Annotated in this window: 49 protein-coding genes and 2 pseudogenes (1 of these 51 cut by a window edge); 23 read left to right on the top strand and 28 right to left on the bottom strand. The window is 70.0% G+C overall.

Annotated features, from left to right (window positions below; genetic code table 11):
• The 5 genes from AB0D85_RS37745 to AB0D85_RS37725 all read left to right on the top strand — a co-directional run.
• On the top strand, positions 1 to 388 hold the 3' portion of the coding sequence (locus tag AB0D85_RS37745; protein WP_362330633.1) for an alpha/beta hydrolase. Its footprint begins 311 nt before the window's first position; 388 of the gene's 699 nt are visible here — the last part of the coding sequence; its start codon lies off the left edge, out of view; it ends in the stop codon at positions 386 to 388.
• Between the two features lie 20 nt (positions 389 to 408).
• Positions 409 to 1,752 carry a carotenoid oxygenase family protein gene (locus AB0D85_RS37740; RefSeq protein ID WP_362330991.1) on the top strand — a complete coding sequence of 448 codons (1,344 nt, stop codon included), beginning with the start codon at positions 409 to 411 and terminating at the stop codon, positions 1,750 to 1,752.
• Between the two features lie 52 nt (positions 1,753 to 1,804).
• A complete protein-coding gene (locus AB0D85_RS37735; RefSeq protein WP_362330630.1) occupies positions 1,805 to 2,791 on the top strand; it encodes a sigma-70 family RNA polymerase sigma factor in 987 nt (328 codons plus the stop codon).
• 660 nt (positions 2,792 to 3,451) lie between these two features.
• Positions 3,452 to 5,071 carry an amidohydrolase gene (locus AB0D85_RS37730; RefSeq protein ID WP_362330627.1) on the top strand — a complete coding sequence of 540 codons (1,620 nt, stop codon included), beginning with the start codon at positions 3,452 to 3,454 and terminating at the stop codon, positions 5,069 to 5,071.
• 139 nt (positions 5,072 to 5,210) lie between these two features.
• Entirely contained in the window at positions 5,211 to 6,059 is an 849-nt protein-coding gene (locus AB0D85_RS37725; protein ID WP_362330624.1) for a PhzF family phenazine biosynthesis protein, read from the top strand.
• 88 nt (positions 6,060 to 6,147) lie between these two features.
• On the opposite strand, the gene AB0D85_RS37720 is transcribed toward AB0D85_RS37725, so the two are convergent.
• On the bottom strand, positions 6,148 to 6,591 hold the full coding sequence (locus tag AB0D85_RS37720) for an Lrp/AsnC family transcriptional regulator (RefSeq protein ID WP_362330621.1): 444 nt from the start codon (positions 6,589 to 6,591) through the stop codon (positions 6,148 to 6,150).
• A gap of 154 nt (positions 6,592 to 6,745) precedes the next feature.
• Between AB0D85_RS37720 and AB0D85_RS37715 the strand changes: the two genes are divergently transcribed.
• The 4 genes from AB0D85_RS37715 (at position 6,746) to AB0D85_RS37700 (ending at position 11,911) form a co-directional block, all read left to right on the top strand.
• Entirely contained in the window at positions 6,746 to 7,930 is a 1,185-nt protein-coding gene (locus AB0D85_RS37715; protein WP_362330618.1) for an aminotransferase class I/II-fold pyridoxal phosphate-dependent enzyme, read from the top strand.
• A gap of 245 nt (positions 7,931 to 8,175) precedes the next feature.
• Positions 8,176 to 9,534 carry an amino acid permease gene (locus tag AB0D85_RS37710; RefSeq protein WP_362330988.1) on the top strand — a complete coding sequence of 453 codons (1,359 nt, stop codon included), beginning with the start codon at positions 8,176 to 8,178 and terminating at the stop codon, positions 9,532 to 9,534.
• Between the two features lie 34 nt (positions 9,535 to 9,568).
• Positions 9,569 to 10,888, top strand: a complete 1,320-nt coding sequence (locus tag AB0D85_RS37705) for an amidohydrolase family protein (protein WP_362330615.1) — start codon at positions 9,569 to 9,571, stop codon at positions 10,886 to 10,888.
• Between the two features lie 81 nt (positions 10,889 to 10,969).
• Positions 10,970 to 11,911 carry an AraC family transcriptional regulator gene (locus AB0D85_RS37700; RefSeq protein ID WP_362330612.1) on the top strand — a complete coding sequence of 314 codons (942 nt, stop codon included), beginning with the start codon at positions 10,970 to 10,972 and terminating at the stop codon, positions 11,909 to 11,911.
• On the opposite strand, the gene AB0D85_RS37695 is transcribed toward AB0D85_RS37700, so the two are convergent.
• From AB0D85_RS37695 to AB0D85_RS37670, 6 genes are all read right to left on the bottom strand, one after another.
• Complete coding sequence (locus AB0D85_RS37695; protein WP_362330609.1) at positions 11,802 to 12,671, bottom strand: aquaporin; 870 nt, start codon at positions 12,669 to 12,671, stop codon at positions 11,802 to 11,804. The two genes, AB0D85_RS37700 and AB0D85_RS37695, sit on opposite strands and share 110 nt — an antisense overlap.
• 21 nt (positions 12,672 to 12,692) lie before the next feature.
• Positions 12,693 to 13,505 (bottom strand): MBL fold metallo-hydrolase, encoded by an 813-nt coding sequence (locus AB0D85_RS37690; protein WP_362330606.1) that lies wholly within the window; start codon positions 13,503 to 13,505, stop codon positions 12,693 to 12,695.
• A 41-nt stretch (positions 13,506 to 13,546) separates the two neighbouring features.
• Positions 13,547 to 14,197: a DsbA family protein gene (locus tag AB0D85_RS37685; RefSeq protein WP_362330603.1), complete on the bottom strand. Its 651-nt coding sequence runs from the start codon at positions 14,195 to 14,197 to the stop codon at positions 13,547 to 13,549.
• Positions 14,198 to 14,535: 338 nt separating this feature from the next.
• Positions 14,536 to 15,291, bottom strand: a complete 756-nt coding sequence (locus AB0D85_RS37680; RefSeq protein WP_362330600.1) for an MBL fold metallo-hydrolase — start codon at positions 15,289 to 15,291, stop codon at positions 14,536 to 14,538.
• A 110-nt stretch (positions 15,292 to 15,401) separates the two neighbouring features.
• Positions 15,402 to 16,448, bottom strand: coding sequence for a nuclear transport factor 2 family protein (locus AB0D85_RS37675; RefSeq protein WP_362330598.1), 1,047 nt, complete (start codon positions 16,446 to 16,448; stop codon positions 15,402 to 15,404).
• Positions 16,449 to 16,601: 153 nt separating this feature from the next.
• Positions 16,602 to 17,402, bottom strand: a complete 801-nt coding sequence (locus tag AB0D85_RS37670; RefSeq protein WP_362330595.1) for an alpha/beta hydrolase — start codon at positions 17,400 to 17,402, stop codon at positions 16,602 to 16,604.
• Between the two features lie 289 nt (positions 17,403 to 17,691).
• Between AB0D85_RS37670 and AB0D85_RS37665 the strand changes: the two genes are divergently transcribed.
• Positions 17,692 to 18,639 carry a helix-turn-helix domain-containing protein gene (locus tag AB0D85_RS37665; RefSeq protein ID WP_362330592.1) on the top strand — a complete coding sequence of 316 codons (948 nt, stop codon included), beginning with the start codon at positions 17,692 to 17,694 and terminating at the stop codon, positions 18,637 to 18,639.
• A gap of 1,895 nt (positions 18,640 to 20,534) precedes the next feature.
• Here AB0D85_RS37665 and AB0D85_RS37660 read toward each other — a convergent pair.
• Both AB0D85_RS37660 and AB0D85_RS37655 read right to left on the bottom strand, forming a co-directional pair.
• Positions 20,535 to 22,130 carry a cation acetate symporter gene (locus AB0D85_RS37660; protein WP_362330589.1) on the bottom strand — a complete coding sequence of 532 codons (1,596 nt, stop codon included), beginning with the start codon at positions 22,128 to 22,130 and terminating at the stop codon, positions 20,535 to 20,537.
• The gene (locus AB0D85_RS37655) at positions 22,127 to 22,519 is read right to left on the bottom strand and encodes a DUF485 domain-containing protein (protein ID WP_362330586.1); all 393 of its coding nucleotides are present in this window, start codon (positions 22,517 to 22,519) and stop codon (positions 22,127 to 22,129) included. The genes AB0D85_RS37660 and AB0D85_RS37655 overlap by 4 nt, the downstream gene beginning before the upstream one ends.
• A gap of 503 nt (positions 22,520 to 23,022) precedes the next feature.
• Here AB0D85_RS37655 and AB0D85_RS37650 point away from each other — a divergent pair.
• From AB0D85_RS37650 to AB0D85_RS37640, 3 genes are read left to right on the top strand one after another with little or no spacing between them, the layout of a single operon-like run.
• A complete protein-coding gene (locus AB0D85_RS37650) occupies positions 23,023 to 25,395 on the top strand; it encodes a nitrate- and nitrite sensing domain-containing protein (RefSeq protein ID WP_362330583.1) in 2,373 nt (790 codons plus the stop codon).
• Positions 25,392 to 25,826 (top strand): roadblock/LC7 domain-containing protein, encoded by a 435-nt coding sequence (locus AB0D85_RS37645; RefSeq protein ID WP_362330580.1) that lies wholly within the window; start codon positions 25,392 to 25,394, stop codon positions 25,824 to 25,826. Before AB0D85_RS37650 ends, AB0D85_RS37645 begins: the two co-directional genes overlap by 4 nt.
• A gap of 15 nt (positions 25,827 to 25,841) precedes the next feature.
• Positions 25,842 to 26,393 carry a DUF742 domain-containing protein gene (locus AB0D85_RS37640; protein ID WP_362330577.1) on the top strand — a complete coding sequence of 184 codons (552 nt, stop codon included), beginning with the start codon at positions 25,842 to 25,844 and terminating at the stop codon, positions 26,391 to 26,393.
• 723 nt (positions 26,394 to 27,116) lie between these two features.
• On the opposite strand, the gene AB0D85_RS37635 is transcribed toward AB0D85_RS37640, so the two are convergent.
• From AB0D85_RS37635 to AB0D85_RS37625, 3 genes are all read right to left on the bottom strand, one after another.
• Entirely contained in the window at positions 27,117 to 27,839 is a 723-nt protein-coding gene (locus tag AB0D85_RS37635; RefSeq protein WP_362330573.1) for an SMI1/KNR4 family protein, read from the bottom strand.
• Between the two features lie 232 nt (positions 27,840 to 28,071).
• Positions 28,072 to 28,833 (bottom strand): SDR family NAD(P)-dependent oxidoreductase, encoded by a 762-nt coding sequence (locus AB0D85_RS37630; protein WP_362330571.1) that lies wholly within the window; start codon positions 28,831 to 28,833, stop codon positions 28,072 to 28,074.
• Between the two features lie 57 nt (positions 28,834 to 28,890).
• Entirely contained in the window at positions 28,891 to 30,030 is a 1,140-nt protein-coding gene (locus AB0D85_RS37625) for an acyl-CoA dehydrogenase family protein (protein ID WP_362330568.1), read from the bottom strand.
• A 90-nt stretch (positions 30,031 to 30,120) separates the two neighbouring features.
• On the opposite strand from AB0D85_RS37625, the gene AB0D85_RS37620 reads away from it, so the two are divergent.
• Entirely contained in the window at positions 30,121 to 30,723 is a 603-nt protein-coding gene (locus AB0D85_RS37620) for a TetR/AcrR family transcriptional regulator (RefSeq protein ID WP_362330565.1), read from the top strand.
• Here AB0D85_RS37620 and AB0D85_RS37615 read toward each other — a convergent pair.
• The 3 genes from AB0D85_RS37615 to AB0D85_RS37605 form a co-directional block, all read right to left on the bottom strand.
• Positions 30,720 to 32,417, bottom strand: coding sequence for an AMP-binding protein (locus AB0D85_RS37615; protein ID WP_362330562.1), 1,698 nt, complete (start codon positions 32,415 to 32,417; stop codon positions 30,720 to 30,722). The genes AB0D85_RS37620 and AB0D85_RS37615 overlap by 4 nt on opposite strands.
• Positions 32,418 to 32,644: 227 nt before the next feature.
• Complete coding sequence (locus AB0D85_RS37610; protein WP_362330559.1) at positions 32,645 to 33,223, bottom strand: GNAT family protein; 579 nt, start codon at positions 33,221 to 33,223, stop codon at positions 32,645 to 32,647.
• Positions 33,224 to 33,446: 223 nt separating this feature from the next.
• Entirely contained in the window at positions 33,447 to 34,007 is a 561-nt protein-coding gene (locus tag AB0D85_RS37605; RefSeq protein ID WP_362330985.1) for a hypothetical protein, read from the bottom strand.
• A gap of 227 nt (positions 34,008 to 34,234) precedes the next feature.
• Here AB0D85_RS37605 and AB0D85_RS37600 point away from each other — a divergent pair, with 227 nt between their 5' ends.
• Both AB0D85_RS37600 and AB0D85_RS37595 read left to right on the top strand, forming a co-directional pair.
• On the top strand, positions 34,235 to 34,336 hold the full coding sequence (locus AB0D85_RS37600) for a DUF6192 family protein (protein ID WP_362330556.1): 102 nt from the start codon (positions 34,235 to 34,237) through the stop codon (positions 34,334 to 34,336).
• A gap of 119 nt (positions 34,337 to 34,455) precedes the next feature.
• Complete coding sequence (locus tag AB0D85_RS37595; RefSeq protein ID WP_362330553.1) at positions 34,456 to 35,361, top strand: aminoglycoside phosphotransferase family protein; 906 nt, start codon at positions 34,456 to 34,458, stop codon at positions 35,359 to 35,361.
• Between the two features lie 37 nt (positions 35,362 to 35,398).
• Here the strand turns inward: AB0D85_RS37595 and AB0D85_RS37590 are convergent, their stop codons facing one another.
• Complete coding sequence (locus tag AB0D85_RS37590) at positions 35,399 to 37,093, bottom strand: SulP family inorganic anion transporter (protein WP_362330982.1); 1,695 nt, start codon at positions 37,091 to 37,093, stop codon at positions 35,399 to 35,401.
• A gap of 344 nt (positions 37,094 to 37,437) precedes the next feature.
• Positions 37,438 to 38,061, bottom strand: coding sequence for a carbonic anhydrase (locus AB0D85_RS37585; protein ID WP_362330550.1), 624 nt, complete (start codon positions 38,059 to 38,061; stop codon positions 37,438 to 37,440).
• A gap of 261 nt (positions 38,062 to 38,322) precedes the next feature.
• Between AB0D85_RS37585 and AB0D85_RS37580 the strand changes: the two genes are divergently transcribed.
• Together AB0D85_RS37580 and AB0D85_RS37575 are read left to right on the top strand one after the other, a co-directional pair.
• Positions 38,323 to 39,369 (top strand): response regulator transcription factor, encoded by a 1,047-nt coding sequence (locus tag AB0D85_RS37580; protein ID WP_362330547.1) that lies wholly within the window; start codon positions 38,323 to 38,325, stop codon positions 39,367 to 39,369.
• On the top strand, positions 39,369 to 40,859 hold the full coding sequence (locus tag AB0D85_RS37575; RefSeq protein ID WP_362330544.1) for an ATP-binding protein: 1,491 nt from the start codon (positions 39,369 to 39,371) through the stop codon (positions 40,857 to 40,859). Before AB0D85_RS37580 ends, AB0D85_RS37575 begins: the two co-directional genes overlap by 1 nt.
• Positions 40,860 to 41,103: 244 nt before the next feature.
• Here AB0D85_RS37575 and AB0D85_RS37570 read toward each other — a convergent pair whose 3' ends face one another.
• On the bottom strand, positions 41,104 to 42,150 hold the full coding sequence (locus AB0D85_RS37570; RefSeq protein WP_362330541.1) for a PP2C family protein-serine/threonine phosphatase: 1,047 nt from the start codon (positions 42,148 to 42,150) through the stop codon (positions 41,104 to 41,106).
• Between the two features lie 502 nt (positions 42,151 to 42,652).
• Positions 42,653 to 43,054: pseudogene (gene tnpA, locus AB0D85_RS37565) on the bottom strand (IS200/IS605 family transposase); the annotation flags it as partial.
• A 56-nt stretch (positions 43,055 to 43,110) separates the two neighbouring features.
• On the opposite strand from tnpA, the gene AB0D85_RS37560 reads away from it, so the two are divergent.
• Positions 43,111 to 44,349: a transposase gene (locus AB0D85_RS37560; protein ID WP_362330538.1), complete on the top strand. Its 1,239-nt coding sequence runs from the start codon at positions 43,111 to 43,113 to the stop codon at positions 44,347 to 44,349.
• Here the strand turns inward: AB0D85_RS37560 and AB0D85_RS37555 are convergent.
• Together AB0D85_RS37555 and AB0D85_RS37550 are read right to left on the bottom strand one after the other, a co-directional pair.
• Positions 44,251 to 45,459, bottom strand: coding sequence for an FAD-dependent oxidoreductase (locus tag AB0D85_RS37555; RefSeq protein ID WP_362330535.1), 1,209 nt, complete (start codon positions 45,457 to 45,459; stop codon positions 44,251 to 44,253). The two genes, AB0D85_RS37560 and AB0D85_RS37555, sit on opposite strands and share 99 nt — an antisense overlap.
• A gap of 6 nt (positions 45,460 to 45,465) precedes the next feature.
• On the bottom strand, positions 45,466 to 45,825 hold the full coding sequence (locus tag AB0D85_RS37550; RefSeq protein ID WP_362330532.1) for a hypothetical protein: 360 nt from the start codon (positions 45,823 to 45,825) through the stop codon (positions 45,466 to 45,468).
• A 219-nt stretch (positions 45,826 to 46,044) separates the two neighbouring features.
• Here AB0D85_RS37550 and AB0D85_RS37545 point away from each other — a divergent pair.
• Positions 46,045 to 46,152, top strand: a pseudogene (locus AB0D85_RS37545) (nitronate monooxygenase); the annotation flags it as partial.
• A gap of 115 nt (positions 46,153 to 46,267) precedes the next feature.
• Here AB0D85_RS37545 and cysN read toward each other — a convergent pair.
• The 6 genes from cysN to AB0D85_RS37515 are packed head-to-tail and all read right to left on the bottom strand — an operon-like array spanning position 46,268 to position 53,130.
• Positions 46,268 to 48,226 (bottom strand): sulfate adenylyltransferase subunit CysN, encoded by a 1,959-nt coding sequence (gene cysN / locus AB0D85_RS37540; protein ID WP_362330529.1) that lies wholly within the window; start codon positions 48,224 to 48,226, stop codon positions 46,268 to 46,270.
• Positions 48,226 to 49,128, bottom strand: coding sequence for a sulfate adenylyltransferase subunit CysD (gene cysD, locus AB0D85_RS37535; protein ID WP_362330526.1), 903 nt, complete (start codon positions 49,126 to 49,128; stop codon positions 48,226 to 48,228). Before cysD ends, cysN begins: the two co-directional genes overlap by 1 nt.
• Entirely contained in the window at positions 49,125 to 50,237 is a 1,113-nt protein-coding gene (locus AB0D85_RS37530; protein WP_362330523.1) for a hypothetical protein, read from the bottom strand. The genes cysD and AB0D85_RS37530 overlap by 4 nt, the downstream gene beginning before the upstream one ends.
• Before the next feature lie 18 nt (positions 50,238 to 50,255).
• The gene (locus AB0D85_RS37525) at positions 50,256 to 51,413 is read right to left on the bottom strand and encodes a sulfotransferase (protein WP_362330520.1); all 1,158 of its coding nucleotides are present in this window, start codon (positions 51,411 to 51,413) and stop codon (positions 50,256 to 50,258) included.
• A gap of 57 nt (positions 51,414 to 51,470) precedes the next feature.
• Entirely contained in the window at positions 51,471 to 52,244 is a 774-nt protein-coding gene (locus AB0D85_RS37520; RefSeq protein ID WP_362330517.1) for an SDR family oxidoreductase, read from the bottom strand.
• Positions 52,245 to 52,257: 13 nt separating this feature from the next.
• Positions 52,258 to 53,130, bottom strand: a complete 873-nt coding sequence (locus tag AB0D85_RS37515) for an SDR family NAD(P)-dependent oxidoreductase (protein WP_362330514.1) — start codon at positions 53,128 to 53,130, stop codon at positions 52,258 to 52,260.
• A gap of 132 nt (positions 53,131 to 53,262) precedes the next feature.
• On the opposite strand from AB0D85_RS37515, the gene AB0D85_RS37510 reads away from it, so the two are divergent.
• From AB0D85_RS37510 to AB0D85_RS37500, 3 genes are all read left to right on the top strand, one after another.
• Positions 53,263 to 54,204 carry a LysR family transcriptional regulator gene (locus tag AB0D85_RS37510; RefSeq protein ID WP_362330511.1) on the top strand — a complete coding sequence of 314 codons (942 nt, stop codon included), beginning with the start codon at positions 53,263 to 53,265 and terminating at the stop codon, positions 54,202 to 54,204.
• A 344-nt stretch (positions 54,205 to 54,548) separates the two neighbouring features.
• Positions 54,549 to 55,466, top strand: coding sequence for an LLM class F420-dependent oxidoreductase (locus AB0D85_RS37505; protein WP_362330508.1), 918 nt, complete (start codon positions 54,549 to 54,551; stop codon positions 55,464 to 55,466).
• A gap of 72 nt (positions 55,467 to 55,538) precedes the next feature.
• Positions 55,539 to 56,153, top strand: a complete 615-nt coding sequence (locus tag AB0D85_RS37500) for a TetR family transcriptional regulator (protein ID WP_362330505.1) — start codon at positions 55,539 to 55,541, stop codon at positions 56,151 to 56,153.
• A 78-nt stretch (positions 56,154 to 56,231) separates the two neighbouring features.
• Here AB0D85_RS37500 and AB0D85_RS37495 read toward each other — a convergent pair.
• The coding region (locus tag AB0D85_RS37495) for a hypothetical protein (RefSeq protein WP_362330502.1) at positions 56,232 to 56,518 on the bottom strand (287 nt) is incomplete at its 5' end.

Genomic DNA, 56,518 nt, shown 5'->3' with positions numbered 1-56,518 from the left:
GATCGCCGACCCGCCGCCCGGTGCGCCCGTCCCGCCGATCCTGCCGCCCCGCGACGGTTTCCTCTTCCTGGACCGGGAGAAGTTCGCCGCGTCCTTCGCCGCCGACCTGCCCGCCGACGAGGCACGGTTCCTGGCCGACTCCCAGGTGCCCTGGGGAGTGGACGCGCTGGGCGGGACCGTCACCCACCCCGCGTGGCGGGACAGGCCGAGCTTCTACCTGGTCGCCACCGAGGACCGTATGATCCCGCCGCCGGCCCAGCGCGCCATGGCCGAACGGGCCGGGGCGGCGGTGACCGAGACGAGCGGCAGCCACGCCGTGTACGTGTCCAAGCCCGCCGAGGTCGCAGCCCTGGTCAGGAAGGCCGCGTCGCCCGGAACGCGGGCGTGACCGCAGGCATGACCGAGGGCATGGCCGAAGGGGCATCCCTTCCTTGCCACCTCCGGGGCCGGTTCGCGCCGGTCCCGGCGGAGCGCGAGGCGGCCGACCTGACCGTGCGGGGTACGCTGCCGCCCGAGTTGGACGGCCGCTATCTGCGCAACGGTCCCAACCCGCTGCCCGGCGAGGGCTCCGGGCACTGGTTCACCGGCTCCGGCATGCTGCACGGCATCCGGCTGCGCGGCGGACGCGCCGAGTGGTACCGCAACCGGTGGGTGCGCACAAGGGAGTTGGAGGGGCACCCGTTCATCCGCGAGGACCGCACCGTCGACCTGGCGGCTACGCCCGCCAACACGCATGTGATCCGGCACGCCGGCACGGTGCTGGCCCTGTGCGAGGCGGGCCTGCCCTACTGGGTCACCGACGAGTTGGAGACGGTCGGGCCGTACGACTTCGGCGGGCGGCTGCGGACGGCGATGACCGCGCATCCCAAACAGGACTCGGTCACGGGCGAACTGCACCTGTTCGGAACGGGGTTCGCCCCGCCGCACCTCACCTACCACCGGGTCACCGCACTGGGCGAACTGCTCGACAGCCGGCCGGTCGAGGTGCCGGGGCCGACGATGATGCACGACTTCGCCGTCACCGAGCACCACATCGTGTGGCTGGACCTCCCCGTCGTCCTCGACCTCGCCCTGGCCGGACGTGGCGGCATGCCCTACCGGTGGGACGACGGGTACGGCGCCCGGCTCGGGATCATGTCCCGCACGCCGGGCAGCACCGACGTGCGGTGGTACGACATCGATCCCTGCTACGTCTTCCACGTCGGCAACGCCTACGAAGACGCCCACGGCCGGATCGTGCTGGACGCGGTACGGCACGACCCCGCGGGCTTCGGCAACGCATGGTCCGGCATCGGCGGACCCGGTGGCCCGGCTGCGGTGCAGGATCTGGGAGCCCCCTCCGTCCTGCACCGCTGGACCCTGGACCCGGCCACCGGTCGCGTCACCGAGTCCCAACTCGACAACCACGAAGCCGAGTTCCCCACCCACAACGAGGCCCTCACCGGGCACCCCCACCGCTACCTGTACACGGTCTCCGGCGACGGCATCGCCAAGCACGACCTCAAGGCCGACACCCGGCACCTGCACAAGACGCCCGGCAGCCGCCATGCCGGCGAGGCGGTCTTCGTACCGGCGGCCGACGGCACCGGCGAGGACGACGGCTGGCTGCTGTCCCTGGTCTCGGACGACCAAGGCCAGGCGGGCGAACTGCTCGTCCTCGACGCCCGGGAACTCGCCGTCCAGGCGGTGGTGGAGCTGCCGTACCCCGTCCCGGCAGGTTTCCACGGCAGCTGGCTGCCGGAGTCGTCCTGACCGGAGCATGATGCGTTACCGAACCACGTCGCCACGGAGGCGTTCACCCACCATGACAGCCATCGCCCCGCCCACGGACGAGGAACTCACCCGCAGGGCCCAGGCCGGTGAGACCGAGGCCCTCGGCCTGCTGCTCGCCCGCCACCAGGCGCCGATGCGGGCGGTGGCGCTGAGCCTGCTCGGCTACGGCCCCGACGCGGAGGACGCGGTGCAGGACGCCGCGCTGACCGCGCTGCGCCGCATCGGCGACGTACGCGACCCCGCGGCCGTGGGCGCGTGGCTGCGGGCGATCGTGCGCAACAGCGCCCGTATGCGACTGCGCGACGCCCGGGACACACCGGGCCTGGAAAGCCTCGACCGCCTGCACACGGGCGACGACGGGCTGTCGTATTCCCCGTATCCCTCGTATCCCTCGTATCCCCCGTATCCCACCCACCTCATACATCCCGAGCGGGTCGTGGACCAGCACGCGATGCGCGACTGGATCTGGGACGCGCTGGAGCAACTGCCCGAGCCGCTGCGGCTGGTGCTCATGCTGCGCCACTTCAGCGGCATCACCTCCTACCGGGAGATCGCCCGTGCCTGCGAGATCCCGGTCGGCACGGTGCGCAGCCGCCTCAACCAGGCCCGGGCCAAGCTCGCCCAGGTGCTGCTCACGACCGCCACGCACGTGCACGACGACGCCGCCCGGCTCACCGAGGACAGCCGGCAGGAGGCCGAGGTCACGCTGGAGGGCGCCCGGCGCGGCCGTCAGCCCAGGGAGATCCTGGAGCTGTGGCCGGCCGAGACCGAACTGGTCGGTGTCCTGAGCACACCGGGCGAACGCTGCCATCCCATCCCGGCCATGCGAAGGAACCGCGAGAAGGGCGTGACCCAGCATCTGCGCCACGTGGTGGCCAGCCGCACCGTCACCATCTGGGAAATGGACGTCACCAACCCCGCCGGCAGCACCGACCCCTGCCCGCCGACCCTCGCCTGGCTCATGCTCCGCCGGAACAGGCGGGTCCAGACCCTCCGCGTGGTCTTCCCCGGGCCATAGCGCCCTCACTGGGCTCAACCCACTGCTCCCGCCCGTCACCGCCGTCGGCACGAGGCGACCGACGCCAGTCGTGGAGCCGGTTGCACGCGAACAGACCGCGCCCGCGCACATGTTCTGCATGGTCCGGCTCCGGCCGCGGGAGTTGACTGGGAGGCACCAGACAGGCACAGGGCCGGCCCCTCTCACCGGCCGTTGACGTCGCTGCCACCCACCAGATACTCGACGGCCTCGACCGCCCGGCCGGGTTGGCCAACCACTTCCATGGCGGGGCCCTCATCACCGAGGCTGGTGACCATCCCAACGTCGCCGCACTCGCGGGCAACCTGACAGGTCTCGTCGGCGGCAGGGCGGGCTGAGTCGTGCGCGCCCGTCGTGCGCAGGCGCGGTCTGCGTACAGGGGATAACGCGGCCCACGCCGGTGTATTCGAACAGCCCCGGGGCAGCTGGCCAGCCCGTATCAGGAGCCGGGCGGCGACGCGCGGCCGGTTGTGATCCGGCGGCCTCTCTGCATCGCATCTGGCGCATGATCTGCATTCTGATGTGAATGAGTGACAGGTTTCCTGCTCTCAGGGTCTGAATATGGCGGCCAATCGCGATCCGCCTTCTACAACTGTCTTGTCAGCGACACCTTCGCAACGCTTCGAGCTCAGGGAGAAGACGATGACCGACCACACAGCCGACCTGCTGATCCGCGCCGACGCGGTGCACACCCTGGTGCCCGGCCAGGCCCCGCAGCGGGCGCTGGCCGTGCGCGGTGACCGGATCATGGCCGTGTCCGCCGACCCGCACGGCCTGGACCACCTGGTGGGCGCGGGCACCGAGGTCCACGACCTGCCCGGCGCCACCGTGCTGCCCGCCTTCGACGACACCCACACCCACCTCGTCTTCGCCGGGCTCGGCGCCCAGGACGTCCCCGTCCACCAGGCCCGTACCATCCCCGAGTTCCTGGACCTGATCCGGCAGCGGGCCGCCGTCACCCCTGAGGGCGAGTGGATCCGCACCACCACCAACTGGCAGGAACTCAACCTCGCCGAGCGCCGCATGCCCACCGCCGCCGAACTCGACACGGCCACCGACAGGCACCCGGTCCTGGTCAAGCGCGGCGGCCACAACGACGTCGTCAACCACTACGCGCTGCGTCTGGCCGGCATCACCGAGGACACCCCGGTACCGCCCGGCGGCACCATCGGCCGCGACGCCGACGGCAAGCTGGACGGCCGGCTCATCGACAACGCCCTGCACCTGGTGGAACACCTCGTCCCGGCCCCCGATCGGGACCGGCGCATCGAGGGGCTCCGCCTGGCCTCCCGCGACTACGCCGCCACCGGCATCGGCACTGTCCGGGACTGCGCGGTCACCCCCGAGGACTACGCCGTGTACCTGGCCGCGAGGAAAGAGGGCGCTCTCCACACCCGGGTACGGGCGCTGATCTCGGCACTCGGCATGACCAGCGCGGCTCAGGTCGAGGACCTGCTCGACGTCATGGAGCAGTGGCGCGACGACTCCGACCCGTGGCTGTCGGTCTGGGGAGTCAAGTTCGGTCTCGACGGCGGCCTGGAGGCCGGGGCCACCGAGGAGCCGTACGCCTGTGACCACTCCTTCTCCGGCATGCTGATCTGGGAACCGGACGCGTTGGTCGAGGCCGTCGAGGCGGTGGTACGGCGCGGCTGGCGGGTCGGCACCCACGCCTACGGCGACCGCGCGGTCCGCACTCTCCTCGACGTCTACGAACGCGTCCTTGAGCGCAACCCCGGCCTGTCCGCTGGCACGCTCGTGATGGAGCACGGCGGCCTCGCCGGCCCCGAGCAACGCGCCCGCGCCGTCGCCCTCGGCATCCCCGTCACCATCCAGCAGCCGCTGCTCCACGACACCGCCGAGGTGGAGGAGACCTTCTGGGGCCCGGAACGCGTCGCCCGCCTCTTCCCGGCCCGCGGCTGGATCGACCTGGGCGCCCAGGTCAGCGCGGGCTCCGACTTCCCCGTCGGCCAGTTCGGCGCGATGCGCTCCGTGTGGGGCATGACGACGCGGCAGACCGTCATCGGCGTCAAGGGCCCGGAGCACGCGATCAGTTACGACGAGGCGGTCACCCTGCACACCCTCAACGCCGTACGTCTGAACGGGGAGGAGGGTCTGCGTGGCACCCTGACCCCCGGCCGCCTCGCCGACCTCACCGTCTGGGACCGGGATCCCGCCCACTGCCCGAGCGACACCCTGCGCGACCTCACCCCCACCCACACCTTCGTCGGCGGCCTCCTGGTCACACCTGGCGGCCCGCAGTGACTCACGCGCCCCCGGCCGGTCGGTCCACTCTTTGCTGAGTGGCCCTGTCCCTGCCGCGCGGGCCGCGTTGAGATGGACCCGCTCGCGCCGACGGGCGGACGTACAGAGATCCGCTTCCGCCGCTACCGAAAGGCCCTCGATGACCATGCCGCGTACCCGCTCGTTCGTGCAGGTCGATGTGTTCTCCACGGCCCCTTATCGCGGCAACCCGGTCGCGGTCGTCCTGGACGGGACGGATCTGACCGACGAGGACATGCAGCGCCTGGCGCGTTGGACGAACCTGTCGGAGACCACGTTCGTCCTGCCCCCGTCGATGCCGGAGGCGGACTACCTGCTGCGGATCTTCACACCCCAGGGGGAGCTGCCGTTCGCCGGGCACCCCACCCTCGGCTCCGCGCGCGCCTGGCTGGACGGCGGCGGCATCCCCCGGCACGCCGACCGCATCGTGCAGGAGTGCGCCGCCGGCCTGGTCACCGTGCGCCGCGGCGACGACAGACTGGCCTTCGCCGCGCCACCGCGGGTCCGCGACGGCGCCCTCGACGACGCCTATCTGGACCGGATCGTGGCCGCGTTCGGCATCACGCGGGAGCGGGTCCTGGCCCACCAGTGGGTGGACAACGGCCCCGGCTGGGCCGTGATCCGGCTGGCCACCGCCAAGGAGGTCCTCGACCTCGAACCCGACCTGTCCCTCATCCCGACCGCGATGGTCGGGGCGATCGGGGCCCACCCCGAGGGATCCGAGCACCACTTCGAGATGCGCACCTTCGCCCCCGGCGCCGGTGTGCCCGAGGATCCCGCGTGCGGCAGCATGAACGCCGGCGTCGGCCAGTGGCTCACCTCCACCGGCGCCGCCCCCTCCTCCTACCGGGTTTCCCAGGGCGCGCGTGTGGGGCGGGCCGCCAGCATCGAGATCGCCGCTGATCCGGACGGTACCGTCTGGGTCAGCGGCGCCGCCGTCGTCTGTATCCGCGGCAGCATCACCATCTGACCGAGCCACCACCGGTGGGCCGGCACATGGAGCGCGGGCAGCTGCACCGCGGTCCATGTGCCGGCCCACCGGGGCCGGGACCAGGCTGTCAGGTGGTGTCGGGGGAGAGCGTCTTCATGGTGACGTAGCTGGTCACCGTGGCAACGCCGGGCAGGGCGGCCAACTGGTTGGCGTGGAAGTCCTCGTAGGCGGGCAGATCGGCGACCTCGACCTGGAGCAGGTAGTCGAAGTTGCCGGTGATGTGGTGGCAGGCGACCACCTCGGTCAGCTGGGTGATCCCGCGCTCGAACGCGACCACGTCCGCGCGGGTGTGCCGCACCAACCGCACCCCGGCGAACACGCGCAGGCCGCGGCCGACCGCGGCGGGATCGATCAGCGCCCGGTAACCGCGGATGACGCCGGCTTCCTCCAGCTGGCGCACGCGCCGCAGGCAGGGGGACGGCGACAGCCCGACCCGGGCGGCGAGCTCGTTGTTGTTGATCCGACCGTTCTGTTCAAGCACGGCCAGGATCGACCGGTCCACCTCGTCCATGGGTGGCAGTTTATTGCGCCTGGCTGTCGAGTACCACAATCCTGCGCCCGTAGTGAGCGCAATTTGCTGCCAAAGTTGCCGTGATCGGTCCAGTTCCTGGCGTCGGCCGCCGACGCTTGATGGCGTCACCCCAACGGTCCACGGAAGGGCAGCCATGCCGGGCAAGAGCACCATCACCGTCCACGCCGATCGCGAGATCGATCCCAGCCGTGCCGTGGCACCGCCCATCTACCAGACGGCGACGTTCTGGGCCGAGAACGCCGAGACGTTCGCGCAGGGCGCCGTCGAACCGCGTGGCAAGGACTTCTACACCCGCTTCGGCAACCCGAACCACGCGCAGGTCGCGGCCGTGGTCGCGGAGTTGGAGGGAACCGAGGCGGCCATGGTCACCGCGTCTGGGATGGCCGCGCTCACCACCGCCGTGCTGGCACTGGTCTCCGCGGGCGACCATGTCATCGGGCAGAAGTCCACTTACGGGGGCACGGGCTCGGTGCTGATGAACCTGCTGCCGCGGCTCGGTGTGTCGACCACGCAGGTCGACCAGACCGACCCGGAGGCGTTCGCCAAGGCACTGACCCCCCGGACCCGCCTGATCCTGGTGGAGACGCCGAGCAATCCGCTGCTGCAGATCACCGACCTGCGCGCGGTGGCGGACCTGGCCCGTGCCCACGACGTGCTGACCATGGCGGACAACACCTTCGCCACCCCGCTGAACCAGCGCCCCGCGGACCTCGGCATCGACCTGGTCTGGCACAGCGCGACCAAGTACCTCAACGGCCACTCCGACGTCTCCGCCGGAGTGATCGCCGGACCCGCCGAACTCCTGGACCGGATCTGGGACGTCGGCCTGCTCACCGGCGCCACCCTCGGCCCCATCGACGCCTGGCTGCTGCTGCGCGGCATCCGCACCCTGCCCCTGCGCGTGCCCCGGCACAACGCCAACGGCCAGGCGCTCGCCGAGGCACTGAACGAGCATCCCGCCGTGGCCAGGGTGCACTATCCCGGCCTGCCGTCCCACCCGCAGCACAAGCTGGCCGCCGACCAGATGACCGGCTTCGGCGGGGTGCTCGGCATCGAGTTCACCGGCGGCTTCGAGACCGCCGACGCCTTTCTCGGCAAGCTGCGCTACTTCCTCCGCTCGGCCAGCCTCGGCGGCGTCGAGTCCCTGGCCGTGCACCCGGCGTCCATGTGGCGCGGGATGCTCAGCGAGGACCAGATCGTCGAGTCGGTGCCGCCGGGCCTGGTCCGGCTGGCCGCGGGCACCGAGGACACCGCCGACCTGGTCACCGACGCACTCGCCGCCGCCGACGCCGTACACACCTCGACGGCGAGCGCCTGAAGCACCACCAGAGCACCGGCCGCGTGCTGCGGCGACGCCCTCTGCCCGTGCCCGCACGCGTGACCGGCGCGGGTCCGGACACCACCGGCCCTTGAGAGTCCAGCAGCTCAACGAAGAGGTGCATGTCCATGTCCCACCTGCAGAACCATCGTCTCGTCGGCCCCACACCCGCCGACGACACCGACGATGACGCGCCCCTTGGCGGCACTCCGCTCGTGCGCGGGCTCAAGCAGCGTCACCTGTCGATGATCGCCCTCGGCGGTGTCATCGGCGCGGGTCTGTTCGTCGGCTCCGGCGCCGGTATCGCGGCCGCCGGACCGTCGATCGTCCTCGCCTACGCCCTGTCCGGTGTGCTCGTCATGCTGGTGATGCGCATGCTCGGCGAGATGTCGGCGGCCAACCCGGCTTCCGGGTCGTTCTCGGTGCACGCCGAGCGGGCCATCGGGCCCTGGGCGGGCTTCACGGCGGGGTGGATGTTCTGGACGCTGCTGTGTGTGGGCGTCGGCGCCGAGGCGATCGGCGCCGCGGGCATCATGACCGGCTGGTTCCCGGGCACCGCGTCCTGGATGTGGGTCCTGCTGTTCATAGCAGTGTTCTGCGGTACGAACCTCGCGGCGGTCCGCGACTTCGGTGAGTTCGAGTTCTGGTTCGCGGCACTGAAAGTCGGTGCGATCTCGCTCTTCCTGGTGCTGGGCGGTCTCGCGATCTTCGGCGTGCTGCCCGGCACGCACGCCCCGGGTACGGCGAACCTCGCCGGGGACGGCGGCTTCCTGCCGCACGGCACGAACGGCCTGGTCGTCGGCCTGCTCGCCTCAGTGTTCGCCTACGGCGGGCTGGAGACGGTCACCATCGCCGCCGCCGAGTCCGAGAACCCGGTCCGGGGCGTCGCTATGGCGGTGCGCACCGCGATGTGGCGGATCGGCGTGTTCTACGTCGGATCGATGCTGGTCATCGTCACGCTGATCCCGTGGAGCGACCCCGCCGTCACCACCAGCGGCCCCTACGTGGCGGTCCTCGACCACCTCGACATCCCCGTCGCCGGTCAGCTCATGAACGTCATCGTGCTCGTCGCCCTGCTGTCCGCGATGAACGCCAACATCTACGGCTCCTCCCGCATGGCGTACTCCCTGATCGCCCGCGGGCAGGGTCCGAAAGCTCTCGGCAAGGTCTCCGGGGGAGTCCCGCGGCGCGCGGTGATCGCCTCGTCCGCCTTCGGCTTTGTGGCGGTGCTGCTCAGCTACTGGTGGCCGGGGACGGTCTTCGCCTGGCTGCTCAACATGGTCGGCGCGGCCGTGCTGGTGGTGTGGGGCTTCATCGCCGCCGCTCAGCTGCGGACGCGCCGCCGACTGGACCGGGAGGCGCCTGAGCACCTGGTCGTGAAGATGTGGGCTTTCCCGGTCCTGACCTGGGTGGCGCTGGCCGGAGTGGCGATGATCCTGGCCCTCATGGCCCTCATGGCCCACCAGGGCGACACCCGCGTCCAGTTGTACTTCACCGGCGGCCTGGCCCTGGCGCTCTCCCTCATCGGCTACCTGCGTCAGAAGGCCCTGACCGCCCGCGCCTATCCGCGTGGAACCGCGACGACCGCCACAAAACGGTCGTGAACGATCCGAATAAGTCTGTAAAGGAGTTCACCCGATGAAGGCGATGAAGGCAATGAAGACGATGAAGACCTTGCTCACCGGCGGCACCGTGGTCAGCATGGACCCGGCTGTCGGCGATCTCGCCCGCGGTGACGTGCTCATCGAGGACGGCGTGATCGCCGAGGTCGCCGAACGGATCGACGCACCGGACGCCGAGGTGATCGACGCGACCGACCGGATCGTCATGCCCGGCTTCGTCGACAACCACCGCCACACCTGGCAGACCGCGTTCCGGGGCGTCGGCGCGGACTGGACGTTCCCGCAGTGGGCGGTGGCCATGCACGGCACGGTCAAACCCCATTACCAGCCCGAGGACGTCTACGCGGGCACCCTCCTCGGCCGCCTGGAGGCCCTGCACTCCGGCGTGACCACGATGCTCGACTGGTACCACGTCGCACAGACCCCCGAGCACGAGGACGCGGCCGTCGCCGCGCTGCGTGACGCGCCGGGACGGTCGATCTTCTGCCTCGGCGCCGGCTGGGGCACCCCCGACCCCGTCGACGCCGCCGTCCGCCGTGTCCGCGCCGACCTGCCCGACAGCGGCATGGTCACCATGGCGTGGGGGCTGCGCGGCCCCGAGGCCACCGGCATGGACACCGTCGCCCGGGAACTGAAGCTGGCGGCCGAACTCGGTCTGCGCACCAGCCTGCACGTGGACATCGTGACCGGAGCGATCGCCGATCTGCGCGAGCACGGTCTGCTCCGGGACACCACCACCTTCGTGCACGGCAACGGGCTCAGCGACGACGAGCTGCGCATGCTCGCCGACGCCGGCAGCTCGCTGTCGATCAGCCCGGACGTCGAGCTGAAGATGGGCTTCGGCCGGCCGATGACCGGCCGGGCCCTGGCCGCCGGCCTGCGCCCGACGCTGTCCATCGACGACGTGCCCTCCGCGGGCGGCGACATGTTCTCCACCATGCGGACCGCCTTCGCTGTACAGCGCGGCCTGGACGGCGGCCTGCGCTCCCGCGACCTGCTCGCCTTCGCCACCGTCGACGCCGCCGCCTCGTGCGGGCTCGACGCCCGAACGGGCAGCATCACGCCCGGCAAGGACGCCGACATCATCCTGCTGCGCGCCGACGACCTGACCGTCTTCCCGGTCACCGGCCCGGCCGCCACCATCGTCAGCGCCGGCCACCCCGGCCTGGTGGACACCGTCCTCGTCGCCGGCCGCGTGGTCAAACGCGACGGCGCACTGGTGGACATGGACCTGCCGACGCTGCGGGCCCGGCTGGTCGCCTCACGCGACCGGATCGCGGCAGCCGCCGGCATTCCGCTCGACGGCACATGGTGTCCTCAGCCGGACCCGCAGTAGGCACGCTGCGAGTCCGAGAACGCCGGCGGCTGCCTCAGACTGGGGGACGGACAGACTTCGTTCCCCACATGGTGGCTACAGGTGACGGTGAGAAGACGACACGACGGCCCCCGCGAGATCGCGGACATCGGCTTCGCGCCCGCGGTCGGCACACAGGCAGGCGTCGAGATCATGTCGTTGGCCCAGCTGCGGGAACGTGCCGCCGTCCGCATGGGCACGGCAGGACTGGCGGTGCCGCAGCGGCCGACGTTCCACCACCTGATCACCCTCTCCGGCGGTTCCTTGTGGCACACGGTGGATTTCACCGGATACGCCCTCACGCCGGGTTCCTGGCTGTGGGTCCGGCCCGGTCAGGTGCAGCAGTGGGGTGAACTGCACGAGGCCGAGGGCACTTTGATCCTCTTCGAGCGCGATTTCCTGGATCCGGGCACGGTGGCCGCTGCGGGCGTGGACGATCCACACACCCCCGTGCTTCATGTTCCCGGTCCCGAGGAGCGCCCCGCGCTGGAGATGGCGGTGAACCATCTGGCGCTGGAGTCCCAGGCGTTGTACGGCATTTCGCTGGAAGCCCATGTGGCGGTAGAGCGCCACCTGCTGTCGGCCCTGGTCCTGCGCCTGGCACAGCGCACTGCGCCGGTCGGCAGCCCGGCTGCGGAGCCCGGGGAGACGTTCGTCAGTTTTCGTGAGGCGGTCGAACGTGACTTCACCCGCACCCGCCGCCTGGAGGACTACGCCCGAACTCTGGGCTACTCGCCACGCACCCTCTCCCGGGCCGCCCTGGCCGGTGCTGGGGTGGGGGCGAAGGAGTTCATCGACCGGCGGGTGATCCTGGAAGCCAGACGCCTGCTCGCGCACGGTGACCAGTCGGCCTCCCGTATCGCGGCACAGCTCGGCTTCACCAGCGCCACCAACTTCAGCAAGTTCTTCCATCAGCGCACCGGTCAGTCTCCGATCGCCTTCCGCGCGACCGTGCGCGGCCGCTCCGGACAGAGCGGCCGGGGAGATGTGCCCGGCACCGGGTGACCAGGGCGGTGAAGGCTGCCCCTGCGAGCGGCGCCGCCAGATAGACCCACAGAAGTGACCAGTAGCCGGGCCGGTCGGCCCAAAGAGCGGGGCCGAACTGTCGGGCGGGATTGGCGGATCCGCCGGTGAGGGGGCCGAGGCCGATGATGACCGCGGCGGTGGCGGCGGGCATGGCGAGCGGTGTCCAGCGCCTCCACCCGGGACGGGACGTCAGCAGGAGGGCCACGGCGAGGATCGCGGCGGTCGCCCCGGCCTCGGCGGCGAACACGGCGGCGGCCGGCCAGGCGGGTGCGGGCTGGACGGCGGCGTAGGCCATAGGGCCGCCGACCACCGGACCCCACACCAGGCGGGCCAGGCCGGTGCCGACCACGGAGCCGGCGAGCTGGGCCACGACGTAGGGCAGGACACGGCGGCCGGGGAAGGCCCCGGTCAGCCACAACGCCAGGGTGGTGGCCGGGTTGAGGTGACCACCGGCGCGACGGCCCCACGGGGAGGACAACGCCCCAGCGAGCGCCGCTGCGACCATCGCCGCCACGGCCGCCAGCTGGAGATGCTGGGCGGGCAGGGCCCGGCTGACGGGGGATGCCATCACCCAGCGGACGGCCGTGACCAGGACGAACAGCACGCCACCGGTGAGGGCGAACTCCATGGCGGCCGCCGCCCGGGCAGTGATGCCACCCGGGGCCGCGGGCTGCCCGATGGCGCCGGCTCCATCAGAGCCGGCGCCGTACGCCGTGTCGGTGACCCGCTGCGCGGGCACACGGGCAGAGGTGAGCACCGGTCAGCCCCAGGTCATCTCGCCGGTGGCGACCTTGGTCCCCAGGTCCAGACCCACCAGCAGGCCCAGGTCCGGGTAACGCCTGAGCATGGCGGCCTTCAGGGCCTCGGAGTCGTTGCCGCTCTCGGCCAGTTCCTCCTCGAACGCGGCGAGGTAGGTGCGGGTGTAGGCGATCGCGGACGCGTCGGTGGCGGAGTCGGCCGCGCGGTGGCCTGCGACCACGTAGCGCGGGGCGAGCCGCTCCATGCCGGCGAGGGTCTCGGCCCAGGCGGATCGCTCGCGCGGAGTAGGAGTGTCGGCGGTCCACACATGCAGGCCGGCGAAGAGCAGGACGCCGCCCACGACCGCGCGGTCCTCGGGCTGCCACAAGTACTCCGTGCGCCAGACCAGGTCCGGGTGACCGCCGCGGATTTCGAAGTCGTGGCCCTCGATGCCGATGCGGTCCCCGTCCAGCACATCGGGGATGAGCACCTCGGTGGGCAGGTTCCTGCCCAGATGCGCCCAGGTCTTCAGCTTGCCTTCCCAGCTGTCCTTGATCCGCTTCACCGTGGTGGCGGTGGCGACGATCCGCACGTCCGGGAACGCCCGGCGGATCACTTCCAGGCCGAAGTAGTAGTCGGGGTCGGAGGTGGTGACCACGACGGTGGTCAGCTCCTTGCCGCTGTCGATGATGTCCGCCAGGACCCGGTGCTGCTCGGCCACGGTGAACTGCCCGTCGACCAGCAGGGCTTCGCGCTCGCCGGTGATCAGCACGGACGCCTTGTGCAGGCCGGTGTCACCGGCCGTGTGGACGGTGTACGTCAGGGTGGACGACATGGGAGTTACTCGCCTTTCAGGGGGTGATGAGGGGGGTGGGTTCAGGCGGCCGTGGCAGTGGCCAGGTGCTGGTCCAGGGCGCGGGTGAGCGCGTCGGCCGAGGAGACCGGGCCGCCCAGACGGTCGGTGCCATGTGCGCTGTGCAGCAGCAGCGTCGGGTAGCCGTCGACGCCCAGACGGCGTACCTCGGCGAAGTCGGCCTCCGCCTGGGCACGGGAGGCGGGCGAGGCGAACGCCGCCGCCACCGCGTCAGCGTCCAGGCCCAGCTCTGCGGCGAGGTCCCGGTAGACCGCGGCGTCGGACAGGCTGCGGCCCTCGACATACCAGGCACGCTGCATCGCGGCCGCGGCGTCCAGGACGTTCACTCCCGGCTGGCTGCGCAGCGCCACCAGCCCCGCGGCGGCATCGGCGGAGTCCATCACCACGGTTCCGTCGGCCAGCGCGGCACGGTAGTCGTCGCCGAAGATGACGCCGGTCAGCTGGGCGATGCGCTCGTTGGCGCCCGGGATGTGCGGGTAGGCCGACACCGGCAGCGCACCGGAGCCGGTGAACAGGCCGCCGGAGAGCACCCGCAGCTCGATCCGGTCGGCGTTGGCCGCGGCGAACTCGTGCAAGGCCGGGCCGAAGCCGTAGCACCAGCCGCAGTAGGCGTCGAAAGCGTAGGTCAGTCGAATGCGCTCCATGGAGCTCATCACGTCTCGTCCTTTCCGGATTCCGTCACCCGGATCCCTGGCTCGGCCGGGCTGACACGCTCAAAGCTATGGTCAGACGAGGAGTTGCCTTGGATCCGCAGACGACTCCCTATGGTGAAAAACTGACAGCCGGACGAGTCGTAGCACTGGGCGGGGCGCCTTGCGCAGTCGGTCGGCCAGGACTCGCCGGCGGGCCCGACTCCAAGGAACGATCGTGCGTACCCCCATCACGATCGGCGGCGAGGGCAGATGGAGTACTGCCGCCACCGCTGACGGCGTGGACAAGGGCGCCGTAAGGTCCCGGCCAGACCTGGCGGTCCGGCCCGAGGCCCCGGCGATCACGCCGCAGGCTTTCCCCTGGTGCGCAGGCGCCCCTTGGCCACGAGGCGGTCCAGGCGTCGCTGCTCCGCGGTCGCCCAGCGGCTCACGCGTTCGGGGTCGAGGGGCGCGCCGTGGCCGACGTGGAGCGTGGTGGGTCCGAGGGCCAGCATCTCGCGCAGGCTCGCCAGGTTGCCGAGCCGGTCGTCGTGGAAGGGCGGGTTGGCGGGCCGCCCCGTGCCGAAGCCCAGGAACGGGGTGGCCACGAGGTCTCCGGCCACCAGGTCGCCGTTGTCGGTGAGGACGGAGACGGAGCCCGCGGTGTGGCCGGGCGTGGGCATGATGCGGGCCTCGACACCGAAGTCCGACAGACGTGTCTCGCCCTGGATGAGTACGTCGGGCTCGAAGCCCTCGGTGGTTGCGCGGACCCGCGAGGTGCGGGCGAAGAGCCGCCCGAACAGCCCGATGGGCAGGTACGGTTCGTTGACCCGGCCCGCTCGGTAGACGCCGAGGTCGGCGATGTGGCCGGCGATGGGTGCGCCAGTGAGCCGGCTGAGTTCTGAGGCGGAGCCGAAGTGGTCGATGTGCCCATGGGTGACGACGATCAGGCGGACGTCCTCGGGGTGGACGCCGTGGGCGGCGACCTGGTCGTGAATCAGCCGGGCGCTGCCGGGTGTTCCGGCGTCGACGATGATCGGTTGTCTGCCCAGCAGCAGGTAGGCGTTGACGGCGTGCCGACCGAGCACCGGCAGGGCGACGACCTTGGTTTCCGGCATTGACGTACTCCGTGACAGGTAAAGGGGGGCGTCGCAGGGTCACCGGGGGTGTCCTCCGCGCCTGGGGAGGGCAGGTGGCCTGCGCGGAGTGCGCAGGCCACCCGGGGCGGTCAGCTGAAGAACGGGTCGTCCACGACGTGGACCCAGCCGCCGCCGGGCTGGCGTCGCAGGATCTCGGTGGTGGTGGAGATCACCGGCTCCGGTCCGACCCCGGTGAGGGTGGCGTTGTTCGACACCAGGGCGACGTCGCCGACCTGCCGGATGTCGCGTAGTTCGAGCTTGAGGCGGGCGCCGCTGTCGACCATGTGCCGCATTGCCCCGCGGATGGCGTCCGTGCCCACCAGGTGATTCCCGGGGGTGGGGACGAAGTGGGCGTGCGGCTCGTAGAGGGACACCAAGCCCTCGACGTCGCCGGCCTCCAGGTACTCCATGAACAGGGACCCCACCTGCTGAGGCGTCTCGGCGTGGCGCCGGGCGGTGACGCCGACGGGCTTGTCGCCCCAGCCGGCCGCGGCGATCAGGTCGTACCAGCTGGGGTGGGCGCCGTAGGGGAGATGGCGGCGCAGCAGTTCGCCGGGGAAGGTGATCGGGGACGCCTTGTGGGGCTTGGCCAGGGCCTGGGTGACGATGGCGTCGCTGAGCCCGTAGGCCAGGTCCTGACGCGGGAGCAGGGCGTGCACCTCATCGGCGAGGCCGGGCGGGAGGTTCTCACGCTGGGCTCCGAGGATGTCGGTGGCGATACCCTCCTGGGACAGCGCCACCACGGTGCCCTTGCGCTCGGCGATGCCCTGCGAGGTGTGCAGGGCGATGGCGTCCCAGGCGATGGCGATGCGCCGTTCCTCGACACCGCGCTCGCGCAGGAACGCCGCCGCGGTATCGGCGCCGTCGACCTCGAAACGCTGGTCGCCGTTCCCCTCCTCACTGAGCCCGACGTCGTGCAGGACACAGGCGACGAACAGCAACTCGTCGTCGTAGTCGGTCCCGGCGCGCAGACCCTTGTTGCGGTCATGGGCGCGGGCGAAGACGTAGGAACGGACGCTGTGATCGAAGACGAAGGCGGGCGTGACCCGTGCCGCATAGGCGTAGGCGTCCCGGCTGAGGCTCGTGTCGGGGAGGTCGAGCTGTTCGAAGACGGACAGTTGTGCGTCGGTGGTCAAGGTGTGTCTCTTTCGTCGGGGCACCGGTCCGGGGCCCATCGCTACGGTGACCGGCAACGCGCTTTCGCGTGCCGGGGTATGGAGGGTGGGGCCGCACGGCTCGTGGTGCGACGGGTGATCGCCCCACGGGGGTGTGCGGCCGGGGCGCCGCGGTTACAGCTGGGCGATGAACGCGCCGATGCGGGCGGCCACTTGGTCGGGCACCTCAAGGGGCGAGAGGTGGCCGGTGTCCTTCAGGACGGTCAGCGTGGCGGTCGGGATCAGAGGCAGCAGGTGGTCGGCGAGCACGGCCGGCGGGTCGACCTTGTCGTGGCTGCCCGCGAGGACCAGCACCGGCACGTCGACGGCTGAGAGGCCGGCCGACACGTCCTGGACCAGGCCCTGGCGCGGCCACGTGAGACGGGCCTGCTCGCCGGCGCGCAGACTGTCCTCGACGACCTGCCGGCGCAGCTCGGGAGTCAGCTCGCCATGGGTCAGCACCAGTTCGACGCTCCGGAGTACCGCCTCCTGGTCGTCGTAGGCGTGGGACAACGCCTCCTGCGCCTGCTCGCTCACCCCGACCGGTGCGGGCGGCGCGGGCGCCACAAGGACGACACCCTTGAGGCCCTCGGGCTTGCGTGCGGCCAGAATCTGGGCCACTTTGCCGCCCATGGAGTGTCCGACGAGCACGTAGTCGGAGTGCCCGAGGGCGTCGATGACGTGCTGCGCGTCGTCCGCGAGCTGCTCCAGGCCGTAGGGTCCCGGCACGCCAGCGGAGTCGCCCCATCCGCGGTGGTCGTAGGCCACGAAGCCCTGCCCGGCGTCCAGACGTTGCAGCACCGGGATCCAGGTGCGCCGTGAGCCTCCCCAGTAGTGCAGGAAGACCAGCGTCGGACCGTCACCCTCGCGGACGTGGGCGTATACCTGGCCACCCTGTACGTCGAAGAAGCGGCCCGCCACATTCTGAGCAGTCATCATCAGTTCTCCTCGGGCACGGCCGGGGCTCTCGAACCGCTCCACCGGTGTGTGGAGCCGGTGCCCCGTGCTCGTATCCGATCGTGCTCCGGTGTCACCCTTCCGAGCCACGGCTCATATGCCAGTGTCCGCATCTTTTGGGCCAGGATGTTGCGGATGGGCCATCGCTTTCCGGCCGCATGCGCTGCCCTCTGAACTGGAATTTCATCCTGTTGGCGACCCTCGTGACAGAGAGCGGCGGCCCATCGGCACTCTCTGCGATAGAGGCGCTGGGCGTAATATTGCGGCCATGAACACGCACCGGGTCATGGTTCTGGCGGTAGACGGCGTGCTGCCCATGGATCTGGGAATCCCCACGCAGATCTTCAACGCCCGTCCGAACACCCCCTACGAGCTCATCGTGTGCGGGGACACCGAGGAGCCCGTGACCACCAGCGCCGGATTCACCCTGGGCCTGACCGCGGGACTCGAAGCACTCGCCGACGCGGACACGATCATCGTCCCGGGGTTCGAGGACTTCCGGCGCCCTCCGCTGCCACGGGTGAGGGCCGCGCTCAGGCTCGCCGGCCGCGCAGGAATCCGTATCGCCTCCATCTGCACCGGCGCCTTCGCCGTCGCCTCCGCCGGACTGCTCGACGACCGCACCGTCACCACCCACTGGGCCAGCGCGGACGACCTCGAAGAGCTCTACCCGCGGCTGCGCGTCGACCGGAACGTCCTCTACATCGACAACGACACGATCCTGACCTCCGCGGGCGTCACGGCCGGTATCGACCTGTGCCTGCACCTGGTCCGCAAAGACCTCGGTGCGGCCGTCGCGAACGACATCGCCCGGGAGATCGTCGCCGCCCCGCACCGTGACGGCGGACAGGCGCAATACATCCAGACCAGCCTCCCCGACCCCCAGGCCACCACGCTCGCCGACACCCGTGAGTGGGCCCTGCGCCGTCTCGAAGAAGACCTCAGCATCCCCAAGCTCGCCGACCACGCGGGCGTCTCCCCCCGCACCCTGACCCGCCTGTGGCGCCAGGAAACAGGCGTCAGCCCCCACCAATGGCTGGTGACCGCCCGCATCAACCGAGCGCGCGAGCTCCTGGAGACCACCGACCTTCAGGTGGAACAGATCGCCACCCGCTGCGGCCTCGGCAGCGGCGCCAACATGCGCGCCCGATTCCGTGACGCCATCGGCATCACGCCTACGGCCTATCGCCGCACCTTCCGGCACCAAACACCCTGAGGGCCGTGGTTGGGGCGGGGTGGTCACAGAGCCCGTCGGCGCGATGTGCATGTCCACTTCGGGCTGGGGACTGAACGCTGGGGACGCGGTCGTCTGCCCCAGGAGCGGAACCTGCCACACGGTGCTGATGAACAGGCGCCGCCGGAACTTCTCCCCGTCAAACGAGAAGTCCTCGGCGTCCGCTCCAGCGAGCTCCCTGGGAGCGGGGGTGTTGGGGGATCCGCCCTGGCCTCGTCTGGTGGTCGCCCGGACGGGCCGTTCGTCGCGAGGGTCGGCACCGCACCGGAACACCGGTGGACTGGGCCGCAGCGGCCGGCCTGGCCCCCACGGCCGACTGCTGGTCGGGCTTCCGCTGGAGCTGGCCACTCAGGCCCCCGTGAGGGCTCACCCGGCTCGCACAGTTGACCTGCCCCTGGACAGCGCAGCAGGAGCACGGAGCACCTCGCCCGCAGCCTTGTGCAGCGCGCGGTGTGCTGTCTGACCAGCGCCGGACTGATCAGCCACACACTCCATAACCCTGCCGGGCAACCCGCCCACGTGAGCATCACTCTTCTCTCCCGGCCTCCCGAGGACTGCCGGAACACGACAGCGACTGGTTCAACAGGGAAGCCAGCCGCCGGGTGGCCCTTGTGGCCTGCGCGGGCGCCGCCAGCCGTGGCCGGGCCGGTACCGGGATCAGTATCTGCGTCGTTGTCCAGGTGCACCGTCACCCACTGCGACTCCGGCAGCAGCCGTATGGCGGTGGATCGTCGCAGTTGGTCTCCGTCCTGGTCAGACCCGGCCAGGCAAGGGGCCGCAAGATCCACCTGCTTGCTGCGGCCGAGCACACCTCGGGCCTGGTCCTGGACCAACTCGACGTCAGCGTCACCTGCGACGCCCTGTACATCCAGCGAGAGCACGTCGAGCGACGTGGTGGAAGCCGCGCCGAGCGCCGCGCTGACACCGCAGGTACTCCACCTCGGCCGGCGGCGCCACCTCTCCCGGCGGGTATGTTCCCGTCGGCGAGAGTGCGTGTCTCAATCGCATCAACCACCCAGCGGCTCAGGCCAGTTGATCGTGCAGCGGCAACTGGCGACACCAGGAGCAACGCGGTGTTCGTCGCGGTCGGGTCGGACGGGAAGGTCATAGGTTGCGGGGGTAGTCGTCGGGGTGCCAACCCACCATGACACAGGGAAGGGCTTCTCGGCGTCGTGGCGGCCGACGAACCTGCCGAGGCTCAGACCTCCGAGGTGGCCCGGATGGCATTCCTGAAGAGCTCTCTATGCGTAGGTCCGGGAAGTAATAGGTCGGCTCTCCGTCGCTAGGGACTTCGTGGATCTATTTTCCAGGATAAATCCAGTCTCCGACAGTGGAGTTGGTTGCAGCGGTGGGGATTGGAGCGCGCGCTGACAGCGAGGCGGCGCCGAAGCGGGTGGCTCGGTCGGCTGCGGGACCGAAACTCCGACACGAACGTCTACTCTGCGCTGTGGGAGCTGTGTCCGCACGAGATGCAGCTCGGTCCGGTCGCAGTGCGGAGTTTGAGCAGCAAGGCGGGACGGGTGCCCACAAGTCCGACTTCCTGGTTACTCGCGGCAACGAGCTGTTCGTCGTCGAGGCGATCTGGAGGGCGCAGAAGTGGGGCAGTGGGGCTCTCTCGCGCCCGACGCAGTCGAGCGATGCCATCGATCGCTCACCAAGTCCGAACTTCTCTCGCTGAAGCCACGGGGCCAGACCGAAGGTATCGAAGCGGAACCGCACGCCGGCATCGTGTGCTCGGCGTGCCGCCGGAGCGCGCAACGCGTGGCAGCGGTGCGGGGGTAGGGGACCTGTTCATGGAAGCGCCCTCCGCGCCAAGGGGCTCGGAGGGTCTCTGAAGGGTGAAGGCCGGTAAGCCCTGCAGGTCCTGCTGCGATCGGCTACAGCCGGGCGCCGATTCCGGTCAGCGCTCGGACCTCCATCTCTGCCTGCTTGTCAGGATCCGCCGGGTGTCTGCTGAACACGGTGCCGAGGTATCCGCACAGGAACGAGAGCGGAATCGACACGACGCCGGGATTCATGAGCGGGAAGAAGTGGAAGTCGACGCTCTTGATGATCGACGTGGGGGTACCCGAGACCGCCGGCGAGAAGACGATGAGCGTGAGGCAGGACACCAGACCGCCGTAAATGCTCCACAGCGTTCCCGAGGTGTTGAAGCGTTTCCAGTACAGCGTGTAGAGCATCGTGGGCAAGTTGGCGGAGGCGGCGAGTGCCAGGGCCAGCGACACGAGGAACGCGACGTTCTGGCCGTCGGCCACGATGCCGCCGATGATGGCCAGGAAACCGATCACGACCGCTGTCAGTCGGGCCACCCGGATCTCTGACCGGGGATCGGCCTTGCCCTGCCGTATCACGTTGGCGTAGACGTCATGGGCGAAGGAAGCCGAAGCCGCCAGGGTCAGACCGGCCACGACCGCCAGGATCGTCGCGAAGGCCACCGCCGAGACCACGCCCAGGAGTACGACTCCACCGATGCGGAAGGCGAGCAGGGGCGCCGCCGAGTTCTCCCCGCCGGGGGCGTGGACGATCGCGTCGGAACCGACCAGAGCGGTGGCTCCGTAACCGACTACCAGGATTCCCAGGTAGAACGTGAACATCGACCAGGAGCACCACACCACCGACCTGCGCGCCTCCTTGGCGTCGGGCACGGTGTAGAAGCGCATCAGCACGTGCGGCAGGCTGGAGATACCGAGGACCAGGGCGAGGGCCAACGACACGAAATCGAGCTGGCTCGTCGCGTTCTGGCCGTAAAGGCTGCCCGGATTGAGCAGTCGCTCACCCAACGGGCTGTTCTGCGTGGCCTGGTGCAGAAGCGCCGAGAAGCTGAATCCGAACTTGCCGATGATGAATACGCTCATGAAGGTCACGCAGACCAGGAGCAGACCGGCTTTGATGATCTGCACCCAGGTCGTGCCCTTCATGCCGCCCACCAGCACATAGAGGAGCATGACGACGCCCACGCCGCTGATGAGGAGAGCCTGCCCGCCCCTGGTGTGCACGTCCAGCAGCAACGCGATCAGCCCGCCCGCGCCGGCCATCTGGGCGAGCATGTAGAAGAACGTGATCACCAGGGTGGCGTTGGCCGCCGCAGCCCGCACCGGGCGCTGCCTCATGCGGAAGGCCATCACGTCACCCACGGTGAACCGCCCGGTGTTGCGCAGCCGCTCACCGATGAGCAGGAGAGCGACCAGCCAGGCGACGAGCCATCCGACGGAGTAGAGGAATCCGTCGTAACCATGGACGGCGATCGCCCCGGAGATTCCCAGGAAGGAAGCCGCGGAGAGGAAGTCCCCGGACATCGCGATGCCGTTCTGCACACCGGTGAAGGCGCCGCCGGCGGCGTAGTAGTCGGATGCCGTCTGGTTTCTGTTGGTGACCCTGTAGACGATGAACAGTGTGATGGCGACGAATATCAGGAACACGCTCAGATTGAGCATGGGGCTGCCGGTCGCGCCGGCGGCAATCTGCCGTGTCATTCCTTTTCGACTCCCGCCAGTTCGTGGATCCGGTCCACTTCCGGATCAAGCTTCTTCCCGGCGAAGCGCCGGTAAGCCAGGACGATCATGATCGTGGACACGAACTGCATCAGGCCGAGGACGGTACCCATGTTGATCTCGCCCGCGATCTTGCGGCCCATGAACCCGTGGGCGTAGGCGGAAAGCAGAGCGAACGTCATGTACCAGAGGAAGAAGAGCGCGCTCATCGGGAAGACGAACAACCGCAGCCGTCTGCGCAGCCGGGTGAACTCCTCGCTCTGCTGAATCTCGGAGTAGTCGGGCTCGCCGTCGCGACGGGGGTCGTTGAACTCCCGTCGGGCAGGCCGCTCGGACAATTCGGAGGTGGGCGACCCCGCCGGTCTGGTCACGTTCCTCTTCCTGGGGATTCGGGCAGGAGGGCACACATGTGCCCCTGCGGCGAGCGAGACCATTCAATGCCCCGAGTGGTCGCGAACCGAAGGCGACTTGATCCTTTCTTTGCTCACCGTTCACCGAACTGAGTCATGAGTGCACGATGTGATCGACCGGCCCACCGAATATGGAGAACATGTGCGTAACAGGTTGGTTCGCCCTGGCCCGGGACGGGGAGCCGCATTGTTGCCGTTAGCCTCGCTGTTCTAAACTCACCTGGGTTCCACAGCGCTTGGTGGGTGGGCACCCGACGCCCGGGATCGGTTCGCAGCCGGGAACTGGGAGATGGAACAGTTTTTGAAATGCGGGCGTCCCCGTTGTGCTCAGGTGAAAACCCGGGAGAAAACAGCATCGTGACTGGTACGTGCGAGCAAACAGTTCCCCATACGGAGCTCATATCGTGACCGCGGCCAGGCATGCGGTCACACGGCCGGCACAGCCGTCGCGGTGGGCTTCGCTCGTGCAGTGGCGCAACTGGCGGCTGCTGGTGAAGCTGGCGGCGGTGCTGGTCGTACCCGCCCTGCTCGCCGTCGGCCTGGGCGTCGTGCAGATCCATGACGACGTCACCCGCGCCAACTCCTACGCGGACCTGCAACGCCTGGTCACCATGCGCGGTGAGCTGCGGACTCTGCTGGACGCCCTGCAGATGGAACGCACGATGTCCGTCGAACGACTCAGTGCCGAGGCTGCCCACGCCGCGGACGACACCGCCGATCTGCGGCAGCAGCAGCGGAGCGTCGACAGCGCCCGGACCACCGTCGCCCACACCAGGAAGCTGGACGTCGTCCTCGCGGGCGTTGCGGCGAATCGTTACCGCGACGCCGTCGGCCTCCTGGACCGCCTGCCCGCCCTGCGCACCCAGGCCACGTCCGGCAGCATCGGTTCCTGGACCGCGCTCAACGACTACGGCACGATCATCACGGGGCTGCTCCATCTGGACCAGGCGCTGGTCAGCAGGTTCGACACCCCCCAACTCACCAGGTCCGCGACCGCGTTGTACGAACTGGAGGCGGTCGAGGAGCAGGTCCACCTCGAACACGCGATTCTGCTCCAGGCAGCCGGCCGGAGCCATCCGATGACCCCGACGCTCATGAAGGCGCTGCAAGAGGCCGACATACGACTGCGGGACAGGCTCGGTGACTTCCAGGCACTGGCCACCGCCACGGAGCTGAGCGAATATCAGCGGACGGTCACCGGCCCCGCCGTCAGCCGGCGTGCGAAGGTGGTGAGCACCGTGCTGGCCGCGCCCTTCGCATCCGGCGCCCAGAAGAACACCACCACGTCGCTGCCGACCTCGGTCGACAAGTGGAACGGCGATTCGGAGACCACCGGGACGCTGATCGACAAGGTGTCGGACGGATTCCTCCACAAGCTGCGCACATCGTCGGCCCAGCTCCAGGACCGGACGAGCAACCAGGCGGGCCTGGCGTCCGTCATCCTCTTCGCCGTGCTCCTGCTCGCCCTCGCCATCGGTCTAGGCATCGGCCGGCATCTGCTGCGGTCGCTGACCGTCCTGCGCTCGACGGCACTCGAGGTGGCGGAACACCGGCTGCCCGCCGCGGTCGAGAGCATGCGCGAGGGCCGGAAGGCGAACACCGTGGTCGACGCCGTACCGGTCCACACCACAGAGGAGTTCGGTCAGCTCGCCAGGGCGTTCGACACGATGCACGCCCAGGCCGTGCGACTGGCGGCGGAGCAGGCCGCACTGCGCGGTGACCTCAGGAACACCCTGGTCAACCTCTCCCGGCGCAGCCAGAGCCTGGTGGACCGGCTGCTGCTGCTGATGGAACAGCTGGAGCGGCACGAAGAGGACCCGGAGCAGCTGGCCAGCCTCTTCACGCTCGATCACCTGGCGACGCGGATGCGGCGCAACAACGAGAACATGATGGTCCTGTGCGGGAGCACCCTGGTGCGCTCCTCCCACAGCGCGGTGCTCGACACCGTGCTCAGGGGTGCCGTCTCCGAGATCGAGCACTATCAGCGCGTGCACGTCCAGCCCGGTCCTCCCGTCGAGGTGATCGGGTATGTGGCCGGTGACCTGGTGCGGCTCATCGCCGAACTGCTCGACAACGCCACCGCGTTCTCCCCGCCGCACACCCGGGTGGTCATCGGCGGCACCCGGCAGTCCGACGGCTCGCTGCTGATCGAGATCCAGGACGGGGGGATCGGGATGAGCGAGCGCGACCTGGCCACGGCCAACCGGCGGGTGGCGACGGCCGCCGCCACGGATACGCCCGCGTCCAGGCAGCTGGGGCTGCTCGTCGTCGGCCGCCTGGCCGGCCGGCACGGCATCGCCGTCGACCTGAGCGCGCAACCGGGTGTCCCGGGACTGCGGGCTAGTGTGCTGGTACCGGCCAAGTTGGTCACGGCGCAGGCGCCGGCCCGCACGGACCAGCCGGGCACCATGGCCGAACGCCCTGGCGCCCCGCTTCCGACGCGGACGCGCGACGGCCGCACGGACGGCGGCCAGGCCGAGGGCGGCCGGACGAACGGCGCTGACGCGGCGTCGCGCCCGCCGCAGCGGCCGTTCGCCCTCACCGCATCGGCAACGGTGGCCCGTAGTGCCGGGAACAGCATGGAGGCACCGGCGCCACGGGCCGCGGAGGAGCCTGACCGGTCGGCAGGCGTCACCCAGGCCGGGTTGCCCAAGAGGGTTCCGCGTACGCGATCCGCCCCGGCCCGAAGCGAGCGGTCCGCCCCGGGGGACGAAGCAGCTGCGAGCCAGCAGGCCAGCCGCACCCACAGCTTCCTCAGCAGCTACCAGTCGGGCATCCGTCGGGCACAGCCCGACCAGACGCACAATCCATCGGCGACGGGCAGGAAGAATCCATGACATCAACCCACTCCACGGAGGTGAGCCAGTTCGGATGGCTGGTCACCAACTTCACGGAGCGAGTGCCCGATGTGGCGCACGCTGTGGTGATCTCGGCCGACGGGCTGCTGCTCACCGCGTCGGACCAGCTGGCGGACGATCGTGCCGAGCAGCTCTCCACCGTTGCGGCGGGTGCCATCAGCCTGATCCAGGCCGCTGCCGACTGTATGGACACCGGGAACGCGCTGCGTACGGTGATCCAGATGGAGCACGGCAACATGCTGATGATGTCGATCCGTGACGGCTCGTGTCTGGTGGCCCTGGCGGCTCCGGACTGCGAGATCGGTCAGATCGCCTATGAGATGACCGTGCTCGTCGACCAGGTCGGCGAGATGCTGACTCCGGAACTCCGTACCGAGTTGCAGCTGTTCCAGCAGACTGCGTCCCGATAGCCCGACGGAGAGAACATGAGCACCGGTGAAGGCCCGTCCGGCTCTGGAAGAGATCAGCAGGCGGAGGACGAACAGACCTTCGCCGACGTGCTCAACGCGTTCAGTTTCGGCACCGGACGACGGAGGCGGAAGTCCGCCGGCACGCGTGGCGCGCCTCAGGACACGACCTACGACGACAGCGACGAAGCCGCCCTGCCGTCCGCCCCCGAGCCGAACGAGGAGCCGGAGGCACCGGCGTCCTTCGTCCGCGGCTACGCGTGGACGGCCGGCCGGACCAGGTCGCACCATCACTTCGCGGTCGAGACCCTGGTCACTGCCGCCGGTCCAGGCGGTGTCCCCGGCGTTGGCACGCAGTGGGACCGTGCGGTGCTCGATCTGTGCCGGGAACCGCGGTCGGTGGCCGAGGTGGCGGCGCTCATCGGGGTGCCGCTCGGGGTGACCAAGGTCCTCCTCGGTGACATGACCGATCGCGGGATGATCGTCGTCCACGAGGCGGCGACCGATGCCGGCGACGCCCCAACCACGGCACTGATGGAGAGGGTGCTGATCGGACTGCGTCAGCTCTGACAGGATCCGTGTCCGGCCGGGGGTGCCCGGAAGGTCCCCATCGTCTTCGATCGGGCACGGTGCCCGTCGCTGCTGACCCTCAGCGATGTCTACTCACCGGCTACCACGCCGCGTACATGGGCCGGGTCGAGGCGGGTAAGACGGTCACCGTCACACGTCTCGACCGACATCCACGCGTCCACAACGCCTACGGCAGCCGACCAGGTCGCACACGCGGCGTCGCCTGAGGAGGAAACCGCCAGCAGGTCCTCCACCCAGGTCCTGTGCGACGTCGTACGGAACGGTCGCCGGGATGGCACCAAGGAGCTGATCGCCCTGGCCGAGGGGCTACGGGAATCCAGCGAGTCGTGGGCGGACCTGCTGCGCGACTGCCGTCGGCGCGCAGGCCACTCGGATCATCCCGGGTTGGCCGGCATCCTGGATCGGCCGGCTCTCCGAGCAGATCCGGGAGGCGGATGCTCGTCTTGCCCGGCTCGTGCAATGGCACGCCCCGCAGCTGCTCGACGTGGTGGGGATCGGTCCGGACACGGCGGTCGCCCTGCTGATCACGGTGGGGGACAACCCGGAACGGCTGAACAGCGAGGCGTCCTTTGCCGCGCTGTGCACCCGTGTGCGCGTCGGCTCGCGCACCCAGGACTACTGCGAGCGGCGGATCAAGGGGGGCAGGGCATGCACCTGGTCAGACAGCTACAGCCAGACCCCGTTCATAGGGGCTGTGCGATTTCAGCGGACCCAGGGGCCTGGGAGATCGTCATGGATGGCCTCAAGATCGGAAGTCGTGCGCCCGCGCGCGTGAATCCAGGACTGATCCTGAAGGCCATCCCGGCGAATCAACCGGCTGGGAGCCGCATACCAGCGCAGCGGTGAGTCGTCCTCGCTCGCCCACATCGGATGGTCGGGCAGACCGACCCGGGCATACCGGGCGTGGAGATCCCGCATCAGCGCGTCAGGCAACTCACAGGCGTCATAGAGGTTGTCCGCCGCGAAGAGCGACTCGCTCAGCACCAACTCGACCCAGGCCAGGGACATCCGATCGAGAAAGGGAACCCAGCCCTGACGTGATTCCACCACCACCGCTGGATCCTCCTGCTCGACCTGGCTCAGAGGGATTCCCCAGAAGGCGCAGTCGTGGTTCTCGCGACGGAAGACCAGGACACCGCCCAAGGCGTGATCGACGTAAAGGCCAGAAGGCCTGACCAGCGGGTCCTGCTGCCGGGTCAGGTCGTCCCGGCGGCCGAAGAGCGCATACCCCTCACGCAAAGCGGCCGGCAGCTCGAAGCCCATGTCGGCCTCCGCTGCCGCCAGTTCGTCAGCGGTGCAGCCGTCTTCCGGCTCCAGCGGACGGCCCATCCACGCGTCGGCGAACCAGCGCACGAACTCCCAGGCATGGGAGCGAGCACGCACTCCGCCTCGCAGCATCACCGCCACATCAGGACCGTCCAGCATGCCGAGGACGCTACCTCCTTCCTCAACCGTCCGACGCGCAGCCCCTTTTCTCCGTCAGGGACTTCCCCAGGTCTTCATGGAACTCCGGGTCGACCACCATGCCCGCCGCGTGGTGATGCGAGCGGGCAACGGTCGAATCGACACTGACCAGACGGAGATCGGCGTCGTTGCGGGCCGCCGCCTAGGCGATCAGCGGGTCCCCGAGGTCTGGAACCCGCACCGTTGAAGCTCTCTACCGGACACCCATCCGGAGAGCGCCGTCCATGCGGATGGTCTCGCCGTTCAGGTAGTCGTGTTCCGTGATCATGAGGACCAGGCGGGCGAACTCGGCAGGCTGGGCGAGGCGTTGGGGGAAGGGGACGCTCGCGGCGAGGCCGGCGCGGACGTCCTCGGTGAAGCCGGCCATCATCGGAGTGTCGACGATGCCCGGGGCGATCGTGACCACGCGGATGCCGTACCGGGCCAGGTCGCGCGCGGCGGTCAGGGTCATGCCGGCGACGCCGGCTTTGGAGGCGGAGTAGGCGATCTGGCCGGTCTGGCCCTCGAACGCGGCGATGGAGGCTGTGTTGACGACGACTCCGCGCTGCCCGTTCTCGTCCGGCTCGTGTCGGGCGATGGCCTCGGCGGCCAGGCGCAGGACGTTGAAGGTGCCCAGGAGGTTGACCTTCAGGACGGTGTGGAACAGGTCCAGGTCGTGCGGACCGGAACGGCCCAGGATGCGGGCGGACGGTGCGATGCCGGCGCAGTTGACGGCGAGCCGCAGTGTCGTGCCGTCGGCTTCGATACGGGCCAGGGCTGCACGGATCGGCGCCTCCTCGGTGACGTCCGCCGGGATCAGGGTGACATCGGCGGGCTGCGGGCCCGCGGTTGCCACGGCCTTGTCCAGGTCCAGGCCGTAGACGATGGCACCTTGTTCGGCGAGGGCGGCGGCGGTCGCGGCGCCCAGGCCCGAGGCGGCGCCGGTGACCAGCGCGGCGGATCCGGCGATGTGCATGCTGCTCCTCAGATGAACGACGTTTCGGCAGTGGGTCGTTGACGGGCCGGCGGCGCTTCAGCGGGCGAGATGGCGGCTGATGACCAGCCGCTGGATCTGGTTCGTTCCCTCGAAGATCTGCATGATCTTCGCCTCGCGCATGTAGCGCTCGACGGGGAAGTCCCGGGTGTAGCCATAGCCGCCCAGCACCTGGACGGCGTCGGTGGTCACCTTCATCGCGGCGTCCGTGGCCACCAGTTTGGCCACGCTGGCCTGCCTGCTGAAGGGGCGGCCCAGGTCACGGCGCCGGGCGGCGTCGAGGTAGGTGGCGCGGGCGGAATCGACCGCCGCGGCCATGTCGGCGAGCAGGAAGCCGAGTCCTTGATGGTCGACGATCTTCCGGCCGAAGGCGGTGCGCTCGTTGGCGTAGGCGACGGCTGTGTCCAGAGCGGACTGAGCGAGCCCGGTGGCGCAGGCGGCGATGCCGAGTCGGCCGCTGTCCAGGGCGCTGAACGCGATCTCCAGGCCCTGTCCCTCGGTACCGATGAGCCGGTCGGCGTCGATGACCGCGCCGTCCCACGTGGCCGAGGTGGTGGGGATGGCGTGCAGTCCCATCTTGCGTTCAGGACGGCCGAAGCCGAGGCCCTCCGTGGTGCCGGGGGCGAGGAAGCAGGAGATGCCGTGGTTTCCCGGCCCGGTGCGAGCGAAGAGAGCGTAGAAGTCGGCCCGGCCGCCGTGGGTGATCCATGCCTTGGTCCCGGTGATGCGATATCCGTCCGCCACGCGTTCCGCCTTGCAGGCCAGCGCCGCCGCGTCCGAACCGGCTTGCGGCTCGGACAGGCTGTAGCCACCGAGGAGCTCTCCGCCGAGCATGCCGGGTAGCCACCGTTCCCGCTGGGTGGCGGTGCCGAAGGCGTGCAGCGGGTGGCAGGCGAGGGTGTGGACGCTGGTCGCGACGGCGACGGCGGCCCATTGACTCGCCAGCTCCTCCAGGACCTGCAGATACACCTCGTACGGCTGTCCGCCGCCGCCGTGCTCCTCCGGGTAGGGGAGCCCCAGCAGCCCGGCCCTGCCCAGCACGCCGAACAACCCCTCGGGGTAGCTCTCGTCCGCCTCGTGCTGCTCGACCCGCTTGCCGAGTTCCCTCTCGGCGACCTCGCGGGTCAGGGCGATCAGGTCCTCGGCCTCCTGGGTGGGAAGCATGCGGTCGACGTTCATCGCGGCTCCAAGCGGTACTCAAAGCGGTACGTCAGTACCGGTAAGCATAGCCATTTATGGCTGTCGTGTCGCGGCTGGGATACTGACGGGATGATCAAGGCCTCCGCTCCCACCGGTCCGAATCCCGTCGGCCGGGGCGCAGCCCGGCGCTCCGAACTGTTCGAGGCGTTGGTGGCACTGCTGACCAAGGAGGGTTTCGCCCGCTTCACACTCGACGACCTGGCCACCCGGCTGCGCTGTTCCAAACGCACCCTGTACGGGCTGGCCGGCAGCAAGGAGCAGCTGGTCCGGGCTGTGGTGGTGCACTTCTTCCGGGGGGCCACCGAACGGGTCGAGGCGGCTTTGGCCGCCGAGGGCGATCCGGCCGCCCGACTTCCGGTGTACTTGGGTGCCGTCGCGGTGGAGCTCGGCCCGCTGTCGCCGCAGTTCTTCGACGACGTGGCCGGATTCGAGCCCGCCGCCGAGGTCTACGAGCGCAACACGCGGGCGGCCGCCCGCCGGGTGGAGCAGCTGATCGACGAGGGCGTGTCGGCGGGCGTCTTCCGCGAGGTGCATGTGGCGTTCGCCGCCGACGTGATCGCCTCGGTGATGGTGCGCATCCAACAGCGCCAGGTCGCCGCCGCCACGGGTCTCGGAGATGCCGAGGCCTACGCGCGGCTCGCCGAACTCCTGCTGCGCGGGCTCGTCCGCTAGCTGTTCCGGGAGGACTGCTCGCCGGCCCGTCGCTCGCGCAGCCGGAAGCGCTGGACCTTGCCGCTGGGCGTCTTGGGAAGCCGGTCGACGAAGTGGACGGCCCTCGGGTAGGCATGCGCGGCGAACCGGCGTTTCACGAGCTGCTGGAGCTCCGTGACCAGGGCTTCACCGGCGTCGCCCGCAGCTTCGGGCCTCAGGACGACAAAAGCCTCCAGTACCTCGCCACGCAGCTCGTCGGGGACGCCGACCACAGCCGACTCGGCGACGGCGGCATGCTCCGCAAGGACGCTCTCGACGTCGAAGGGGCCGATCCGGTAGCCGGCCATGATGATCACGTCGTCGTCGCGCGCGGAGAAGTAGAAGAAGCCGTCCTCGTCCTGGGTGCCGGCGTCACCGGTCAGGTACCAGCGGCGGTCGGCCGTGAAACGCGCGGCGGTCTTCTCCGGTGCGTCGGCATACCCGGTGAACCACATGAGAGGGCTGTCGGCCACCCGGATGGCGACCTGGCCCATGGTGCCCGGCGGCGCGGGTTCGTGCCCGTCACCCCGCAGCACCGCCGCGGACCAGCCGGGCAGCGGCCTGCCCATCGACCCGCCGCGGAGCGGCGAGCGCACGCCGTCGGCCCAGCCGTTGCTGATCACCATGCCGTGCTCGGTCTGTCCGTAGTGGTCGTGCACCGGCACCCCCAGGACCTCTTGCGACCAGGAGACGACGTCGGGGGTGAGCGGCTCACCGGCCGAAGACGCCCGGCGCAGGCGGACCCCGTCGGGCACCTGCTCGGAGGAGGTCCGCAGGGTGCGGTAGACGGTGGGCGCGGCGGCGAAGTTGGTCACCTTGAACTGCTCCATCACCTGCCAGGTGAGGGGCGCCGAGAAACCCGTGTGCAGCAGGATGCTGCGGACGCCGGCGGCCAGCGGACCGAGGACGGCGTAGTACAGGCCGTACGCCCAGCCAGGGTCTGCGGCGTTCCAGAAGACGTCGTCGGGCCGGACGTCGAGCCCGAATTCGAGATAGGCACGGAACGAGGCGAGGGCCCGGACAGGGACGGGGACAGCCTTGGGTGCGCCGGTCGTGCCCGACGTGAAGAGCTTGACCAGCAATCCGTCCGGGCCGAGAGCGACGGGCCTGCCCTGCGGCTCGTCACCGGAATAGCCCGACAGCAGCTCTTCGAAGGAGAGCTCGTGTCCCTGAGGCGAGCCCCCGACCACCACCGTCTGCCACGGCGCGTCGGCGGGCAGGTCGGGGCCCGGCGCGAGCTTGGATCCCTGGTCCCTGTCGACCAGGACGACCTTGACCCGCGCCGCCGTCAGCCGCAGCGCGATGGCCGGCGGGGCGAAGGCGGTGAACAACGGAACGTATACCGCTCCGCGCCGCCAGATGCCGAGCAGCGCCACGACCAGCTCGGCGGACTTGCCCATCAACGTGGCCACCGCGTCGCCCTGCCCCACCCCCAGATCCGCCAGCGCCGCCGCGAAACGCGCCGATTCCCGGCGCAGCTCGCCGTAGGTGAGGTCGCGGGCGGAGAGGTCCGCCTCGACGACGGTGAAGGCCACGGAGTCCGCCGGGTGCCGATCGCAGAGCAGGTCGGCGGCGCAGGCCTCCGCCGAGCCGTAGACGGCGATCAGGTCGTCGACGCGGCTGCGCAGGGACGAGGGCGTGGCTCCCCCGCTTCCACGGTGAGTCGTGTCTGGCACGCCTTCCCCTTTCCGGCCGTCGAGCCGGCCGAGGATGTGCGGTGGTGTTACGACGGCTTGTCCGCTGTGCCATGAGAACAGCCGACTACCCCCGGAAACTACCCCCGGAAAGGGGCATGGGCGATGACGACGATCCGGTATGGCGCTGTGCGGGGCTGGCCGTGCGCGCCGAAGGGGGCCTGCTTCGGTGGTCTCGTGCTGCGATGTCGGGTGGCGAGCGACGGATCTCAGTGGGCGGAAACCGGCTCGGGCAACGGCTGCCACTCCCGCCTGATCAGTCCGTAGACCCACGAGTCGGAGACCTCGCCGTTGACGACGCAGTCTTCCCGCAGCGTCCCTTCACGTACGAAGCCGAGCTTCTCCAGCACGCGGGCAGAAGCCACGTTGCGCGTATCGGTCTCAGCCTGGACGCGATTGAGGTCCAGCGTGTCGAATGCCCATCGCAGCAGAGCGCGCGCGGCCTCGGTCGCGTAGCCGTGGCCCCAGGCTGCGTCGTCGTAGCAGTAGCCAAGCGACGCGCTGCGGTAGTCCGGATTCCACCTGTTCAGGCTGCACCAGCCGATGAACGCCCCGTCGGAGGCACGATCCACGGCCAGCCGCGCCCCGGTGCCCTCCTGTGCCATCTGTCGGCAAGCGGTGATGAACTTCTCGGCGCGCACGCGTTCGCTCCACGGTGGCGCGTCCCAGTAGCGCAGCACGTAGGCGCTGCTGTGCAGTGCGAAGAGGGCGTCCGCATCCGTGTCTTCGAAGGCACGCAGCCGAAGGCGAGCGGTGTGCAACGAGGGGGCGGGCAGCGACGTCCTCATGTTCCCTCCCCTGATCGGTGGCCGATCAATCAGACATCCGCTGCGGGTCACTCGCAACGGATTTTCTCGACGGCCCTGCAGAACGACGTGTCCGCCCGTCGGCACGATCGAGCGCCCTCGGAGGACGGCACCTGAGGTGATGCCCGGTTTGACCTTTCGGTTGCGCAGAGCGGGCTGGTTGTTGCGGCCCCCTGGGCGTCGATGACAGCTGCGTGCCAAGGTCTCAGCCGGCGAACGTTTCGGTCAGGCGCACCCGGTAGCCGTCCTCTTCCATGAGCACGACGATGATGCCGAACGGGTTGGGGTCGTCCAGCTCGATCGGGGTGAAGGAGAAGTCCACCGCGGCCTGGATCGGCGGGACCAGTTCGCCGCCGGGTTGCGGCGCGGGGGCCGGCATCCAGTCCGGCGCGACCGATGCCCCACCCTCAGGACTGCGGGACAGGGCCTGCTCGCTGTAGGGGAACTGGTGCAGGACGTGCCCGTCGCGCGTGGCGAGCACCATGTTCAGGCACGGTGCCGGGCCGACGACCGGCAGCTCGCAGACGGTGGCGACGTCGTGGGTCTCCCAGGCCAGGACCACCTCGTCCGCGCGGGCCGCCGCGGCGATGTTCGAGAGTTCCACGATGCCGGTGACCGCGTCCTGGCCGGCCTTCAGGGGGCGGGCCCAGATCATCCCGACCAGTTCGCCGCGTACCAGCGGCATGATGAGCGGCCGCGGGACCGTGCCCTCACCCAGCCCGGCGGTGTACGCGCTCTTCGCCACGTCGACCAGCGCATCCCACATCTGTGCTTCCACGGAAGCTCCCTCCGTCTGCCTTACTTGATCACCGCACCCTGCCACGAGGAGTGAGGCCGTGTCAGCGGGATGATCAGCCCCTCCCGAAGGCGTGCCCGGGAAGATCCGTTCCCCGCCCGGCGCAGTCCGGGCGTGACGCCGCATTCGGCTCAGCCGGCAGGACCTCGTGGAGCCGCTGCCAGACACCGGCCTCGTTCTGACGCAGCCCGGTCGCTGTGGCCCTCCGCGTGATCGACCGGTCGGTGGAGTTCCTGGACCTGGTCACTGCCTGCCGCTGCTCCGTCGCCGCGGTGGGCCGGACCGTCCGAGGCCTGTGATGCATGGCTTTCTGGCACTGAATCGGTGATGCCCGAGGGATCACAGCGAGATGTCCGGAGATCGCGAGCCGGCTTTCGGCTGCCGTTTTCGTCTGCCGAAGTCAGTACTGTGAGGTCGCATGACCGGTACCGAGATCGAGATCACCGCGGATCTGGTCCGCGACCTGTTGCAGGAGCAGCATCCAGACCTTGCGGGGCTGGCCGTCCGGGAGGTGGCGGGCGGCTGGGGCAACCAGATGTGGCGTCTCGGGGACGAGTTGGCCGTGCGCATGCAGCGCATGGACCCCACCCCACAGGGCCAGCTCAAGGAGCGGCGGTGGCTGCCCGTGCTCGCCCCGCGCCTGCCGCTCCCGGTACCGACCCCCGTGCGGTTCGGCGAACCGTCCGAACGATTCCCCGGGCACTGGACCGTGATGACGTGGGTTCCCGGCGAGCCGCTGGACCACGGCTCGATCAGCCGCGGCGACCACGCGGCCGACACACTGGCAGACTTCCTCAGGGCACTTCACGTGGAGGCGCCCGCCGACGCCCCGACCGCCACGGACCGCGGCGGCCACCCCGGGAACTACACGGAGGGCTTCGAGAACCTCCTCCGGGCCACTGCCCCCGCCGCTATCGCCGCCGACGCCCAAGCCGTCCGGGCCGTCTGGGACGACGCCGTCGCAGCACCCGCGTGGGAGGGCCCGCGGGTGTGGGTCCACGGCGACCTCCATCCCGCGAACGTCGTCGTCTCCGGCGGAACACTCTGCGGCATCGTCGACTTCGGCGACATGTTCGCCGGCGATCCGGCGTGGGACCTCGCCGCCGCATGGCTGCTGCTGCCCACGGGCAGCGCCTCACGGTTCTTCGACATGTACGCGCAAGCAGACCAGGCCGCGATCCGGCGCGCCCGCGGACTGGCCGCCATGAAGACCCTCTTCCTGATCCTCATGGGACACAACGGAGACCGCGGCCTGCCCGGCGGCAAACCGCACTGGGGACCCGTCGGCCGGGCGGCACTCGAACGCGTCCTGAAAGGCATGTGACCGGCTTCGGCCGCGGTGACCTCTTGAGCCTCTACGGCTATCGCGGCGTGTACCCCTGCGCGTACTCCTCCGCGTACCGTCGTGCGAAGTCCTCCGGCATGGGGGTGGTGTCCAGGTAGAACCACTCGGCCGTGGGGCTGGGGGCGGCCGGTTCCGGAGTGGGGACGGGGGGTGTCGTACGGCGGGGGAGTGGGCCCGTGCCCGTCTTCAAGGGATGCCCATGCCGCGGTTCTTCCCGTTGTGCTGTCTCGTGTCGCAGGTACGGCCTTTCCGTCCCGCCCGGTTCCGCCGCCGGCCGTTTCGCCGCGCCCGGCATCAGGAGTTCCACGCGCAGGCCCTTTCCCCGTTGCTGCTGGGTGAATTGCTCCACCTGGCTGCGGCAGGCGTGGTCGAGGTGCGTGACGCCCGTGAGGTCGAGACGGATGCGCGGCTTGCCCGCCTCCGCCGCCGCCTCCAGGGCCTCGATGACCTGGGGCAGCCGCAGGAAGGTCGCGTTGCCCGCCATCACCACCTTCGCGGTGTCGTCCTCGATGTGCTGCCGGATGACGGTCTGCGACATCCGCACCGCCGCCAGCACGATGCCTGCCGCGAGGCCGATCAGGACGCCCTCCAGCAGGGCCGTCGCCACGATGACCAGCGTGGTGACGGTCATGACCGCGAACTCGCCCCGGTCCTGCTTCCACATCTTCGGGAACTCCTCGGGTGCGAAGAGCTTCCAGCCGCTGTGGACGAGCACGCCCGCGAGGACCGAGACCGGGATCAGTGCCAGCACCTGGGGGAGCAGCAGGGCGAAGGCGAGCAGCCACAGGCCGTGGAGCGTACGGGAGAGCCGGGTCCTGGCACCCGCCTGGACGTTCGCCGAACTGCGGGCCACCACCGCGGTGATGGGCAGCGCGCCGAGCAGACCCGCGACGGTGTTGCCGACGCCCTGGGCGATCAGCTCGGGGTTGTAGCGGGTGCGCGGGCCGTCGTGCATGCGGTCCACCGCCGCCGCCGTGAACAGCGATTCCGCGGACGCGATCACCGTGAAGGTGAGGATCGCCGTGATGATGCCCGCGTCCGCCAGTCCCGCGAACTGCTCCGGGCCGGGTACGTCGATGGAGGCCAGGAGGTTGCCCACCTGGAGGGTCTTCACCTCAACGCCGGGCAGCGCCGCCACCGCGATGCCGACGCCCACGGCGACCAGGGCGGCCGGGACCTTCTTGACCGGGCCCGGCATCTTCTTCCACAGGAAGCTCAGGACCACCGTCATGGTGCCCAGACCGGCCGCGATCATCGCCTGTGGGCTGGCCAGAGTGTCCGCGAGCAGGCCCGGGATCCCGGCGATGTTCTGGATCGGGGTGCCGAGGGCCTTCGCGTCCATCGCCGGGTAGGCCTGGCTGAACATCAACGGCAGACCGATGCCGGCCAGCATGCCCTGGACGACGGCCAGCGAGATCGCCTGGAAGAAACGGCCCAGCTTCACCAGTCCCAGGACGATCTGCAGCAGGCCGGAGAACAGGACGATCACGCCGAGCATCGCCACGCCGTGTTCGAGGACGGTTTCCGCGACCAGCGCCGCGAGACCGGCGGCCGGTCCGCTGACCTGCAACGTACTGCCGCGCGCCGCGCCGACCACCAGACCGCCGATGACACCCGAGATGATCCCCAGCTCGGCGGGGACACCGGAGGCCACAGCCACGCCGATGCAGAGGGGAAGCGCGACCAGGAACACGACGAGCGAGGCGGTGATCTCGGTGGCGAGATCGGCCTTCGGGCCCCTCGCACCTTTCCCGCCCGCCGTCTCCTCCGGTCCGCCCGCGTGAGACGACCTGCCGGCGGGTTCCCTCGTAGGGGGCCGGGTGTCCCAGCGCGGTGGCGCTTGCCTGCCGTCGAACGATCGCCGTTCGGAGCCGCCGTACGCGCGCCGCGCGGACGAGGCGTGCCACGCGTCGAAGGCCTGGCCCTCGTCGTCGAACTCCCGGCCCACAGTGTGCGGTTCGGGTCGGCCGGCGGTTTGGCCCGGTCCGGGCGGCGCGGAGTGCCACGCCGGGCCGGTCGGTGTCCTCGGCACCGAGTTCCGGGCGTGTGCGCCGCTCACGCCGCGTGTACCCGGAAGAGGCCGTCCTCTTCCAACTCGTGCACCCGGCCGGTGTCCACCTCGTAGTACCAGCCGTGCAGCCGCAGCCGCCCGCTGTCCAGACGGCGCCGTGCGGCCGGGTAACTCCGCAGCGCCGCAAGCTGATTGACGACGTTCAGCTGGGAGATCTCCGGCAGCCGGGGGTCCGCCACGCTACGGCCGGTTCCGCTGTCCCCGTCCAGGACGGGGGCCAGCCGGGGGCGGGCGAGTTGCAGCCAGGCGTCCACGCCGGGCAGCGCGGACAGGTCGTCTCCGGACTTCAGCGCGCCCATCGCACCGCAGTGGGAATGGCCGCACACCACGATGTCCTGAACGCCGAGCACCTCCAGCGCGTACTCGATGGTGGCAGCCTCCCCCGAGGCGCCCGGTCCGTCGTGCGGCGGGACGATATTACCTGCGTTCCGCAGTTCGAATATATCGCCGGGGCGTGCGCCCGTAATCAGGGCTGGAATCACCCGGGAATCCGAACAGGTGATGAACAGAGCCTCGGGGTATTGGCCCTCGGCCAGTCGCCGGTATTCGTCGCTTTCGAATTCGGCCCGTCGCTTGAACGAGCGGGCGCGGTCCAGTAGTTCCTTCATGGTTCCTCCAGGTCAGAGCTGTTCAGCGCTGATGGGGCCTGGTCGCCTTGAGGATCGGCCAGTTCCCCAGAACCGTAGAGGAGCGTGGGCCAGACGGAGGTTAGAGGAACACTAAACCGCCGACAAGAATGGGACAGTTTTCGTCGCACGATGAGCCATCGCTCTCATTTCACGGACCGATGCTGCGTTTTATCGGTCGTTCTTGTAGCGTGACGGATCCACGGAACACCCGAATTCGGTTCATGGGAGAGACGGGAACGCATGGGCGTACGAGTCCTGCTCATCGAGGACGACCACACGATCGCCGAGCCGCTCGTCGAGGGCCTCGGGAACTTCGGGCTGACGGTGCATCACGTCGGCACGGGGAACGAGGGGTTGAGAGGTCCGTACGGCGATGTCGTCCTGCTCGACCTCGGTCTGCCCGACATGGACGGCATCGACGTGTGCCGGAGCATCCGTCAGACCTCGGACGTGCCGATCATCATCCTCAGCGCGCGAGGCGAGGAGGCCGACCGGGTGCTGGGCCTTGAACTCGGCGCCGACGACTATCTGGCGAAGCCGTTCAGCATGCGCGAGCTGGTGGCCCGGGTGCGCGCGGTGACCCGGCGGACGCACCGGGGGCTGGCGGAGCGGGAGTTCGCGGGAGCAGCGGCCTACGGAGCGACCCAAGCGGGTCCGGCGCCGGAACAGGCCTGGGGAGAACCCTTCGTGAGCGCCACGGCGGCCACCCCCGCACCTGTGCACGCCGCCCCGCCCCCCGTCCACACACCTGGCTTCACCCCCTACGAGCCCGAACCGACGCCCGGCCGGCCCACCCAGGCTATGGTCCCGGGTGCCGTCGGCCCGCTGGTCGTGGACCGGCGGACCCGGCAGGCGTGGGTCGGGAACGACACCGTGGCACTCACCCCCAAGGAGTTCGACATCCTCGCGCTGCTCACCGAGGACCCCGGGGCGGTCTACTCGCGCCAGCAGATCCTGGACCGGGTCTGGGACCCGCACTACGAGGGCCCCACCAAGACGCTGGACGTCCATGTCGCCACCCTGCGCCGTAAGTTGGGCAACCCGGCGTGGATCCAGACCCTGCGCGGAGTCGGCTTCCGGCTCGCGGTCCACACCCGCCCGCCGGGCGCTCCGCAGCCGTCGGAGTCCCCAACCGAATCACCGGCTTCGTCGGCCGGATACGGTTCGGAACACTCCTTCCCCGGCTACCACGCCCCGCACGACTTCGCCCCGCACGAGCAGCAGGGCTACGACGCCCCGTTCGCCCGTCGCCCCTATCCCGCCCCGCACCCCTCGGCGTCGTTCTGATGACCCGTCGTCTGCTCCTCAGCTACCTCACGCTCGCCGCGCTGCTGCTGCTCGCGTTGGAGATCCCGCTCGGGTTCGTCTACTCACGCGGTGAGCGTGAGCGAGTGATCAACTCGGCGCAGGACGAGGCGGAGTCGGTGTCGGCGTTCGCCTCACTGTCGATCTCGATGGGCCGGGCCGCGCAGGATCTGCCCACGCGGGCCGCGCACTGCGCCGAACGCATCGGCGGCAATGTGCTGATCGTGGACCCGTCCGGCGCACTGCTGGCCAGTTCACATCCACTGTCCGAGCAGGAGCAGGGGCGACTGGCGAGCCAGCCCGGCATCGCGGCCGCGCTGCGGGGCACTGCCACGGCCGATGTCCGTACCTCCACCATCGGCGGGGTGGAGTACCTCGCGGTCGCCGCGCCGGTGACACACGGCACGGTGAGGCAAGGCGCCGTCCGGATCACCGTGCCGACCCGGACGGTCCATGAACGGGTCCACCACGTCTGGCTGTTGCTCGTCGCCGGCGGGCTCGTGGCGCTGGCCGCGGTCGCCGTCGTCGGCTTCGGCATCGCCCGCTGGACCGGACGGCCGATCCGTGAACTGGAGGACGCGACACACGCGTTGGCCTTCGGAGGTACGGCCGCACCGGTGGCGATCACCAAGGGACCGCCCGAAGTACGCAGTCTCGCCGCCACGTTCAACCGTACGGCAGCCCGCCTCGAACATCTCCTGGCCTCGCAGCGGGCGTTCGCGGGAGAGGCCTCACACCAGCTGAAGACCCCGCTCGCGGCCCTGCGGCTGCGGTTGGAGAACCTGGAGAACGACATCGCGCTGGGCGCGCGTGGCTCGCTCACCGCCGCGCTCACCGAGACCGACCGGCTGGCCCGCATGGTCGAGGGGCTGCTCGCCATGGCCCGGCTCGACGAGAGCGCGGCCGAACCGGAGTCGGTCGACCTGGCGCTGGTCTGTGCCGAACGGCACCACGCCTGGCGCCCGTTGTACGAGCAGCACGGCGTATGGCTGGCGCTCGCCGGAGACTACACGGGCAAGGTGCTGGCCCTGCCGGGCGCGGTGGAGCAGGTCCTCGACAACCTGCTCGCCAACGCGCTGCGGGTATCGCCGCCCGGCTCCACGGTCTCCGTCGACCCGCGCTGCCAGAAGGTGCCGGATCGCCGTTTCCCGCACCGGCTGACGGGCGCGGGCTGGGTCGAGCTGCATGTCATGGACGAGGGACCCGGTATGACCGATGAGCAGCGCCGTCGCGCCTTCGACCGGTTCTGGCGGGCCCCGGACGCACCGAAGGGCGGTACCGGCCTGGGCCTCGCCCTGGTCCAGCGCCTGGCCCATGCCAGTGGCGGCGAGGCCGTCCTGTGCCGCGCCCCGGGCGGCGGTCTCGACGCCGTCATCCGCCTCCCGGCGGTCCCGTCCCGCACCGGCATGGCGCCCCCGGACCGGCAGTACCCGTCCAGACCTGTCCAGACGGCGACACAGGGCTGGGGCTGAGACCGTGCCCCAGGTGGTGGTGAGGCGGGCGTCGACTCGGTAGGGGGCGGGGAACGCGGAGTTGGACCGTGCCGGACGGGCCGTGGGAGTGCACCTGGCATGATCACGGTCTGCCCGTGGAGTCCTGCCCGACCCAGCCGGCGGCGGCCACCACGCGGGGCGGCCGTACGGTCACCGCCGGCTGGGCGTTTCGTGGCCGAGTATGTCTACGACCGCCCGGGACGTGGCTGTCTTGTGGCCCGGTTCACCGGTAGCGCAGCAGCAGCATCGCGGCGTCGTCCTGGAGGGGGCCGTTGACGTGCTGCAGCAGGTCCTGGCGCAGGGTTTCGAGGGCGGTCTCGGGGTCGTTCTCCTTGAGCAGGTGGGTGCGTTCGGTGAGCGGGTAGAAACGTCCTTCGCCATCACGGGCCTCGATGATGCCGTCGGTGTAGAGCAGCAACTGGTCGCCGGGGAGGAACTCGCTGCGGTACAGCTCGGGATGAGCTGCGCCGTGGGCGCCCAGGCCGAGCGGCAGTGCGTAGGAGGGAGGCTCGGGCAGCTCCACGGCGCCGTCGTCGCGGATCAGCAGGGGAGCCGGGTGGCCGAAGTTGAGGAATGTGACCTGGTGGGCACTGACCTCGGCGAGGATGGCGGTGACGAACTTCTCGCCGTCCAGCTGGCGGTCGACGGAACGGGACAGCCTGCGTGCGACCTGGGTGAGATCCGCCTCGTCGAGGGCCGCCTCCCGGAAGGCCCCCAGGACCAGGGCCGCGGTCTCCACTGCTTCCAGCCCTTTGCCCTGGACGTCCCCGACGATGGCGCGTACGCCCTGAGGCGCGGCGACCACCTCGTACAGATCTCCTCCGATGCGGGCCTCGGTGACGGCGGACGTGTAGGAGACGGCCGCCCGTAGGTGGCCGGCCAGCCGTGGCACCGGCTTGAGCAGCACCCGCTGTGCGGCCTCGGCGATCGACCGGACGCTGGCCAGCTCGGCTTCCTGCCTGCGGCGCATGGACACGGCGACCAGCCCCGCGACGGTGACGCCCAGGACCGATCCGATGATCATGGAACCGCGGCGCACGGTGGTCAGGTCGTCGTACCAGCCGAGCCCCAGGCAGAGCAGCAGGGCGATACCGCCGACGCACGCCGTACGTCTCCAGCCGCCCACCAGAGAGGCGAATGCGGGTCCCACCGCGACCAGCGGCAGGAAACCCAGTGACGAGCCGGCCGCGACATCGGCCACGGCGATGGTGGCCATGACGGCGAAGGGCAGCACGGACAGCACTCTCAACTGGCGGTTCTCCGCGGACATGTTGCCGAACGCCTCCTCGCATCTGGGACGGCAAGGCGCATAATCGCAGATGTACCCATGCGTCCCCACGAATAGGCGGCAGCGCCGAGAGACCATCTTCTGCCCGGTGCTGCCTTCCCGTCCGAAGATGCCAGGACGGGCCCCGTCCAGGGTGCCGTCGGGGGAGACCGCGGCGTACGCCGAATGACCCCCGTGTCGGCGGGGGCCACCCGGAGCGCTTCGCCCGCATCCGACGGCGACCGGGTCCCCTCGTGCCTGTCCCGGACGCGCGGTCCGTACAAGCCGATTCCTGCTACCCGCGTCCCGGCCAACTCGGGTCGAAGGTGTCGTAGATGTTGGGCAGGCCGAGGGAGTAGTTCAGCGAGTCTCTTGCGAGGAACCCCAGGCGTTTACGCCTGGGAGGAATCGCATCGTGTGGTGGCGACGCGGAGCGTCGCAGCGTCCGGGGGTTCGGGCGCGGAGCGCGCACGGCTGTCCGGCGGAGCCGGTGAGTGCTCTCGCCTCAGTCGGGGCGTTTCTGGTTCTCGATGTACTCCTTGACCACGGAGAGCGGTGCTCCGCCGACGGAGGCGGCGAAGTAGGAGGGGGACCAGAAGTGGTCGCCCCACAGGTATCGGCGTATGTGGTCCGGGAACTCCTGGCGCAGGCGGCGGGCGGAGACGCCCTTGAGTGAGCCGACCAGCCGGGACATGGCGATCTTGGGCGGCTAGTGCACCAACAGGTGTACATGGTCGCGCTCGCCGTTGAACTCGGTCAGTTCGGCGCCGAAGTCGGTGCAGACGTCCCGCATGATCTCCTCGCAGCGGGCGAGGAGATCATCGGTGAAGACTCCGCGAGGGTACTGCGGGGTGAAGACCAAGTGCGCGTGCAGGATATGGACGACACTGCGTCCCCTGCGTACGTCGGGGTTTGGTCCCTATCTCGGCGACACAGGTCAATGCTAGGCGCTAGCCTGGCCGGGTGAAACTGGTGGTGCAGGTCAAGCTGCTGCCGACGCCTGTGCAGGCGTCGGCACTCGAGTCGACCTTGCGCGCCTGCAACGAAGCGGCGACCTGGGTGTCCGGGGTGGCCTTCGCCAGGGATGTGAAGCGGAACTTCGCCCTGCGCGAGCACACCTACACCGAGATCAAGCAGCGGTGGGGGCTGGGTGCGCAGGCCGCCCAGCACGTCATCAAGAAGACCTGCGACGCCTACCGCACACTGGCGGCGAACCTGAAGGCCGGGAACCTGGGCAAGCCGTGGTCGAAGCGGTACCGGCGGGCGGTGGACAAGCCGGTCACCTTTCGGCCCGAGGGCGCCCAGCCCTATGACGACCGCATGCTGTCCTGGCAGATCGGTGAGCGGACCGTCTCCCTCTGGACCTTGTCGGGGCGGGTGAAGGGGGTGGCGTTCACCGCCTCCCCGGAACAGTTGGCCCGCCTCGCCCTGTACCGCAGGGGCGAGTCCGACCTGCTCTACCGCGACGGCATGTGGTTTCTGCAGGCCACCTGCGAGATCCGCGAGGCCGAACCGAACGCGGATCCGGACGGCTTCCTGGGCATCGACCTGGGGATCGTGAACATCGCGGCTACGTCGGACGGTCAGATCATGGCCGGGCGGGCCCTGAACCGGGGACGGCTGCGCGAACGCACCCTGCGCACCAAACTGCAACGCAAGAACACCCCGTCCGCCAGACGCCGGCTGAAGAAACGGCGGCGCAAGGAAGCACGGCGGGCCAGGGACATCAACCACAAGATTGCCAAACAAGTGGTGGCCGAGGCAGAACGCACCGGACGCGGAATCGCCCTCGAAGAGCTGACGGGCATCCGTGAACGGGTACGGCTTCGCAAGCCCCAACGGGCCACCCACTCCAGCTGGTCGTTCGCCCAGCTGGGGTCGTTCATCGCGTACAAGGCCCGCAAAGCAGGCGTCCCGGTGGTGTACGTCGATCCCGCGTACACCTCCCGCACCTGCGCCGAATGCGGCCACATCGACAAGGCGAACCGGGTCTCCCAGGCTTGGTTCGCATGCCGGTCCTGCGGATTCGTTGATCACGCGGACCGGAACGGCTCCCGCAACATCCGCGCCCGCGCGGAAGAGCTGTGGCGACGCGGGGCGCAGTCAACCGCCCCAGACCCACCCCCGACACCCGAGGGCGGGACCGGACGCAAGCGCAGCACCGCAACCAGTGGCGCCCGCTCTGCAAGCCCGTCGCTTTAGCGACGGGTCGTTGACATCGTCGTCCGCGGAGATGGGGGCGAACTCGGGCGGTTGGTAGAGGGTGAACAGCTCGGCGTGGGCCTCGGTACCGCCGGAGTTGTCGATGATCGCGTTGGTCACTTTGCGGCCCGCTTCGTTCGCCGCCTCCATGGTGGCGAGGTTGATGTCGGCGCGGACGTAGTCGGATGCCAGGTAGAGGTTGGGGACGCCGGTCGTGGCTTCCGGGCGGTTGGCCCAGGAGCCTGGTTCGTTGATCAGCAGGGGCTCGTCGTCGGCGACACTCGACGTGCCGACCGCCATGATCGCGGGGTCGATGAAGGAGGAGGAGACGATCGAGTCGGGCAGTGCCACGGCCCCGAGCGGGATCGACCGGCGCAGCTGTTCCTTGATCTCGGCGATGATCTCGGTCGGCGTGCACTCCTTGGCCGCTTTGCCGTACAGGACGCTGGGCTTGTCCCAGGCGGACAGGTCGAGCGAGTAGCAGTCCTTGACGGTGCCGTCGCCGTAGGTGGCGGCGAAGTCGGCCTTCCAGAACTGGGTCTGGTTGATCGAGGTCAGCGCCCAGGGCTGGCCCGGATAGGTGACGTGCCCCTTGCTGAGCTGGAGCGGCTGCGTCAGGTACAGCATGATGCCGTTCATCCAGTCGGTGGTGAGTTTCTGGAGGCCGGCGAGGCCGGGGTCGATGGCGAGGATGCCGGCGTTGAGCAGCGGGACCGCTCGTTCGACCGGAACCGCGAGGACGCAGTGGTCGGCGGTTACCGTGGTGGTTCCGGTGTCGGTGGCCACGCGGGCACCGCTGATCCTCTCGCTCGCGACCTGCAGCTCGGTGAGGGTGGCGCCGAGTTGGAAGGTGACGCCGAGGCTGGTCAGGTGCGCGATCCAGGGGTCGATCAGCGCCTCGTTGGTCGGTGCGTTCAGGACCCGGTCGGGGGCGCCGTAGCCGCGGAGGCCGAGTGTGCTGTAGACCCAGGCCTCGGCCGTGAGACCCATGGTGCGGGCGTTGGCCCTGTCCGGCTTGGCCGCCACCAGCGTGCTGGTGAACATCTGCACCAGCAGCTCCTGGTACGCCGTCGACATCTTGTCCGCTCCGACGAACTTCGTGAAGCTCATCGGTTCTCACTGCCCCATCCGGCGCTTGGGGCCGCTGGTGACGAAGACGATCATCTTCTGCAGGAAGTACGCGATCTCGTTGAGCGGTACCAGGCCGACGAGGTTCAGCGTGGTCCCCAGGAAGGCCGGCAGGGAGTCGGGGCTGAGGGTGCCGACGATGCTTCCCCTGGCCGGGAGGCGCAGCGTGGAGTTTTTGGAGAAGGCGACCTCCTCCGATCCCGACACGAGGTTGTCGTGTGCCGTCCCGCCGCCGGACAGCGGGATACGGCTCATCGAGTCCGGCAGGTTCTGGTAGAAGCCGGGGAAGAACCGGAAACCGTGCTCGGCGGGCAGGTCGCTCCGGCCTCCGGTACCGGAGGCCGACATGCTGCGGCACTTGCGCCCCATGCCTTGCGCTCGTACACGGTCACTGTGTAGCCGCGCTCGGCCAGTTCATGGGCGACTGCGGCTGCTCCGCGCCGCCCTCACCCGCGTCCACGGCCGCGCACGGTGACCGCCCACGGCGCCCAGAAGGGAATCCGATTCCATGCTGACGACCCGCCTCACCGAGTCCCTCGGAGTGGAGCCCCCCTCGTCCAGGGCGGCATGCAGGGGGTGGGACGCGCTGAACTCGTGGCAGCCGTCGCCGAAGCCGGCGCCCTGGGTTTCCTCACCGCCGTGACCCGGCCCGCCCCCGAAGCCCTGGTCAAGGAGATCCAGCGCTGCCGCGACCGCACCGACATGCCCTTCGGGGCGAACCTGCCCGCGAGCCGAGTACGCGGGGCTGCGGATGAGGCTCGTCTCGTAGAAGGCGGCCGAAACATACTGGTCAGCTGCCGTCGTCCGGCGTCGGGCCCGATGCGCCGAGGTGTCCGCTCGTGCGCAGGTGTTCCACGACGCGGGTGGCGAGGGCCTCGGGAGGGAGCGGGCCGCTCGCGTCCAGCCGGATTTCAGGGTCGAGCGGTTTCTCGTAGGGGGAGTCGATGCCGGTGAAGTGCGGGAGTTCGCCACGGCGGGCTTTGGCGTAGAGGCCCTTGGGGTCGCGGGACTCGGCGACCCCGAGCGGGGTGTCGACGTGGACCTCGATGAACTCGCCGTCGGGGAGCAGGGAGCGGGCCAGGTCGCGTTCGGCGCGGAACGGGGAGATGAACGAGGCGAGGACGATGAGGCCCGCGTCCGTCATCAGCCGGGTGACCTCGGCGGCCCGCCGGATGTTCTCGACGCGGTCGGCGTCGGTGAATCCCAGGTCGCGGCTCAGGCCGTGGCGCAGGTTGTCGCCGTCGAGGAGGAAGGTGTGGAACCCCTCGTCGTGCAGGCGGCGTTCGACGAGATCGGCGATGGTCGACTTGCCGGCGCCGGAGAGTCCGGTGAACCAGACGACGGCGGGGCGCTGACCCTTGCGCTCGGCACGGGCCGAGCGGGTGACCTCGGTGTGCTGCCAGTGGATGTTGTGCGCCCGGCGGAGCGCGAAGCGCAGCAGACCGGCGGCGACGGTGTTCCGGGTGACGCGGTCGATGAGGACGAAGCCGCCCGTCTCGCGGTTGTCGGTGTAGGGGTCGAAGGGCACGGGCCGGTCGAGGGCGAGGGTGCAGACACCGATGTCGTTGAGTGCGAGGGTGCGGGCGGCCGTGTGGTCGAGGGTGTCGACGTTGATCTTGTACTTGGGGCGGGAGACGGTCGCGCCTGTACTGCGCGTCCCCAGCTTCAGCAGATACGGGCGGCCCGGGAGCATGGGCTCGGGGCTCATCCACACGAGGTGACACTCGAACTGGTCGGCGACCTCTGGGGGTTGGGACGCGGACGCGATGACGTCGCCCCGGCTGATGTCGGTCTCGTCGTCGAGCGTGAGGGTGACGGACCGACCCGCGGTGGCGGTGTCGAGGTCGCCGTCGGCCGTCACGATGCGGGCGACCGTGGTCTCCCGGCCCGAGGGGAGCACACGGACGCGGTCTCCGGGGTGTACGACGCCACCGGCGATCCTGCCGCAGAAGCCCCGGAAGTCGAGGTGGGGGCGGCTCACCCACTGGACCGGCAGCCGGAAGGGGCCGTCGGCGGCGGTGCTCTCGACGTCCACGGACTCGAGATGCCCGATGAGCGTGGGGCCGGTGAACCACGGCGTGCTCGCGCTGAGTTCGGTGATGTTGTCGCCGTTAAGGGCGGAGACCGGGATGCACTGGACGTCGGTCAGGCCGATGCCCGCCGCGAAGCGCCGGTAGTCGTCCGCGATGGACTCGAAGGCATCGCGGTCGTAGCTGACGAGGTCGAGTTTGTTGACGGCGAGGACGATGTGGCGGATGCCGAGCAGGGCGACGAGATGGCTGTGCCGGCGGGTCTGGGTCAGGATTCCCTTGCGGGCGTCGACGAGGATGACCGCGAGGTCGGCGGTCGAGGCGCCGGTCACCATGTTGCGGGTGTACTGCTCGTGCCCGGGGGTGTCAGCCACGATGAACTTGCGGCGCTCGGTGGTGAAGAAGCGGTACGCGACATCGATGGTGATGCCCTGCTCCCGCTCGGCCGCCAGGCCGTCGACGAGCAGCGCGAGGTCGAGGGCGCCGCCCTGGGTGCCCGCGGTGCGCGAGTCGCTCTCCAGGGCCGCGAGCTGGTCGGAGAAGATCAGCTTGGAGTCGTAGAGCAGGCGCCCTATGAGGGTGCTCTTGCCGTCGTCGACGCTGCCGCAGGTCAGGAAGCGCAGCAGGGATTTCTCCTCGTGCCGGCGCAGGTAGGCGTCGATGTCGGTGCCGGGGGGCTGGGGTTGGGGCTGGGCCGGGGACGGTGCGGGGTGGGGCATCAGAAGTACCCTTCCTGCTTCTTCTTCTCCATCGAGGCCGCCGCGTCGTGGTCGATGACCCGCCCCTGCCGCTCGGAACTCGTGGTCAGGAGCATCTCCTGGATGATGCCGGTGACGGTCGTCGCGGAGCTCTCGACGGCGCCGGTGAGCGGATAGCAGCCGAGCGTGCGGAAGCGGACGGAGCGCGTTCGGGGCCGTTCTCCGGGGCGCAGGGGCATCCGGTCGTCGTCGACCATGATGAGGGCGCCGTCACGTTCGACCACGGGCCGGGGCGCTGCGAAGTAGAGCGGGACGACGGGGATGTTCTCGCGGCGGATGTAGAGCCAGACGTCGAGTTCGGTCCAGTCGGAGAGCGGGAAGACACGGACGCTCTGGCCGGGGCGGCGGGCGGCGTTGTAGAGCCGCCACAGTTCCGGGCGCTGGTCCTTGGGATCCCAGTGGTGACGGGCGGAACGGATGGAGAAGACGCGTTCCTTGGCGCGCGACTTCTCCTCGTCACGTCGGGCCCCGCCGAAGGCGAGGTCGAACTTGTGCTTGTCGAGGGCCTGTTTGAGCCCTTCGGTCTTCCAGAGGTCGGTGTGCGTGGCGGAGCCGTGGTCGAAGGGGTTGATGCCGTGTTCCACGCAGTAGGGGTTGCGGTGGACGAGGAGTTCCATGCCGGACTCGGCCGCGGCCTTGTCACGGAAGGCGTACATGGCCCGGAACTTCCAGGTCGTGTCGACGTGCAGGAGCGGGAACGGCGGCGCGGCGGGGTGGAACGCCTTGCGGGCCAGGTGGAGCAGGACGGAGCTGTCCTTGCCGACGGAGTACATCAGCACCGGGCGCTCGCTCTCCGCGACGGCCTCGCGCAGAATGTGGATGCTCTCCGCCTCCAGGCGCTCCAGGTGGCCGAGCGCCGTCACGGCGTGTTCCCCGGGCGGTAGTCGCCGGCCATGAACTTCCCAGCCGAATCTCGCAGTTGGGCGTCGACACCGTCGGGCCACTCGATGGCCTCGCGCACGGTCGAGCGCTCCATCATGCCGTACGTCTCGCAGCCGTCCCAGCGGTAGCGGACGCCGGACTGATGCAGGACCGGGAAGCCGGGCATGGTCGGGCGCAAGGCGGTGTCATGGGCGGAGAAGGCGGTCTCGGCCTCGATACGGACGGTACGGCCGTCGGTGGTCTCCAGGACGACGGACACGTCCTCGCCGCGCTCCCGCAGGGTCCGCAGGAAGGGGCCCCGGACCACGCGGGCCGGGACGAGCGCACCGTCGCCGTCGAAGACGAAACCCTCGTTGAAGGTGGGGCTGCCGTCGGGACTCGGCGGGTAGGTGATGTAGCCGAACGCGCGGCCGTCGGGAAAGAGCGCCGACTGCCAGCAGTGGCCCCAGAACCCCGCCAACTGGCGTACGCCCTGGCGGCGGATGCGCAGGCCGCTGCCGGTGAAGGTGTGTTCCTCGCCCTCGACGCGTACCGTGCCGGTGGCGCGGACCAGTTGTTCGTAGCGGGGCCCGCCCATGAAGCCCTGCTCCACGCCGGTCGTGAGCTTCTCGGCGGCGTCGGGCAGCAAGGCGCCCTGGATCCACGGCGGTACGGCGGGACGGGCCTCGATGTGGAACTCCACCTCGGACCGCGGGCCGTCCTGGTGGCCGTCGATGAGCCCGGCGGTCGTGGTGCGGACGGCCGTGCCCCGGAAGTCGGCGCTCCACAGGCGGAAGGGCTCCACGCAGCGGAACGCGAGCGGACCCGCGCCGATGATCCTCGGCCGGCCCTGCTCGTCGAGCGCCGGGTGGGTCTTGCCGGTCTCGCGCAGCCGGTAGACCCGGCCGTCGGGGAGCGCGAGGTTCACCTGGATGCCGTGCGCCTCCCACTGGGGTGCGTAGGCCTCGACGGCGAACCGGGGCAGGCCGATCGCGCCCCGGTCGTCGGAGATCCACATGCTCACGGAGTCACGCATCTCGGGGTTCTCGGGGACGTCCGCGAAGACGTCCTCCCGCTCCTCGGGCAGTCCGCCGGTGAGGTCGATGGCCATGACGGGGGTCCTCTCGGCTCAGTGCCGGGTCCACTGGGGGATACGGGCGGTGTAGTCGGCGAAGAGCGGTGCGATGCGGTCCGGGTCGAGGCCGAAGGAGGCGGGCTCGGGGTGGGACGCCCGCTCCCGGTGGGCGGCCGACTCCTCCCACCAGGCCGCCATGCCCTCGGCGAAGGCCTCGGTGACCGGTTCGCCGAGCCAGGCGTACAGCCGGCGCACCTCGGCGACGGGGTCCCGCTGCATCGCGCGGAAGTCGATGTCGTGGAAGCGGTCCTCGCCGCGTGCCTCGGACTTCTCGCGGAAGGCGAGGGCACGGGCCATGCCGGTGGACCAGTGCTCCACGTTGAGCGCCCCCATGGCCTTCGGGTCGACGTCGTCGCTGAAGCGGCCGGCGACCTCCGTGCACAGGTCGGCCACGGAGACGATGACAGCGGCCGGGTCGCGGTGGGTCCACACGAAGCGCGCGTCGGGGAACGCGGTGTCGAGGTGGTCGAGCCAGAGCAGGTGGGCGGGCGTCTTCAGCCGCCAGGGCATGGCCGGGCGGCGCCACTGCAGCAGTTTGAGGACGCGGCGTTCATAGGCGTAGGCGGGGGTGAGATCAGCGTCGTGGAGCAGCCAGCGGGAGTACTCCGGCACCTGGGCGAACGCCTGGAAGTAGTGGGAGGCGAAGGACAGACCGAGCAGGGGCAGGCACTCCATGGGCCCGGTGGGGCTGCCGGGGACCATGGCGAGGGTGCGCGGCGACAGGCGGGCGATCTCGGCGATCTGCGCCTTGCCGCTCTCGATGCGCGGGTCTTCTCCTTCGACGGTGCCGGGCGGTGGGCAGGGCTCGGTCGCCTCCCAGCGGCGCAGGGAGCGCGCGTGCGGATCCTCGGCGAGGAGGAAGGAGAGGGCGGTGGAGCCGGTGCGCGGAAGGCCGATGCCGATGAGCGGTGCGATGACCGGCTCCTCGTCGATCTCCGGGTGGCGCCGGTACCAGTCCTCGATCTGCAGACGCTGCCCGAGCAGCTTGACCAGGAGCGCGGGGATGGAGCGTTGACCGGTGGCGTTGAGGCGTGCGTGGTCCCGGAGGTCGCGGACGAGGAGTTCGAGGCCCTCGCGGAAGGAGTCGTCGCCGAAGTCGTCGAGTCCGGTCTGTTCGCGGGCAGCGGTCAGCAGTTCGTCGTGCGGTGACATGGTGAGCCCTTCGGAGTAGGGCGGGCGGGAGGACGGCGGGAGGCAGTAACTCCGCTGTCAGGCACGCATGTTGGCGCCGCCGTCGACGGCCCACACCTGGCCGTTGATCCATTCGGCGTCGTCGGAGAGCAGGAACGCGACGGTCGCGGCGAGATCCCCGGGGCGGCCGAGCCGGGTGGTGGGCACCTCGTCGAGGAAGCGCTTCTGCAGTGCGACATCGTTCTGCTCGCGCTGCAGTTCGCCCATGACGAGCCCCGGCATCACGCCGTTGCATCGCACGCCCCGTCGGCCCCAGTTGACCGCGATGTGCCGGGTGAGGGAGTTCACGGCGGCCTTGGAGGCGGCGTAAGCGGGACGCCACGGGTCACCGCTGCTGACGGCGGCGCCGGAGGAGGTGTTGACGATGCTCCCGCCGCCGTGATCCAGCAGGTGGGGCAGGACGGCGCGGGTGGTGCGGACGAACCCGACGACGTTGACGTCCATGGTGCGCTGCCAGACCGTCAGATCGGTGTCGAGAATCGTCCTGTCCCGGCCGAGGTTGCCGGGCGACAGGTCGGCGCCGACGTTGAACAGCCCGTGGACGGCGCCGAATTCACGGATCGCCGTCTCGACGAGGGCCGCCACCGTCGCCTCGTCGGCGAGGTCGAAGGGGACCGCGACGGCCTCACCGCCGGCCTTCGCCGCGCGCTCGGCGGTCGCCTCGGCGCCGGGCAGGTTGATGTCGCCGACGACGACACGGGCGCCCTCCTCGGCGAGCCGGATCGCCGTCCCGGCCCCGATGCCGGTGGCGCCACCGGCGACGATGATCGTCTTGCCTTCCAGTCCGCGCATGGTGTCGGCCCTCTCAGCCCATCCAGATTCCGCCGGCGACGTCGATGGTCTGGCCGCACATGTAGTCGGCCGCCTCGGAGGCGAGATAGGCGACCATGTTGGCCACCTCTTCGGGGAGCCCCACCCTGCCGAGCTGCACATACCGCTCCAGCGATGTGGCGATCGAGGTGCGGGCCGCACGCTCCCGGTCGTCGCGGGGCGCGGTGACGTAGCGCCGCATGTCCGGTTTGATCATGATGCCGGGGGCGACTCCGAGGACGTTGATGCCGCGCGGCGCGAACTCGTGGGCCAGGTTCCGGGTGAAGCCGATGACGCCCGCCTTGCAGGCACAGTACGTGGTGAGCCCCTTCTGCTGGACGCGGCCGCCGACGGCGCTGATGTTGATGATGCGGCCGTGGCCCTGCGCCACCATGTGCTCCAGGGCCGCGTGGGCGCCGTACATCACCATGGTGAGGCTGCCCAGGACGGTCGTGTCGATCTCGGCCTTGGTGTGCTGCTCGAAGGCGCCCGCGAAGGACATCACCGGGTTGTTCACCATGATGTCGAGGCCGCCGAGCGCGTCCTTGCTCTCGCGCACCGCCCGGTGCACCTCGTCCCAGTCCGACAGGTCGGCGCGGATCGGGACGGCCTGCACCCCCCACTTCTTCTCCACCTCCGCCGCCCTGCGCTCCACCTTCTCCAGCGTCCGTCCGACCAGGGCGACATCGGCGCCGCAGCCGGCGAGCCGGTGCGCGGTGGCCTGCCCGAGTCCGTCGCCGCCGGCGCCCGTGACGACGGCCTTGCGTCCGGTGAGGTCGAGAAGCTCGGGAACGGACTTGTCGATGATGTGGGTGGGCAGGCGGTCCATGCCCATGGCGGTGTCCCAGTTCGGCTCTTGGGCGTTCACAGGGTCCCCTCCTGCGATGTCTGAGGAAATCTCACTTCCGCGATGCTAGAACTTGGTTCTCGTGATCAGCCAATACAAATTTCGGCGCACGGATATAGCTCTCCGGTATAGCCCGTCGCTACGGTGAAGGGCGTGGACACGCATCGGCTCTCCTATTTCCTGCGGGTCGCCGAGGAAGGCTCGATCAATCGCGCGGCCGGAGTGCTGGGGGTCGCGCAGCCCGCGCTCAGCCGCCAAGTGCGCCTGCTGGAGGAGGATCTCGGCGTTCAGCTGTTCCGCCGGACCGCCCGCGGCGTCCGGCTCACGCAGGAGGGCGAACGGCTGCGCGCCGCCGTCGCCGGGCCCCTGCGCCGCCTCGAACTGGCGGTGCGCTATGCCGGATCGCCCCTGGCGCGGGTCGAACGCGGGCTGCACGTGGGCATGCCGGAGACGGCCGCCGCCGTCCTGGCCGTTCCGCTCCTCGGCGCCCTCGGCGCGGCGTTCTCGCGGATCACCTTCCAGGTCAGCGCCGCGCCGACGGAGAACCTCCTGGCGCGGTTGCTCGACGGTTCGCTCGACATCGCGCTGCTCGATCCCGTCGAGGACGGCCGGTTGTTCCAGGAGGACCTCGTCATGGAGGACCTGGTCGTGGTGGGCGGCCCGGACTGCGGACTGAGCGTGGACACGGCGGTGTCGTTCGTCGAGCTCTGCGCGTGGCCGCTCGTCCTCCCGGCATCACGGGTCGGGGTGCGGACGGCGGTGGAGAACACCGCGCTCCGACTGAAAACGCAGCTCTCGTCCCGCCTTTCGACGGACTCGCTCGAACTCACCAAGGACGCCGTCGCGGCGGGACACGGATTCGCGGTCCTGCCCTATTCCTCGTGTGCGCGGGAATTCGCCACGAACCGGCTCTGCCACGCCTCCCTCCTCGACCCCGTCCTCACCCGTCCGCTACGGCTTTCGGTGACGTCGAAGCTGGACCTGCCGACGGGACTGGCCACCCGGGTCAGCGCCATCATCAGGGAGGAGACGGCCCGGCTCATCGAGTCCGGCACCTGGCGCGCGCGCCTGACGACACCGCGCGCGGTGAACTGACCGGGGCGCACTGAAGGGGCGCGAAGCGGTCGACCCAAGCACTTGGATCGGATTGACCACACCGTGAGAATGTAGTTCTCTCTCAGGTGTATCCATGTTTCCGGAGATCCGGCACAGGGAGTGCAGGCCGCGTACCACCCGCCGGTCGCAGGCAGGAAGCGGACCGACCAATGTGTCGGCATGCCGACGCGGAGTCCGCGGCCGTCGCGGCCCGTGCTCGCCGCCGGGCGGCGGATCGCAGAATCGCACGAAGTGGTCGGTACCGTCCCGTACTTGATGTCAGACAGGCCCGCCTCCCGGCCACCCCACTCGCACCTTCGCTCTCGATGGACGGAGTTCCGAACATGAGCACGCGACTGCGCTTCATCTTCCACTACCCCGAGGGGACGGGGCCCGACGCCGACGCGTTGGCCGCGGGACCACTGCACGAGATCGCCGCGGCCGCCGAGGACGCGGGGTTCGACGGCTTCTCGCTCAGCGAGCATCCCGTACCCGGGGCGCGCTGGCTGGCGTCGGGCGGTCACCAGACCCTGGACCCGCTGGTCGCCCTGTCGTACGCCGCCGCGGCGACCCGCCACCTGCGCCTCGTGACGTATCTGGCGGTGGCGCCGTACCGGAACCCGTTTTTGCTCGCCAAGGCGGCCGCGACGCTCGACGTGCTCTCCGGAGGGCGGCTCACCCTGGGGCTCGGCGCCGGGTACCAGAAGAGCGAGTTCCACGCCCTCGGAGTCGAATTCACCGAACGCAACGCCCTGTTCGACGAGGCGCTGGACGTGCTCCCGCTGCATTGGAGCGGCGAGTCGTTCAGCTACCGCGGACGGCACTTCGACGCACGGGAGGTGATCGCCCGGCCGCGCCCGGTCCAGGACCCCATCCCCGTGTGGATCGGAGGCAACTCACGCCTGGCGCGCAGGCGTGCGGCCGAGCGGGCGCAGGGCTGGCTTCCGATGTCCGGGCCGGCGCAGCTCACCGCCACCGCACGCACGCCTGCCCTCGGCTCGCTCGCCGAACTCGCCTCCCAGACAGCCGAGATGCGCGCGGCTGCCGAGAACGCGGGCCGCCCGGAGCCGCTGGATGTGGTCTTCTCCTATCCGGACCGGTCCATCGCCGCCCCGGCGGCCGATGCCGAACGCCACCGGGCGGTCTTCGCCGAGATCGAGAAGGCCGGGGCGACATGGGTTGTGGTGTCGAGCGGTACTCGGGACCCGTCGGCGACCCGGGAATTCCTCACGGCCTTCGGGGAGACCTACCTCCAAGCCTGACGCACCGTCCTGAGCGCGGGGGCACGTGCTCGACCGCGAGTTCCCCGACCACGCAGGGGTACGATCGCTGCCGTGACCGAGGCACCAGTGACGACGAGGGACATCGCGCGAGCCGCCGTACGGGAGCGCCTGGCCCGGGTGGCCGTGGAGTTCTTTCGCAAGGAGGGCTTCGACAGGGTCACCGCCAGTGAGGTCGCCGAGGCGGCCGGGGTGTCGCGCAGCACGTTTCTGCGGTACTTCGGCACGAAGGAGGAAGCGGTCCTGAGCGCGTTCGAGTCGAACTACGGCGATGCCGTGGCCGTGCTGCGTGCCCGGCCTCTCGACGAGGACGCCTGGACGGCCCTGCGGCATGCGATGGTCGCGCTGATCCGGCCGTACTACGACAGCGTGGCCGACAGTCTCGCCCTGGCCCGCCTGATCGACGAGTCCGCCGCGCTGCGGGCGCGCCGCCTGGAGATGATGTCCCGCTGGCGCGACATCCTGGCGGGTGTCCTCGCCGAACGGGCCGGCGAGCCCGGTGAGGTCACCATCGGCTTCCTGGTGCTCACGGCGGCCGCGATCGACTGTGTGACCATCGCCGTCGAACGATGGACCGCGGTGGACGGCCGAGTCGACCTGACCGACCTCCTCGACGAGGCGTTGGCCACGCTCGCTCCCCGGCAGACCGAACGGCTCCAGAGCCTGTAGAGCTCCGGGATCTGCGCAACGGCAGTGCGCGGTCGGGCCGGTCGCGGTACGGGCCGACCCGGTCGCGCCTCCGTGAGCTCAGGGCCGCAGGTCGTCGAGTACGCCCTGGACCCTCGTACGGATGTCGGCCTCGTAGGTGCCGCCACGGTAGACGATGACGTGAGCGCGGTCGGCCTCGATGCCGGCCAGCGCGGCCGAGGTGACGTCGTCCATCGTCAGCCCTTCCTGCGGCAGACCGGCCCCTCTCAGCGTCGCCTCGTCCAGCGGAACCATCGGCACGTCGGCCGGATTGACCTGGCGGGAGCTGACGCCGATGTCGCTGGGGACGTAACCGGGGCACAGGGCGGTCGCGCCGACATGGGGCG

Source organism: Streptomyces sp. NPDC048277 (genome assembly GCF_040652235.1).
Classification (GTDB): domain Bacteria; phylum Actinomycetota; class Actinomycetes; order Streptomycetales; family Streptomycetaceae; genus Streptomyces.
This window is presented reverse-complemented; position numbering and strand designations above follow the sequence as displayed.

Bases quoted from the DNA above. Each gene is read 5' to 3' on its own strand.
- AB0D85_RS37740 (WP_362330991.1), top strand. From the start codon at position 409: ATGGCCGAAGGGGCATCCCTTCCTTGCCACCTCCGGGGCCGGTTCGCG.
- AB0D85_RS37735 (WP_362330630.1), top strand. From the start codon at position 1,805: ATGACAGCCATCGCCCCGCCCACGGACGAGGAACTCACCCGCAGGGCC.
- AB0D85_RS37730 (WP_362330627.1), top strand. From the start codon at position 3,452: ATGACCGACCACACAGCCGACCTGCTGATCCGCGCCGACGCGGTGCAC.
- AB0D85_RS37725 (WP_362330624.1), top strand. From the start codon at position 5,211: ATGACCATGCCGCGTACCCGCTCGTTCGTGCAGGTCGATGTGTTCTCC.
- AB0D85_RS37720 (WP_362330621.1), bottom strand. From the start codon at position 6,591: ATGGACGAGGTGGACCGGTCGATCCTGGCCGTGCTTGAACAGAACGGT.
- AB0D85_RS37715 (WP_362330618.1), top strand. From the start codon at position 6,746: ATGCCGGGCAAGAGCACCATCACCGTCCACGCCGATCGCGAGATCGAT.
- AB0D85_RS37710 (WP_362330988.1), top strand. From the start codon at position 8,176: ATGATCGCCCTCGGCGGTGTCATCGGCGCGGGTCTGTTCGTCGGCTCC.
- AB0D85_RS37705 (WP_362330615.1), top strand. From the start codon at position 9,569: ATGAAGGCGATGAAGGCAATGAAGACGATGAAGACCTTGCTCACCGGC.
- AB0D85_RS37690 (WP_362330606.1), bottom strand. From the start codon at position 13,505: ATGTCGTCCACCCTGACGTACACCGTCCACACGGCCGGTGACACCGGC.
- AB0D85_RS37685 (WP_362330603.1), bottom strand. From the start codon at position 14,197: ATGAGCTCCATGGAGCGCATTCGACTGACCTACGCTTTCGACGCCTAC.
- AB0D85_RS37680 (WP_362330600.1), bottom strand. From the start codon at position 15,291: ATGCCGGAAACCAAGGTCGTCGCCCTGCCGGTGCTCGGTCGGCACGCC.
- AB0D85_RS37670 (WP_362330595.1), bottom strand. From the start codon at position 17,402: ATGACTGCTCAGAATGTGGCGGGCCGCTTCTTCGACGTACAGGGTGGC.
- AB0D85_RS37665 (WP_362330592.1), top strand. From the start codon at position 17,692: ATGAACACGCACCGGGTCATGGTTCTGGCGGTAGACGGCGTGCTGCCC.
- AB0D85_RS37660 (WP_362330589.1), bottom strand. From the start codon at position 22,130: ATGACACGGCAGATTGCCGCCGGCGCGACCGGCAGCCCCATGCTCAAT.
- AB0D85_RS37645 (WP_362330580.1), top strand. From the start codon at position 25,392: ATGACATCAACCCACTCCACGGAGGTGAGCCAGTTCGGATGGCTGGTC.
- AB0D85_RS37640 (WP_362330577.1), top strand. From the start codon at position 25,842: ATGAGCACCGGTGAAGGCCCGTCCGGCTCTGGAAGAGATCAGCAGGCG.
- AB0D85_RS37635 (WP_362330573.1), bottom strand. From the start codon at position 27,839: ATGCTGGACGGTCCTGATGTGGCGGTGATGCTGCGAGGCGGAGTGCGT.
- AB0D85_RS37630 (WP_362330571.1), bottom strand. From the start codon at position 28,833: ATGCACATCGCCGGATCCGCCGCGCTGGTCACCGGCGCCGCCTCGGGC.
- AB0D85_RS37625 (WP_362330568.1), bottom strand. From the start codon at position 30,030: ATGAACGTCGACCGCATGCTTCCCACCCAGGAGGCCGAGGACCTGATC.
- AB0D85_RS37620 (WP_362330565.1), top strand. From the start codon at position 30,121: ATGATCAAGGCCTCCGCTCCCACCGGTCCGAATCCCGTCGGCCGGGGC.
- AB0D85_RS37610 (WP_362330559.1), bottom strand. From the start codon at position 33,223: ATGAGGACGTCGCTGCCCGCCCCCTCGTTGCACACCGCTCGCCTTCGG.
- AB0D85_RS37605 (WP_362330985.1), bottom strand. From the start codon at position 34,007: ATGTGGGATGCGCTGGTCGACGTGGCGAAGAGCGCGTACACCGCCGGG.
- AB0D85_RS37595 (WP_362330553.1), top strand. From the start codon at position 34,456: ATGACCGGTACCGAGATCGAGATCACCGCGGATCTGGTCCGCGACCTG.
- AB0D85_RS37585 (WP_362330550.1), bottom strand. From the start codon at position 38,061: ATGAAGGAACTACTGGACCGCGCCCGCTCGTTCAAGCGACGGGCCGAA.
- AB0D85_RS37580 (WP_362330547.1), top strand. From the start codon at position 38,323: ATGGGCGTACGAGTCCTGCTCATCGAGGACGACCACACGATCGCCGAG.
- AB0D85_RS37575 (WP_362330544.1), top strand. From the start codon at position 39,369: ATGACCCGTCGTCTGCTCCTCAGCTACCTCACGCTCGCCGCGCTGCTG.
- AB0D85_RS37570 (WP_362330541.1), bottom strand. From the start codon at position 42,150: ATGTCCGCGGAGAACCGCCAGTTGAGAGTGCTGTCCGTGCTGCCCTTC.
- AB0D85_RS37555 (WP_362330535.1), bottom strand. From the start codon at position 45,459: ATGAGCTTCACGAAGTTCGTCGGAGCGGACAAGATGTCGACGGCGTAC.
- AB0D85_RS37550 (WP_362330532.1), bottom strand. From the start codon at position 45,825: ATGTCGGCCTCCGGTACCGGAGGCCGGAGCGACCTGCCCGCCGAGCAC.
- cysN (WP_362330529.1), bottom strand. From the start codon at position 48,226: ATGCCCCACCCCGCACCGTCCCCGGCCCAGCCCCAACCCCAGCCCCCC.
- AB0D85_RS37530 (WP_362330523.1), bottom strand. From the start codon at position 50,237: ATGGCCATCGACCTCACCGGCGGACTGCCCGAGGAGCGGGAGGACGTC.
- AB0D85_RS37525 (WP_362330520.1), bottom strand. From the start codon at position 51,413: ATGTCACCGCACGACGAACTGCTGACCGCTGCCCGCGAACAGACCGGA.
- AB0D85_RS37520 (WP_362330517.1), bottom strand. From the start codon at position 52,244: ATGCGCGGACTGGAAGGCAAGACGATCATCGTCGCCGGTGGCGCCACC.
- AB0D85_RS37505 (WP_362330508.1), top strand. From the start codon at position 54,549: ATGAGCACGCGACTGCGCTTCATCTTCCACTACCCCGAGGGGACGGGG.